The sequence below is a fragment of the Streptomyces sp. 6N223 genome (assembly GCF_052246635.1).
In the GTDB taxonomy this organism is placed as follows: Bacteria; Actinomycetota; Actinomycetes; order Streptomycetales; family Streptomycetaceae; genus Streptomyces.
The window spans coordinates 1-46,635 of record NZ_JBQQCA010000056.1 but is presented as its reverse complement, the minus strand read 5'-3'; the positions used below and the strand labels follow the sequence as shown (position 1 = coordinate 46,635).

23 protein-coding genes are annotated in these 46,635 nt (G+C 73.0%); 14 read left to right on the top strand and 9 right to left on the bottom strand.

Annotation, left to right across the window (positions count from 1 at the left end; all coding sequences use genetic code 11):
- From ACTWQH_RS26880 to ACTWQH_RS26840, 9 genes are all read left to right on the top strand, one after another.
- Positions 1-3,905: beta-ketoacyl synthase N-terminal-like domain-containing protein (locus ACTWQH_RS26880; protein WP_443289346.1), on the top strand; the 3,905-nt coding region annotated here is incomplete at its 5' end.
- 3 nt (positions 3,906-3,908) lie between these two features.
- Positions 3,909-15,806, top strand: coding sequence for an SDR family NAD(P)-dependent oxidoreductase (locus ACTWQH_RS26875; RefSeq protein ID WP_443289345.1), 11,898 nt, complete (start codon positions 3,909-3,911; stop codon positions 15,804-15,806).
- A 5-nt stretch (positions 15,807-15,811) separates the two neighbouring features.
- Positions 15,812-24,475, top strand: a complete 8,664-nt coding sequence (locus ACTWQH_RS26870; protein ID WP_443289344.1) for an SDR family NAD(P)-dependent oxidoreductase — start codon at positions 15,812-15,814, stop codon at positions 24,473-24,475.
- On the top strand, positions 24,472-29,421 hold the full coding sequence (locus ACTWQH_RS26865) for a beta-ketoacyl synthase N-terminal-like domain-containing protein (RefSeq protein WP_443289343.1): 4,950 nt from the start codon (positions 24,472-24,474) through the stop codon (positions 29,419-29,421). Before ACTWQH_RS26870 ends, ACTWQH_RS26865 begins: the two co-directional genes overlap by 4 nt.
- Positions 29,418-30,683, top strand: coding sequence for a hydroxymethylglutaryl-CoA synthase family protein (locus ACTWQH_RS26860; protein ID WP_443289342.1), 1,266 nt, complete (start codon positions 29,418-29,420; stop codon positions 30,681-30,683). Before ACTWQH_RS26865 ends, ACTWQH_RS26860 begins: the two co-directional genes overlap by 4 nt.
- Positions 30,674-31,438, top strand: coding sequence for a polyketide synthase (locus ACTWQH_RS26855; RefSeq protein ID WP_443289341.1), 765 nt, complete (start codon positions 30,674-30,676; stop codon positions 31,436-31,438). Before ACTWQH_RS26860 ends, ACTWQH_RS26855 begins: the two co-directional genes overlap by 10 nt.
- A 33-nt stretch (positions 31,439-31,471) precedes the next feature.
- Positions 31,472-31,726, top strand: coding sequence for a phosphopantetheine-binding protein (locus tag ACTWQH_RS26850; protein WP_443289340.1), 255 nt, complete (start codon positions 31,472-31,474; stop codon positions 31,724-31,726).
- Entirely contained in the window at positions 31,723-32,460 is a 738-nt protein-coding gene (fabG, locus tag ACTWQH_RS26845; protein ID WP_443289339.1) for a 3-oxoacyl-[acyl-carrier-protein] reductase, read from the top strand. Before ACTWQH_RS26850 ends, fabG begins: the two co-directional genes overlap by 4 nt.
- Before the next feature lie 185 nt (positions 32,461-32,645).
- Positions 32,646-33,749, top strand: coding sequence for an NADH:flavin oxidoreductase/NADH oxidase (locus ACTWQH_RS26840; RefSeq protein ID WP_443289338.1), 1,104 nt, complete (start codon positions 32,646-32,648; stop codon positions 33,747-33,749).
- A gap of 33 nt (positions 33,750-33,782) precedes the next feature.
- Here ACTWQH_RS26840 and ACTWQH_RS26835 read toward each other — a convergent pair whose 3' ends face one another.
- The 9 genes from ACTWQH_RS26835 to ACTWQH_RS26795 form a co-directional block, all read right to left on the bottom strand.
- Positions 33,783-34,712 carry a sulfotransferase domain-containing protein gene (locus ACTWQH_RS26835; RefSeq protein WP_443289337.1) on the bottom strand — a complete coding sequence of 310 codons (930 nt, stop codon included), beginning with the start codon at positions 34,710-34,712 and terminating at the stop codon, positions 33,783-33,785.
- Positions 34,713-34,760: 48 nt separating this feature from the next.
- Entirely contained in the window at positions 34,761-35,507 is a 747-nt protein-coding gene (locus tag ACTWQH_RS26830; protein WP_443289336.1) for an ABC transporter permease, read from the bottom strand.
- The gene (locus ACTWQH_RS26825; protein ID WP_443289335.1) at positions 35,504-36,430 is read right to left on the bottom strand and encodes an ABC transporter ATP-binding protein; all 927 of its coding nucleotides are present in this window, start codon (positions 36,428-36,430) and stop codon (positions 35,504-35,506) included. The genes ACTWQH_RS26830 and ACTWQH_RS26825 overlap by 4 nt, the downstream gene beginning before the upstream one ends.
- Positions 36,427-36,696 carry an AbrB/MazE/SpoVT family DNA-binding domain-containing protein gene (locus ACTWQH_RS26820; RefSeq protein ID WP_443289334.1) on the bottom strand — a complete coding sequence of 90 codons (270 nt, stop codon included), beginning with the start codon at positions 36,694-36,696 and terminating at the stop codon, positions 36,427-36,429. The genes ACTWQH_RS26825 and ACTWQH_RS26820 overlap by 4 nt, the downstream gene beginning before the upstream one ends.
- Positions 36,697-36,818: 122 nt before the next feature.
- Positions 36,819-37,775 (bottom strand): TIGR03557 family F420-dependent LLM class oxidoreductase, encoded by a 957-nt coding sequence (locus ACTWQH_RS26815; RefSeq protein WP_443289333.1) that lies wholly within the window; start codon positions 37,773-37,775, stop codon positions 36,819-36,821.
- Between the two features lie 22 nt (positions 37,776-37,797).
- A complete protein-coding gene (locus ACTWQH_RS26810; RefSeq protein ID WP_443289332.1) occupies positions 37,798-38,856 on the bottom strand; it encodes an NAD-dependent epimerase/dehydratase family protein in 1,059 nt (352 codons plus the stop codon).
- 91 nt (positions 38,857-38,947) lie between these two features.
- Positions 38,948-39,406 carry an SRPBCC family protein gene (locus tag ACTWQH_RS26805; RefSeq protein ID WP_443289331.1) on the bottom strand — a complete coding sequence of 153 codons (459 nt, stop codon included), beginning with the start codon at positions 39,404-39,406 and terminating at the stop codon, positions 38,948-38,950.
- Between the two features lie 13 nt (positions 39,407-39,419).
- Entirely contained in the window at positions 39,420-39,806 is a 387-nt protein-coding gene (locus tag ACTWQH_RS26800; protein WP_443289330.1) for a DUF2267 domain-containing protein, read from the bottom strand.
- A gap of 45 nt (positions 39,807-39,851) precedes the next feature.
- Positions 39,852-40,271 (bottom strand): CBS domain-containing protein, encoded by a 420-nt coding sequence (locus ACTWQH_RS26795; RefSeq protein WP_443289329.1) that lies wholly within the window; start codon positions 40,269-40,271, stop codon positions 39,852-39,854.
- 235 nt (positions 40,272-40,506) lie between these two features.
- Between ACTWQH_RS26795 and ACTWQH_RS26790 the strand changes: the two genes are divergently transcribed.
- The 5 genes from ACTWQH_RS26790 to ACTWQH_RS26770 all read left to right on the top strand — a co-directional run.
- Positions 40,507-41,892, top strand: coding sequence for a cytochrome P450 (locus tag ACTWQH_RS26790; RefSeq protein WP_443289328.1), 1,386 nt, complete (start codon positions 40,507-40,509; stop codon positions 41,890-41,892).
- Between the two features lie 141 nt (positions 41,893-42,033).
- A complete protein-coding gene (locus ACTWQH_RS26785; protein WP_443289327.1) occupies positions 42,034-43,011 on the top strand; it encodes an NAD-dependent epimerase/dehydratase family protein in 978 nt (325 codons plus the stop codon).
- Between the two features lie 81 nt (positions 43,012-43,092).
- Positions 43,093-44,763, top strand: a complete 1,671-nt coding sequence (locus tag ACTWQH_RS26780; RefSeq protein WP_443289326.1) for a carbamoyltransferase family protein — start codon at positions 43,093-43,095, stop codon at positions 44,761-44,763.
- Positions 44,760-45,815, top strand: a complete 1,056-nt coding sequence (locus ACTWQH_RS26775) for a glycosyltransferase family 2 protein (protein ID WP_443289325.1) — start codon at positions 44,760-44,762, stop codon at positions 45,813-45,815. Before ACTWQH_RS26780 ends, ACTWQH_RS26775 begins: the two co-directional genes overlap by 4 nt.
- A 13-nt stretch (positions 45,816-45,828) precedes the next feature.
- Positions 45,829-46,635, top strand: an 807-nt coding sequence (locus tag ACTWQH_RS26770) for an HAD-IIIA family hydrolase (RefSeq protein WP_443289324.1), incomplete at its 3' end; no start/stop codon positions are given.

The window sequence follows — 46,635 nt, the reverse complement described above, 5'->3', positions numbered from 1 at the left end:
GGGCGCTGACCGAGCTGGCCGACCACCTGGACGCGCAGGCAGACGCCCTGTCCTCGGTCAGCCACACCCTCATGTCCGGGCGGCACCACTTCGACCACCGCTGCGCGCTCATCGTCCACGACCACCAAGACGCCGTCCGCCTCCTGCGCAACGCCGCCCAGGGCGAAACACCGCTGAAGGTCCACCGAGGCACCGTAGCCCGCGACTTCACCCCCAACGCCGCCATGGCCGAGGTCGTACAGGAGCTGGTGGACAAGGCCGCCGACCCCGCCCGCTACCAGGACGTTCTGGCCGCGCTGGCCGACTTCTACTGCCAGGGTTACAGCCCGAAGCTCCACGAGCTGTTCGCCGAGCGGCCCGCGCTCGTCGCCCTGCCGACCTACCCCTTCGAGCCGGAGACGTACTGGGCGCCGGAGCCTCCCGATGCCACGACGACCCGGGAGAAGACCGGGACCAGGCGGCTCCACCCGCTGGTGCACGAGAACACCTCGGACATGACCTGCCAGCGCTTCACCTCCCTGCTGGACGGCGTTCTCACGGTCGGTGCCCAGCTTGAGATGGCGCGGGCCGCCGTGCGCCTGAGCACGGGGGACGACGACCGGATCGTCGAGCTGCGGGACGTGGCCTGCCTGGAGACGATCGACCTCGGCGGGCAGGAGAAGCCGGTGCCGGTGCACGTCGTCCTCTTCCCGGGGGAGGGCGAGGCGATCGAGTGGGCCGTCCAGACCGACGAGGGCGTGTGCACCACCGGCCGCGCGCTGCGCGCCTGCGCGACGGGCGGCGTCGAGCGGATCGACCTCGCGGAGGTGGACGAGAACGGGCTGCTGCGGCTTGAGCCCGCGTCGAACGCCGAGGGAGATGGCCTGGCCCTGGTACCCAGCCAGGTGAACGCCTGCCTCGGCACCATGTCAGGGGGCGAGAGCCTGGCCGCGATCTGCACGGTCCGCTTCCACGGTTCGGGTCCGGCGGCGTGGGCGGCGGTCGAACCCGCGCCCGCCGCCTCGGCCATCAGGCTCTACGGCGAGGACGGAACGCTCCTGACCGAGCTCGTCGGCATCGCCTTCGAGGAGAGCGAGGCGGCCACCGTTGCTGAGGTGGTGGTGGCTGCTGCGGGTCCGGGTCGCCGGGCGGTGATGGCGGGTTGGTCGGTGGGGCAGTGCCTGGAGTGGGAGTTGAAGGATGCCGTGAGCGGGCTCCTGAAGCTCCCGGCCGACAAGCTCGACGAGTCGGCGAATCTCCAGGACTACGGGTTCGACTCGATCAGTCTGGTCGAGTTCGCGGGTGTGCTGGTCGAGCGGCTCGGGGTGGACCTCACCCCGGATGTGTTCTTCAGCTTCCCCACCCTCGCCGGGCTCGCGGGCCACCTGCTCGACGCCCACGGCGAGACGGTGGAGGCGTTCTACCGCGACCGCGAGGGCGGGCACGCCGCCGCCACCCCCACCCCGGGGCGGCGGCCCGCGCCCGAACTCCGCCGCCGCGTGGCGCGCCGGAGCACCCCGGCTCCGGCTCCGGCTCCGGCCCCGGGGGCGGCTGGTCCCATCGCGATCGTCGGGATGAGTGGGCGTTTCCCGGGTGCGCGGTCGGTGGACGAGCTGTGGTCGGTCCTGGCCGAGGGCCGGTGTGTGGTGGGGGAGATGCCGCGTGAGCGGCGGGAGTGGTGGTCGCCGGAGGCCCAGGCCGTCGGCGTTGAGCGCCGCATCGGTGCGATCCCGGGCGCGGCGGAGTTCGATCCGCAGTTCTTCGAGATCTCGCCACGCGAGGCCGAGGTCATGGACCCCAGGCAGCGCCTCCTCCTTGAGGAGATGTGGCGGGCTCTGGAAGACGCCGGGTACGGCGAACGAACCGTGGCAGGCGAGAAGGTCGGCGTCTTCGTCGGCGTCGAGGAGGGCGACTACCGCCTCCTCGTCGGCAACGAAGGCAGCGTCACGTCCAACACCAACTCGATCCTCGCCTCTCGGCTGGCGTATTTCCTGAATCTGGCTGGTCCGAGCATGGCGATCAACACCTCGTGCTCGTCGGGGCTGGTGGCGTTGCATGAGGCGTGTCTGAGCCTGCGTTACGGCGACTGCGACACCGCGATCGTCGCCGGGGCCAACATCCTCACGGACCCGCGCAGCTACGACGCCATGGCCGAGGCCGGGATGCTCTCGCAGGACGGCACGACGTACGCCTTCGACCGGCGGGCCAACGGCATGGTGCCGGGTGAGGCGGTGGCCGTGCTGGTACTGAAGAAGCAGCACGCCGCCGAGCGGGACGGGCACCGCGTCCACGCCAGCATCCTGGGCAGCGGCGTGAACTACGACGGCCGCACCAACGGCATCACCGCCCCCAGCGGCAAGGCCCAGGCCCGGCTGCTGACGGAGGTGTATGAGCGGGCGGAGGTCGTCCCCGACACGCTCGACTACATCGTCACGCACGGCACCGGCACCCGCCTGGGCGATCCGATCGAGATCAACGCGCTGGTGGACGCCGTCCGGACCGAGACGGACCGGACGGGCTTCTGCGCGCTGACCTCCACCAAGCCGAACGTCGGCCACACCCAGGCCGCGTCGGGTCTGGTGGGGGTGATCGGGCTGGCGTTGGCGATGCGGCATGAGGTGATCCCGCCGAGCATCCACTGCGAGGAGCTGAGCGACTACATCCGCTGGGAGGACAGCCCGTTCTTCGTCAACCGCGAGCCCCGCCCCTGGCCCCACACCCGGGACGGGCGCCCGCGGCGCGGCGGGGTCAGCTCCTTCGGGTTCTCCGGCACCAACGCCCACGTCATCCTCCAAGCCCACGGCACGGCACGCGAGGACCGGGCGGCGCTGGAGGCTCAGCCCGCCGCGCCCACGTACCTGCTGCCGGTGTCGGCGAAGACGGCCGAGGCGTTGGGGCGGGCCCTGGCCGGGCTGGCCGACCACCTGGAGGCGCAGGCCGACGCCGGGGCGGGCTACCTGGCCTCGGTGAGCCACACCCTCATGTCCGGGCGGCACCACTTCGCTCACCGCTGCGCGCTCGTCGTCCGCGACCGCGACGACGCCGTACGCCTCCTGCGCCAGGCCGCGCAGGGCGAGACGCCGCTGATGGTCTACCGGGGCACCGTAGCCCGCGACTTCGCCCCCAACGCCGCCGTGACCGGCTTCATCCGCGACCTGGTCGACGAGGCGCCGGGCGCCCGGCGGGACCACGGGCGTCACCGGGAGATCCTCCAGGCGCTGGCCGACTTCTACTGCCAGGGCCACGCGGTGCCGTTCCACGAGCTGTTCGAGCAGGCCCCGACGCTGATCAGCCTGCCCACCTACCCCTTCGCGGCGAGGCACCTGTGGATCGGCGGGCACCGCGCCCACACCGCCGAGGCGGCGGCTCCGACGGTGGCACCGGCGGAGACGGACGAGGTGATCACCCTGCGCCCGGTCGCGGAGATGGCCGCGCGGATGGCCAACGACGCGGCGGTGCCGGAGCGCACGGCCCGGCGGATCACCCTCCTCCCGCTGCCCGCGTCCGCGTCCGAGCCCGCGTCCGAGCCGCTGCCCGAGCCCGAGCCGGTTGCCGCTGCGTCGTCTGTGGAGTTGCTTGGTGAGTTGCGGGCGAGCCTTGCCCGGGAGTTGTTTGTCGAGGTGGATGAGGTTGATGTTGAGGCGAGTTTTACGGAGTTGGGGTTGGATTCGATTGTTGGTGTGGAGTGGGTTCGTGCGGTGAATAGGCGGTTTGGTACGTCGGTGGGTACGACGAGGATTTATCAGTATCCGAATCTGTTGCTCTTCGCCGAGTACCTGGCCGGTGAAATCCCCACAGCCCCCGACCCAGCGCCGGCCCCGGACCCCACGGACGGCCTCGACCGGCTGCTGTCCCAGGTCTACGACGGCGACATCGACGTGTTGCAGGCCACGGCCGCCCTGGCCGCGCAGGCGAAGGAGGCCTGACGCATGACTGTCCAAGAGATCCTCACCGCCCTCCGCGAGAAGCGAGTGACGCCCGAGGAGGCCCGCAGACTCCTACGGGACCTCAAGCAGCGGGCGCCCGTCGTGGCCGTCCCCGACCCGGCGCCCGAGGAGCCGCCGTCGTCCCCGATCGCGGTCGTGGGCATGTCGGGCCGGTACGCCACCGCCACCAACCTCGGCGAGTACTGGCAGATGCTCGACGAGGGCCGCAGCGGCGTTCGCGAGATCCCGCGTTCCCGCTGGGACATGGACCGCTACTACGATCCCTCCGTCGGCAAGGAAGGCAGCATCTACTGCCGCTGGATGGGGCTGCTGGACGACGCCGACTGCTTCGACTCCCACTTCTTCGAGATCTCCCCCTCCGAGGCGGAGATGATGGACCCGCAGCACCGGATCTTCCTTGAGGAGGCGTACCGCGCCTTCGAGGACGCCGGGTACACCCGCCAGAGCCTGGACGGCGGCAACTGCGGCGTCTACCTGGGGATGTCGAACGGCGGCTACCAGACCCTCGTTCACGCCCAGGGCGCCGAGCGGCCCAGCGTGACCAGCGCCAGCGACGCCATCGCCGCCGGGCGGCTGGCGTACTACCTCAACCTCAAGGGCCCCGCCCTGACGATCGACACGGCCTGCTCGTCCTCGCTCGTCGGCGTCCACCTCGCCGTCCAGGCGCTGCGGGGGGGCGAGATCGACATGGCCCTGGCGGGCGGCGTCTCCCTCTACCTCACGCCCGAGGGGTACATGCACATGTGCGCGGCGGGCATGCTGTCGCCCGACGGGCGGTGCAAGACCTTCGACAACGGCGCCGACGGCTTCGTCGCGGGCGAGGGCGCCGGCGCCGTGGTGCTCAAGCGGCTGGCGGACGCCGAGCGCGACCGCGACCACATCTACGGCCTGATCTCCGCCAGCGGCATCAACCAGGACGGCAAGACCAACGGCATCACCGCGCCGAACCTCGGCAGCCAGATCGAGCTGGTCAAGGCGGCGTACGAGCGGTACGGCATCGACCCGGAGACCATCAGCTACGCCGAGCTGCACGGCACCGGCACCAAGCTCGGCGACCCCATCGAGCTGGAGGCGCTGGCCGCCGCCTTCCGCACCTGGACCGACCGGCGCGGCTTCTGCGCGATCGCCTCGGTGAAGTCCAACGTCGGCCACATGTCGGCGGCGGCGGGCGTCGCCGGGCTGCACAAGGTGCTGCTGTCGATGCGGCACCGCACCCTCGCGCCGACGCTGCACGTCCGGACGCCGAACGAGCACTTCGACTTCGCGCGTTCGCCCTTCTACATCAACACCGAGTCGCGGCCCTGGGAGTGGCCGGCGGACGGCGGGCCGCGGCGCGCCTGCCTCAGCTCGTTCGGCTTCAGCGGGACCAACGCCCACGTCGTGATCGACGAGTACGTTCCGGCCGCCCGGCACAAGGGATCCCGCACGGACCGCGAACGCGCCTTCCTGCTGTCGGCGAAGACCGAGCCGCAGCTCGGGGAGCGGGCGCGGCAGCTGGCGGCGTACCTCGCCCGCCACGCGGACGAGGTGGACCCGGACGACGTGGCCTACACGCTGCGGCACGGCCGCGAGGCCATGCGCGCGCGGCTGGCGATCGTGGCGCGGGACCTCGGCGGGCTCGCCGAGGCGCTGGGGCGGCACGACGGGCCCGGCGTTCACCGTGGCACGGCCCCGGCGGGGCGCCCCAAGGGCCGGCCGCAGCGGGCCGCTTCGCTGGACGAGGCGGCGCGGCTGTGGGCCGAGGGGACCCCCGTCGCCTGGCCGGACGGGGACGACGGGGACGACGGGGACGACGGGGGCGACGCGGTCGAGCCGGGGCGGCGGATCCCGCTGCCGGCGTACCCCTTCGAGAGGCGGCGCCACTGGTACCCGGCGGACGACGCGGCGCCCGCCGCGACCGCGACCGCGCCGCTTCACCCGCTGGTGCATCAGAACGTCTCGGACTTCACCCGCCAGAGGTTCCGCTCGGTCTTCACGGGTGAGGAGTTCTTCCTCGCCGACCACCGCGTGGACGGCGGCGCGGTGCTGCCCGGCGCCGCCGTCGTGGAGATGGCCCGCGCGGCGGGCGAGCTGTCGGCGAGCCGGGCCGTCACCGAGATCAGCGACGTGGTCTGGTCCCGGCCCATCGCCCACCAGGGCGCCGCCACCACCGTCGAGATCAGCCTCCTCCCCGCCGGCGACGCGGCGGCCGACTTCGAGGCCGGGGTCGATGGAACGCCCTGCGCCAGCGGCAGGATCGGCTTCAACCCCGTGGCGGCCCCCCGACCGCTGGACCTCCCCGCCATCCGCGAGCGCTGCGCGACCCCGGTGGACACCGCGACGCTCTACCCGGACGGCGCCGCCGTCCAGTACGGTCCGGCGTTCCGCACCGTGCGCGAGCTGCACCACTCCGCCACCGCCACGGAGGCCCTGGCGGCGCTCCGACTCGACACGGTGGACGAGGCGTACGCCCTGCACCCCGCCCTCCTCGACGGCGCCTGGCAGGCGGTCGCTCCCTTCCTTGCGCAGCTTGCGGAGCTTGCGGAGCCTTCGGGGCTGCACCTGCCGTTCGCCGTGGACCGCGTCCGCTGCTTCGCCGCGCTGCCCGCCACGGCGTACGCCCACGTCCGCGCGACCGGCTCCGGTCCGGCCGGGCGCACCTTCGACGTGACGATCACCGACGCCGACGGCGCCGTCGCCGTCGAGATCACCGGCTTCACCCTGAAGGCCGCCGCCGCCGAGCAGCCCGTCTTTCTCACCCGGCGCTGGGAGGAGGCGTCCGCCCCGGCTCCAGCCCTCGCAGCCGGCGCCCCGGCCCGGACGCTGCTGCTCTTCGCCGACGACGGCCCGCTCGGCAGCGGCGTACGCCGGGCCTGCGCCGACGGGCAGCTCATCGAGGCCGCCGAGGGAACGGCGTACGCGGCCAGCGGCACGCGCTTCACGCTCCGGCCGGACGCCGAGGACGACTACGCGCGGATGCTGGCGGAGCTGCGCGGCCGCGATCTGCTCCCCGAGCGGCTCGTTCTCGTGGCCTCCACCCCGGACGAGCGCGCCCTGTACGCCGTGCACGCCCTCGCGCGCGCCCTCGCGGGCAGCAAGCCGCGCCGCCCCATGGAGCTGCTGTACGTGTACGCCATGACCGGGCCGCCGCACCACGCCATGGGGGGATACCTGCGCTGCCTGGCCAAGGAGGACCCGCATTTGGTCGCCCGGACCGTGGGGTTGACCATCCCGCAGGACGCCGCCGACCGGCTCCGCCACGAGCTGGGGCAGCCGCAGCCGCAGCCGCAGCCGCAGTCGCCGCAGCCGGCCGAGGTGCTGTGGGACGGCGACACCCGCAAGGTGCTCACCACCGCCGATGTCACCGAGGCGGTGGTGGCCGCTCGGCCCGCGCCCGTCTTCCGCACCGGCGGCGTTTACCTCATCACCGGCGGCCTCGGCGGCCTCGGCCTCGTCGTCGCCCGCCATCTCCTCGCCACCTACCAGGCCCGCCTCGTCCTGACCGGCCGCCGCGAGCCTGACGACGACGCCCTGCGCGAGCGGCTCGCCCAGCTCGGGCCCGAGGCGCTGTACATCCCGGCCGACGTCTCCCGCCGCGCCGACGTCTCCGCCCTCATCGCGCGCGCCAAGGAGCGCTTCGGCCGCATCGACGGCGTCATCCACTCGGCCGGGACGCTCCGCGACGCCCTCGTCCGCAACACCACCGCCGACGACCTCGCGACCGTCCTCGCCGCCAAGGTCGCGGGCACCCAGCACCTCGACGAGGCGCTGCGCGACGAGCCGCTGGACTGCTTCGTCCTCTTCTCCTCGATGTCGGCCGTGCTCGGCAACGCCGGGCAGAGCGGCTACTGCTTCGCCAACGCCTACCAGGACGGCTTCGCCCGCGCGCGCGAGCGGTTGCGGCGCGAGGGGCGGCGTTCGGGCCGGACGCTGTCCGTCGGCTGGCCGTTGTGGACCGAGGGCGGCATGACGATCGAGGCGGAGGCGGCGGGGCAGCTCCGGCAGCGGCTGGGCGTCGCGGGCCTGGGCGCCGAGGAGGGGTGCCGGGCGCTGGAGGACGCGCTGCGGCTCGCGGAGCACCTGGGGGAGCCGCACCTGATCTACGCCAGCGGGGACGCCGCCGCGATCCGCCGCGCCTTCGGCGTGACGGCGGACGGCGAGGCCCAGCCCCAGCCCCAGCCCCAGTCGGGGGCCGCGCCCGTGCGGGTGGCGGCCGCCTCCGACGGCGCGCTGCGCAGCCGCATGACGGCGTACCTCCGGCAGGTCATCAGCGAACGCACCAAGAGCGACGCCGGAAAGCTCGACGCCCGCGACCCCTTCGAGGTCTTCGGCATCGACTCGATCCTCATGATGAGCCTGACCCGGCGCATGGAGGAGGACTTCGGGGAGCTGCCCAAGACCCTGTTCTTCGAGTACGCCACCATCGAGGAGCTGGTCGACCACTTCCTCACCCAGCGCGAGGCCGACGTGCGCCGCCTCTTCGGCTCCCCGGCACCGCAGAAGGCACCGCAGAAGGCATCGACCCGCTCCCGCTTCACCACGGCGGCGCCCGCTCCCGCCCCCGCCCCCCGTGCGAGCGGCGGCAGCCGCGACATCGCCATCGTCGGCATCAGCGGGCGATACCCCGACGCCGACGACCTCGACGAGTTCTGGGCCAACCTCAAGGCCGGCGCCGACAGCATCCGCGAGGTCCCCGCCGACCGCTGGGACCATGACCGCTTCTTCGACCCGGACGGCGACACCCCGGGCACGGCGTACGCCAAGTGGGGCGGCTTCCTGCGCGGCGTCGACCGCTTCGACCCGCTGTTCTTCACCATCTCCCCCGGCGAGGCCGACTTCCTCGACCCGCAGGCGCGCCTCTTCCTCCAGACCGCCTGGCACGCCGTCGAGGACGCCGGATACACCCGCGCCGCGCTCGCCGGCCAGACCGTCGGCGTCTACGTCGGCGTCATGTACGGGATGTACGAGCTGTTCTACGCCGAGATGAAGGGCGAACCGGTCCCCGTGCCGTCGTCCTTCGCCGCGATCGCCAACCGCGTGTCGTACGCCATGGACCTGACGGGCCCCTCCATCGCGGTCGACACCATGTGCTCGTCGTCCCTGACCACCGTCCACCTGGGGTGCGAGAGCATCCGCCGGGGCGAGTCGGACGTCGTCATCGCGGGCGGCGTCAACCTCACCCTGCACCCCCACAAGATGATCCTGCTCAGCCAGGGCAAGTTCGCCTCCACGGACGGGCGCTGCCGCAGCTTCGGGGAGGGCGGCGACGGCTACGTCCCCGGCGAGGGCGTCGGCGCCGTCGTGCTGAAGTCCCTGGACCGCGCCATCGCCGACGGCGACCACATCCACGCCGTCATCAAGGGCAGCGCGGTCAACGCCGGCGGCCGGACCTCAGGCTTCACCGTCCCCAACCCGGCCGCCCAGGCCGAGCTGATCGGGGCCGGACTCGCCGACGCGGGCGTCGATCCGCGCACCATCTCCTACCTGGAGGCCCACGGCACCGGCACCTCCCTCGGCGACCCGATCGAGATCAACGCCCTGACCAAGGCGTTCCGTGAGACGACCTCGGACACCGGGTTCTGCGCGATCGGGTCGGTGAAGTCGAACATCGGCCACCTGGAGTCGGCGGCCGGGATCGCGGCCCTGACCAAGGTGGTCCTCCAGATGCGGCACGGGCAGCTCGTGCCCTCGCTGCACTCGCGCACCCTCAACCCGTACATCGACTTCGCGGGCAGCCCGTTCGTGGTGCAGCAGGAGCTGGCCGAGTGGCGGCGGCCCGCCGGGCACCCGCGCCGGGCCGGGATCAGCGCGTTCGGCGCCGGCGGATCCAACGCCCACCTGGTGGTCGAGGAGTACGTGCCGGACGAGCGGCCCTCGCACAGCACCGGGCAGCCGCAGCTGTACGTCTTCTCGGCCCGCGACGAGGACCGCCTGCGCGCGGTCGTCTCCCGCTTCCTCTCCGCCGCCCCGGCCCTGGACCCGGACCCGGACCCGGATCCGGACTCCGTCCTCGCCCGGCTGCGTGGCGGGCTCGCCGCCCATCTCGGCGTGCCGGTGCCCGACATCGAGCCCGGCCTCGCCCTCATCGAGTACGGCCTGGACCGGATCGGCTGCCAGGCGTTCCGCGAGTGGTGCGGCGCGGAGTTCGGCGTCGACGCCGCGCCGCTCGCCGAGGTGAACGAGCTGCACAGCCTCGCCCAGTGGGCCGCCCACGTTCCCGCCACCGCCCCCGCGCCGGCGGCGCCCTTCGGCGGCGCGGACCCCGCCGCCATCGCGTACACCCTCCAGGTCGGCCGCGAGGCCATGGACCAGCGCCTGGCCGTCGTCGCCGACGACCTCGGCGAGCTGGTCACCCTGCTGGCCGGCTACCTCGACGGCGGCCCGGACGCCGCCTCACCGCAGGTCTTCACCGGCAACTGCCGCGCCGCGAAGCAGCAGTCCAGGTCGCTGATCGCCCTGATCGCCGACTCCGACCTGACCTCCGGCCTGCTGCGCGACCGCGAGCTGTCCCGGGCCGCCGAGCTGTGGGTCGAGGGCATCGCCATGGACTGGCCCCTGCTGTACGGCGAGCGGCCCCCGCGCCGGGTGCCGCTGCCCGGCTACCCGTTCGCCGAGGAACGCTGCTGGGTCAGCGGCATGCTGGAGATCCGGCCCGGCGCGACGGACGCACTCCACCCCCTGCTGCACCGCAACAGCTCCACCATCGAGGGCCTGCGCTTCTCCACCACCCTCACCGGCGGCGAGTTCTTCCTGCGCGACCACCGCGTCAACGGCCAGAGACTGCTGCCCGCCGTGGCGTACCTGGAGATGGCCCTGGCCGCCGTGCGCGAGGCCCTGCCGGAGCCGATGCGCGACAGCGCCGGGCTGCGGCTGAGCGACGTCGTGTGGCTGCGCCCGTTCGCGGTGGCCGGGGACGCCCGCGTCCTGCACATCACCCTCACCCCGGACCCCGCCGGGCACGTGGGCTTCCGCATCCACAGCGAGGCGGACCACTGCCGGGGCAGCGTGCACGTGAACCAGGCGGCCGTGCCCGAGAACGCCGTCGACCTGGACGCTCTGCGCGCCGCCTGCTCGCGCCAGCGGCTCGACGGCTCCTGGTACTACCGGGCGTTCGCCGAGATGGGCATCGACTACGGCCCGGCCCAGCAGGCCATCGAGACCGTCCACCGGGGCGAGGACGAGGTGCTGGTCGAGCTACGCCTCCCCCAGGCCGCCGGCCCCGCCGCCGACTTCGGCCGCTACGCCCTCCACCCCGCCCTGCTCGACGCGGCGTTGCAGGCCACGCTCGCCCTCGCCCTGCCCGACGCGGAGCTGTCTCACGGCATCAGCGCCTCGCCCACCTCGCCCACCTCGGCCGAGCTGCCCTTCGCCGTCCACGAGGCCCGGATCACCGGCACGCTGGAGCCGACGATGTGGGCCCACCTGCGCGCCTCCTCATCGAGTGGCGGCGGCCTGAAGAGGATCGACATCACCCTGTGCGACGGCGCCGGCCGTGTCGTGGTCCGCCTGGACCAGGTGGCGTTCAAGACCTACGCCTTCGACGCCGGCGACGGCCACGACTCCTCCGAGAGCGAGCCGGAACGCCTCCTCCTCGCCCCCCGCTGGCAGGAGCGCCCGCTCCCGACGGACCAGCACCCCGCCCCCGCGCCCGCCCCCGCGCCCTTCGACCGGTGGATCGTGCTGGTCTGCGACCCGGCCGACGGCGTCCTGCCCGAGCTGGCCCGGCAGCTCCCCGAGGCCGACTGCCGCGCCCTCCACAGCGGGGCGACGCACACCGGAGCCCGCTTCCGCGACCACGCCCTCGCACTCCTCCACCAGACCCAGGCGATCCTGGAGGAGAACCGCAAGCGCCGCGTCCTCCTCCAGGTCGTGGCCCCCGGCGCGGGCCTGGGCGGCTTCCTCCAGACCCTCCACGCCGAACACCCTGCCGTCTGCTGCCAGCTCATCCAGACAGAGGACCCCGACGGACGGCAGCCCGCCCTCCTCCTCGCCGGACGCCTCCGCGAGGAGCGCGCCACCCCCGTCGACCAGGTGATCCGCTACGCGGCGGGCGCCCGCCGCACCGTCCGCGAGTGGGCCGAGCTGCCTGCGCCGCCAATGCCGCAGCCGCAGGGCTCCCCGCGCCGGCTCTGGCGCGACGACGGCGTCTACCTCATCACCGGCGGCGCCAGCGGCCTCGGCCTGCTCATGGCGAAGGAGATCGCCCGCGACACCACAGGCGCCCGGCTCATCCTCACCGGCCGCTCCGCCCCGAGCCCGCGGACCGCCGCGCTCCTGGGCGAGTTCGGGCGGGCCGAGTACGCCCAGGCCGACGTCACGGACGCGGCGGCCGTGCGCGAGCTGGTCGCGCGCGTCGAGCGCGAGCACGGCGGCGTACACGGCGTTCTGCACTGCGCCGGCGTGGTCCGGGACCGGCTCATCACGGGCAAGACGGCGGAGGACGCCCTCACCGTCCTCGGCCCGAAGACGGTCGGCCTGGTCACCCTCGACGAGGCCACGGCCCACCTGCCGCTGGAGTTCTTCCTGGTCTTCTCCTCCCTTGCGGGCGCGGCGGGCAACGTCGGCCAGGCCGACTACGCCGCCGGGAACGCCTTCATGGACCACTACGCCGTCCACCGCGCCGGACTCGTCGCCCGCGGCGAGCGCCACGGCCACACCCTGTCCATCAACTGGCAGCTCTGGCAGGACGGCGGCATGGGCATCAGCGCCGAACAGGCCCGCAGGGCCGCCGACTCCGCCGGTCTCGCCCTGCTGGACAGGGCCACCGGCCTCAGCATGCTCGACGCCTGCGTCGCGACCGGCGAGAGCCACGTCCTCGCCCTCGCCGGCAACGCCGCGAAGCTGCGGGCGTACCTGCGCGCCCAGACCCGCAACACGCTGCCGGAGCCCCGGCCCGAGGACGCCGACCCGGCCGAACGCCTCACCACCGCGCTCAAGGCCATCGTCGCCGACGAGATCCGCCTCGCCCCCGACCGCATCGACGCGCACGTCCCCTGGGAGGACTACGGCATCGACTCGGTGCTCATCATCAACCTGACGCAGCGCCTGGAGCAGCACTTCGGCCCCCTCCCGAAGACGCTGTTCTTCGAGAACCAGACCCTGGGCGAACTGGCCCGGGCGCTTGCGGCGACGTACCCGGAACCCTCCGCCCCACCCAAGGACCCGCAGGTCCGCGACGGGGGTCCGGGGGGCGGAGCCCCCTGGAACGTGGGGGCCTGGAGGGCCACGCCCCCCCGTTCGGGAAGGGGCGCGGCGGGGGACATCGCGATCGTCGGCCTCGCGGGACGCTACCCGCAGGCCGACGACATGGCGGCCTTCTGGACCAACCTCCGCAACGGCACCGACTCCGTCACCGAGATCCCCCGCGACCGCTGGGACCTCACCCCCTACTCCGGCGAGACCTACGCCCGCTGGGGCGGCTTCCTGAACGACGCCGCCTCCTTCGACCCCCTCTTCTTCAACATCTCGCCCAGCGAGGCCGAGATCATGGACCCGCAGGAGCGCGTCTTCCTGGAGTGCGTCCACCACGCCCTGGAGGACGCCGGCTACACCCGCGCCGCCCTCGCCGACCGGAGCGTCGGGGTCTACGTCGGCGTGATGTACGAGGAGTACCAGCTCTACGCCGCCCAGGAGCAGCTCCGCGGCGAGATGATCACCCTCAACGGCAGCGCCGCCTCGATCGCCAACCGCGTCTCCTACCACTACGGCTTCCACGGGCCGAGCCTGGCCGTGGACACCATGTGCTCCTCCTCCCTCGTCGCCATCCACCTGGCCTGCCAGAGCCTGCGCGCGGGCGAGTGCGAGACGGCGGTCGCCGGGGGCGTCAACCTCTCCCTCCACCCCAACAAGTTCCTGATGCTGGGCAAGAACCACTTCGCCTCCACGCGCGGCCGGTGCGAGTCCTTCGGCGCGCACGGCGACGGCTACACCCCCGGCGAAGGCGTCGGCGCCGTGCTGCTGAAGCCGCTGGCGGCGGCCGAGGCCGACGGCGACCACATCTACGGCGTCATCAAGGGCACCGCCGTCACCCACGACGGGAAGACGAACGGCTACACCGTCCCCAACCCCCACGCCCAGACGGCGGCGATCCGCCGCGCGATCGACTCGTCCGGCGTCGACCCCCGCTCCATCAGCTACATCGAGGCCCACGGCACCGGCACCCGCCTCGGCGATCCGATCGAGGTCTCCAGCCTCACCAGGGCGTTCGGCGACAGCGCGCCCGAGCGGTGCTACCTCGGCTCGGTGAAGTCGAACATCGGGCACTGCGAGAGCGCCGCCGGGATCGCCGGGGTCAGCAAGGTGCTGCTCCAGATGCGGCACGGAGAGATCGTGCCCTCGCTCCACTCCGCCGAGCCGAACCCGGAGATCGACTTCGCGGCGACGCCGTTCACGGTGCCGCAGCGGGTCACTGCCTGGGAAGGCCCGCGCATCGCGGGCATCTCCGGCTTCGGCGCGGGCGGCACCAACGCCCACGTCATCGTCGCCGCGTACGAGCCGGCCGCCGCCTCCGACGCGGCCGAGGGGCCGTTCGCGGTTCCCCTCTCCGCGCGCCGCGAGGACCAGCTGCGCGGCGTTGCCGAACGCCTGCTGGGCTGGCTGCGCGAGCGCACCCTGGGCAGCGCCGAGCTGGCGGACGTGGCGTACACCCTCCAGGTGGGGCGCGAGTCCTACGAGGAACGCCTCGGCTTCCTCGTCTCCTCGCAGGCCGAACTGGAGGCGGGCCTGGCCGACTTCCTGGCCGGGCGGCCCGTGGCGTACCGGGGCCGGGGCCGGGGCCAGAGCGCCGGACCGCCCGCCGTCGTGCGCGGCGACCACGGCGGCGATCACGGTGCAGCGCTTGAGGCGTGGGCGAGCGGCCGGACCATCGACTGGCCGGCGGCGCTCCCGCAGCCCGCCGGGCGCCGGGCCCGGCTCAGCCTGCCCACCTACCCGTTCGCCCGGCAGCGCCACTGGCTGCCCTCCCCCCAGGCGGCCACCCCCCTCCCCACGGCGCCCGCGCCCCGCCTCCACCCCCTCCTCCACGAGAACCGTTCGTCCTTCTTCGAGCAGCGCTTCACCGCGACCCTCACCGGCCAGGAGCCCTTCCTCGCCGGGCACCTCGTCGGCGGCCGGAAGGTGCTGCCGGGGTCGGCGACGCTGGAGATGGCCCGCCTGGCGGGGGCGTTCAGCCTGGAACACGAGGTCCGTTCCATCCGGGACGTGCTGTGGCAGCACCCGATCGAGGTCGCCGACGAGCCCGTCGACGTCACGGTGCGGCTCTTCCCGGAGGACAGCTCCGTGCTGGTGCGGGTCTCCCTCGACGCGCAGGAGCGGGTCTGCATGGAGGCCCGTCTCGACCTGGAGACCGGCGATCCGCGTGACCTCGACGCCCTCGGTGACCTCGGCGTCCTCGACCTCGCCGGGATCACCGCCCGCTGCGACCTGAAGATGACGGGCGAGGCCGGTTACGCCGCCATGGCCGCCGTCGGCCTGGACAACGGGCCCGCGTTCCAGGTGATCGAGGAGGTCCGCTTCCGCGCGGACGAGGCGCTGGCCCACCTGATGCTGCCCACTACTACGGCTACTACGGCTACTACGGCTACCACCGCTACCACCGCTCCTACTGATCGGCACCCGGGCGACGTGCTGCACCCCGCCCTGATCAACGGCGCCTTCCAGGCGGTCATCGCCGTCATGGGGCCGGGCGGCGACGGCGTGGACCGGCTGTTCCTGCCGTTCTCGGTCGGCGCCATCGAGATCCGCGAGCCGCTGCCCGACGCCTGCGTCGCGCACATCCGCCGCCGCGCGGGCGGGGGCGCCGTCGCCGTCCAGCGCTTCGACATCACCCTGACCGACCAAGCAGGCAAGGCGCTCGTCGTCGTCAACGACTACGCCCTGAGGACCCTGAGGACTGGGAACTGACTGACATGACCGAGCATGACGTCCGCTACTGGACCCCCGCGTGGCAGGCGGGGGCCCCGCCAGCCACGGCTGTGGCGCCGCGCGCGGGTGGCCGCATCCTGCTGTTCACGGCGGAGGACGATGTCGCGCGGGCCGTGCGCCAGGCCGCGGGCGGTGCCGAGGTGGTCAGGGCGCCCGACACGGACCCGGCCGCCTCGGTCGACCCGGCCGAGCTGACCAGGCTCCTGCGGGACGGCGGCGCCCTGCCCGACCGCATCCTCATCCATCGCGGGCCTGGCGAAGCGACCGACCCCGAGCGGGAGTTCTTCTTCCTCTTCCACCTCACGCAGGCGCTGATGCGGGAGAAGCCGGTCGAGGACGTCAGGCTCATCCACGCCTACGTGGAGGACGGGCCGCGGCCGGAGTACGAGGCGGTGGGCGCCTTCGCCCGCGTCGTGCGGCTGGAGAAGCCCAGCTTCCACTACCGCAGCGTGGCGATCGGCAGGTCGGCCTCGGCTTCCACGGTGGCGGAGGTAGCCACGCTGCTGGCGGAGTTCGACCAGCCGGACGAGGAGACGGAGGTGCGGTACGAGGGCGGGCTGCGCTCCGCCCGGCGGCTGCGTCCCCTGCCGCCGCCGCCCGCGCTCCAGCCCGGCTCGGTGCCGGTGCGTACGGGTGGCGTGTATGTCATCACCGGCGGCCTGGGCGGCCTCGGGCTCATCTTCGCCCGCGAGCTGACGCGGCACACGCCGGTCAACCTGGTCCTCACCGGGCGCCGCGAGGCGGACGCGGCCACGCTGGAGACGGTGACGGCGTTGGAACGCAACGGCTCCCGCATCCGGTACGTCCGGGCCGACGTCAGCACGGGGGAGGGCGTCGCGGCCGTCGTCGACGAGATCGGGTCGGTGTTCGGGCGACGCCGGGTGCGGGGCGTTATCCACTCCGCGGGCGTGATCCGGGACTCCTTCCTGCTGAAGAAGACCGAGGAGGAGGCGGCGGGCGTGCTGGCCGCCAAGGTGCGCGGCACCCGCCTGCTGGACGAGGCCCTGCGGGCCGAACCCCTGGACTTCTTCGTCCTCTTCTCGTCGCTGGCGAGCTCGCTGGGGAACCTCGGCCAGGCCGACTACGCCTTCGCCAACGCCTACCTGGACCACTACGCCCGCTGGCGCGAGACCCAGCGCCGCCGCGGCCAGCGGTCGGGCAGGAGCGTCTCCATCGGCTGGCCGCTGTGGGACGACGGCACGATGCACGGCTCCGACGCCACCCACGACCGGGCCCGAGCGGCACTGGGCCTGCACCCACTGACGGCATCCGAGGGGACCGAGGCGTTCTCCGCGGCGCTGGCGTGCGAGGCGGCGCAGGTGGTGGTGATCAAGGGCGAGGAACGGACCTGGCACTTGCTGGCCGCGGGGCCGGGGCCGCGGCGAGAGGGGGCAGGCACTGCAACGCCGCCTGACGAAGGCGGCCCGGCCGCCCATGGTGGCCCCGTTGGCGCCGAGGGCTCTGCTGTTCCAGCGGGCGAGTCCACTCCGGCCGGACCGGTCGGCATGGCTGGGGGCGCGGGGGTTCCGGCATCGGCTGCCGGGGCCGCCGCTGGCGAATTGGCGGCTCCTGCCTCAGCGGGTGGCTCCGTTGCGTCAGCCGCCGCAGGCAGCCTCGGCGTCCCGCCGGGTGCGGGGGACTCCGCTGCGCCGCGTGGTCAGACCGCTTCGGCGGCTTCTGCCGCTCATGGTGGCTTGGCTGTTGCGGCTGGCGAGACCGCCTTCGCTGCGCCCGTCGGCGCGACAACTGCCGCCCAGGCCCTGTCCGCCGGGCCGGTCGAGCCCACCGCCCCAGCCGCCGCAGGCGGGCTCGCCGCCCACGGTGGCTCTGCCGGCGTAGCTTCCTCGGCTGCCGCGACGGGCGTGTCCGCCTCGTCGGCGCCAGTCGGTCAGGCCCGTCAGGGCGGTCAGGGCGGGGGCACGGCACCTGCTGCCCCGGCCGCGTCGGCAGAGCCACCGTGGGCGGCGGGCACACCCGCCGCCGCGTCGGCGCGGACGTCGCCGTCGTCGGCCCCGGACGGGAGGGCCGACGACGACGCGCTGCGGGGGCGGACCCAGGCGTATCTGCGGCAGCTCGTCGCGCGCTTCACGAAGCTGCCCGTCTCGGAGATCAGGACGGATGTCTCCTTCGGGCGCTACGGCGTCGAGTCGATCATGATCATCTCGATGACGCAGGAGATGGAGGGCGAGCTCGGGCCGCTCGGGAAGACGCTGTTCTTCGAGTACGACAGCATCGACGAGTTCGCCGACCACCTGCTGCGCGTCAAGGCGGATGAGCTGCGCGCCCACCTGGGGATGGCTGCGGCACCGCTCCAGCCGGAGCCGGAGCCGGAGCCGCGGCCGGAGTCGGAGCCGGAGCCCGCTCCCTCGCGTCCGCCGGCGCTGTCGGGGAAGTGGGCGTTGCTCCGGGCCCGCACCGGGCGCGTTGCCCGGAGGGAGCCGGAGGAGAGCGGGCCGGGGGAGGACATCGCCGTCATCGGCGTGTCCGGGCGCTACCCGAAGGCCGCCGACCTGGCGGCGTTCTGGGAGAACCTCCGCAGCGGCACCGACTGCGTCACCGAGATCCCCGCGCGGCGCTGGGACCACACCCCCTACTTCGACAGCGAGAAGGGCAAGCCCGGCAAGTCCTACAGCCGCTGGGGCGGCTTCATCGACGGCGTCGAACTCTTCGATCCCCTCTTCTTCAGCATCTCGCCCGTCGAGGCCGAGTGCCTCGACCCGCAGGAGCGGCTGTTCCTGGAGACCTCCTGGCAGGTCATCGAGGACGCCGGGTACGCCCCGGGCAGCCTCGCCGGGCGGAAGGTCGGGGTCTTCGCCGGGGTCATGTTCGGGCTCTACCAGCTCCTCGCCACCGACAAGCACGGCGGCTGGCTCAACGGCAACTCCTCCTACGCCTCCGTCGCCAACCGCGTCTCGTACTTCTTCGACCTCCACGGGCCCAGCCTGACGATCGACAGCATGTGCTCGTCCTCGCTGGTCGCCGTCCACCAGGCGTGTACCAGCATCCGCAACGGCGAGTCCGAGCTGGCCATCGCGGGCGGCGTCAACCTCATGGTCCACCCGTCGAAGTACGTGCAGCTCTGCCAGGGCAACTTCCTCTCCACCGACGGGCGCTGCCGCAGCTTCGGCGCGGGCGGCGACGGCTACGTGCCGGGCGAGGGCGTCGGCGCCGTGCTGCTGAAGCCCCTCAGCAAGGCCCGGGCCGACGGCGACCACGTCCACGCCGTCATCAAGGCGAGCGCGGTCAACGCCGGGGGCCGCACCAGCGGCTACTCCGTGCCCAACCCGCAGGCCCAGGCCGAGCTGATCACCGAGGCGCTCGACGCCGCCCGCATCGACCCGCGCAGCATCGGCTACGTCGAGGCGCACGGCACCGGCACCGCGCTCGGCGACCCGATCGAGATCAGCGGGCTGACGAAGGCGTACCGCCGCGCCACCGCCGACAGGCAGTTCTGCGCCATCGGGTCGGTCAAGTCGAACATCGGCCACCTGGAGTCGGCGGCCGGCATCGCCGCCCTCACCAAGGTCATCCTCCAGATGCGGCACCGGCAGCTCGTGCCCTCGCTGCACGCCGCCACCCTCAACCCGCTCATCGACTTCGACGACTCGCCCTTCTCCGTGCAGCGGCAGCTGAGCGACTGGGAGGCGCCTGAGGGCGGCGGGCCGAGGCGGGCGGCGATCAGCGCGTTCGGCGCGGGCGGGACCAACGCCCACCTGATCGTGGAGGAGCCGGAGCCCCTGGCGCCCCGCGAACCGGCGCGAGGCGAGCAGATCTTCCTGCTGTCCGCGCGGACCGAGGACGGCCTCGCGGCGTACGCCCGGCAGCTGCTGGCGTACCTCACCCCGCCGTCCGCCGAAACGCCGGGAACCGGCATCGACGCCGGGCGGATCCGGGAGGAGGTCCGCGACGCCGTAGCGGAGGCGCTCGGGCTGCCAGCGGCCGAGATCGACGACGACGAGGCGTACGCGGACCTCGGGCTGGACGCCTACGGGCTGGCCGCCTGCCACGAGCGGGTGCAGGAGCGGCTGGGGGTGAGCTTCCCGCAGGAGGTGCTGCGCCTGGAGCCGAGCCCGGGTCGGACCGCCGCCCACCTCGCGCGGCTGTTCGCCCCGGCGGCCACGGAGCCGGACGACCCGGAGCCCGCCATCGACATGGCGGACCTGGCGTTCACTCTCCAGACGGGACGGGAGGCGATGGCCGAACGCCTGGCCATCACCGCCGCCGACCTCGCCGGGCTCCGGGAGGGCTTGGCCGCCTACCTGGAGCGGCGCACCGACGTGCCTGGCCTGCGGCACGGCGGGACGGAGGCGTACGACCGCAAGCTGCACTCGCTCCTGCATCACGACGTGACACGGACGTACGCGCGGCAGCTGCTGGCCGAGGGGCGGCTGGACGAGGCCGCCGAGCTGTGGGTCATGGGCGCGGACGTGGACTGGTCCGCCCGGTGGGAGGGTCACCGGCCCCGGCGGGTCCCGCTGCCGACGTATCCGTTCGAGCGCGAGGTGCACTGGATCGTGCCGGTGGGGCCGGAGGACCCGCTGGTGCCCAGCGCTGACCTCAACGCCGCCGTGCCAGCAGCGCCCGAGACCGCGCCCGCTCCCGTCGCTCAGGCGCGCGAGGCCCGCGACGGTGATGCGCTGTACGCCGAGGTGCTGGCCGATCTCAAGCGCGGCTTCGCCACGGCGTTGAACATCCCCGAGGACCGGCTGCGGCCCCACACGCCGTTCGAGAACTACGGCATCGACTCCATCCGCATCACCCAGCTCAACCGGATCCTGGAGCAGACCTACGAGGGGCTGCCGTCCTCGCTGCTCTTCACGTACAAGACCCTCGACGAGGTGGCGCGGTACCTGTGCGGCACGCACAGGCACCGCGAGCAGGCCGTACGCGTACCAAGCGCTACGGAAGAAGCTACCGGCGACATCGCCGTCATCGGGCTGTCGGGGCGTTACCCGCAGGCCGCGACCCTCGCCGAGTTCGGGGCCAACCTCGCCGCCGGGCGGGACTGCGTCACCGAGATCCCCAAGGAGCGCTGGGACCACCACGACTACCCGGACATCGCCTGCCGCTGGGGCGGCTTCATCGACGACGCGCGCGCCTTCGACCCCGGCTTCTTCAACCTCTCCCCCAACAACGCCGCCTACATGGACCCGCAGGAGCGGCTGTTCGTGCAGAGCGTCTGGCACTGCCTGGAGGACGCGGGCTACACGCCGGAGGCCCTGGCCGACCCGGACGCGGGCGACCGGCGCGGCAACGTCGCCGTCTACGCGGGCGTGTCGTTCAACGAGTACGGGCTGTTCGGCGCGGCGGACCTGGCGGCGGGCAGGGACGTGCCGATCGACGCGCAGCTCTACTCGGTCGCCAACCGCATCTCGTACCTGCTCAACCTGCGCGGGCCCAGCCTCGTCGTCGACACGGCCTGCTCGTCCTCGGCGTACGCCATCCACCTGGCCTGCCAGGCCCTGAGGAACGGCGACTGCGACCTCGCCATCGCGGGCGGTGTCAATCTCAGCCTGCACCCGAGCAAGTACCTGACGCTGCACATGTTCAACTTCCTGTCCACGGACGGGCACTGCAGGAGCTTCGGCGCGGGCGGCGACGGCTACGTCCCGGGCGAGGGCGTGGGCACGCTCCTGCTCAAGCCGCTCGCGCGGGCCGAGCGCGACGGCGACCACATCTACGGCGTCATCAAGGGCTCGGCCGTCAACCACGGCGGCAAGACCCACGGCTACACCGTGCCGAACCCCGTCGCCCAGGCGGAGGTCGTCAGGAACGCCCTTCAGCGGGCCGGGGTCACCCCCTGCAGCATCAGCTACCTGGAGGCCCACGGCACCGGGACCTCCCTCGGCGACACCATCGAGATCGAGGCGCTGTCCACGGCGTTCGGCGACCGCCGCGACGACGGGCGGCACGTGGCCATCGGCTCGGTCAAGTCGAACATCGGGCACCTGGAGGCGGCGGCCGGCATCTCCGGCGTCACGAAGGTGCTGCTCCAGTTCCAGGCGAAGCGGCTCTTCCCCAGCCGCCTCAACGCCGACCGGCTGAACCCGGAGATCGACTTCGAGCGGACGCCGTTCCGGGTCCAGCTCGACGGCGCGCCGTGGGAGCCGCCGGCGGGCGCGCCGCGCCGCGCCGGGATCAGCTCCTTCGGGGTGGGCGGCGTCAACGTCCACCTGGTGCTGGAGGAGTACGCCGCGCCGCCGCGCGAGCGCCAGGCGCCGTCCGGGCCGCAGTTCGTGCCCCAGCTCGTGCCGCTGTCGGCCAGGACGCCGGAGGCGCTGCTGCGTTACGCCGCCGAGCTGCACGCCTTCCTCCAGCGCGGCGCCGAGCTGCCGGACCTGCCCGACCTGGCGGACGTGGCGTTCACGCTCCAGACCGGGCGCCGGGCGCTGCCGTGCCGTGTCGCCTTCGTGGCCTCGGACCACGCCGAGCTCGCCGGGCAGCTCACGGCGTACCTGGACGCCGAGGGCCGGATCGCCGAGCCGCCCGCCGACGAGCTGGCGCGCCGGTGGATGGACGGGGAGGAGCTGCCGTTCGCCTCGTGGTGGGAGGGGCGCCGGGGGCGGCGAGTGTCGCTGCCGGGCTACCCGTTCGCGAAGGAGACCTGCTGGCTGTACGAGGCGCCGGTGCGGGGCGTACCGGCTCCCGCCGAGGAAGCGCCTGAGCCGGCCGACGGCGCAGACAGCGCCGACCGCGGCTTCCTGGCACGCCTGGCCGAGGCGTTCGCCAACGAACGCCCGGAGATGATGACCGAGTACCTGCGGCGGCGCTTCGCCGAGCTGCTGGGCTTCACCGAGGGCCGCCTGCCCGAGGCGGACAAGGGCTTCTTCGAGCTCGGCATGGACTCCATCACCTCCACCCAGGCGCACAACCTGCTGGAGGGGCTCTTCGGCAGGGAACTGGACCTCCAGCTCTTCTTCAACCACCCGACCATCCGCGAGGTGTCGGCGTACATCCTCGGCCTGCTGGACGAGAGCGCCGAGCCTTCCACCGGAGGGGGAGAGACGCCGGAGGAGTCCGCGCCGACCTGGCTGTTCACGCGGGAGTGGCAGGAGACGGACGCGACGGGCGACGGCGAGACGGGCGACGGCGGCACGGTCCTGCTCCTCGACACCGGCGACCGGCTGCGCGCCGCCCTGGCCGCGCTCCCGGCCGGCCGGCGGCCCGAGCGCGTCATCCTGGTGCGGCCGGGCGGCGGGTTCCGCGCCACCGGCGAGGACGGGTACGAGCTGGACCCGGCCGCCTGGGGCGACTACCACGCCCTGTTCCAGGCCCTGGCCGAGCGCGGCATCACCATCGACCGCGTCATCCACTTCTGGCCCTTCCGGTCGGTCGACCCGGGGACGGGCCCGGAGCAGGAGCGGGGCGTCTACGCCCTGACCGCCCTCAGCCAGGCCGCCCTGGCCGCCCAGCCCCGCCAGCGCCTCACGCTGCTGTACGCCTTCGCCGGGCACGGCGGCACGGCGCCGCCCGAGCACCGGGGCGTCGGCGGCTTCGTCCGGGCCGCGCGCATGGACAACCCGCTGCTGGCGTACAAGACGGTCGAGTTCACGCGGCCGAACCTCGGCAGGGGGCGCGTGGCCGCTGCCCTGATGGCGGAGTTCGGGCTGCCGGAGCAGGACGTGGAGGTGCGGCACGACGGCAGGCGGCGCTGGGTGCGCGGCTTCCGGCCGGTGCCCGCGGCCGAGATCGAGGCCGCCGAGCAGCGGTTCACCACGGGCGGGGTCTACCTCATCACCGGCGGCCCGCGCGGCCTGGCCGGGCTCTTCGGCCGGTACCTGTGCCGCGAGCACGAGGCGAGGGTGGTGTTGGTCGGCCGCCGCGAGGCGGACGACGAAGCCCTGGCGTGGGACGCGGACGCGGACGCGGGCGCGGGCGCCGGCGCGGGCGAGGCGGTCTACCTGCGGGCCGACGTGGGCGACCGCGACGCCGTGGCCGCGCTCGTCGCCGAGGTGAAGTCCCGCTACGGCCGGATCAACGGCGTCATCCACGCCGCCGGGGCCCTGCGGGACGGCTCGATCGAGGACAAGACGCCCGGGGAGATGGCCGAGGTGCTCCGGGCCAAGGTGTCCGGCACCCGCCACCTCGACGAGGCGCTGAAGGACGAGCCGCTGGACTGCTTCGTCCTCTTCTCCTCCCTCGCGGCGGTGATGGGCAACTTCGGGCAGAGCGACTACTGCTACGCCAACGCCTTCCTGGACGCCTTCGCCGAACACCGCGAGCGGCGGCGCGAGCGCGGCGAGCGCTCCGGCCGCACCCTGTCCGTCAACTGGTCCTTCTGGCGCACCGGCGGCATGGAGACCAGCGACGCGATCCTGACGTGGATGCGCGGCCGCCTGGGGACGGTCGTCTTCGACGGCCCCGACGGCTGGCACGCGCTGCGCACCGGCCTGGGGCTGGCCCATCCGCAGGTCGTCACCGTCAAGGGCGACATCGGGAAGATCACGCGCATGCTCGGCGTCCCCGAGGCCGACATCGCGACGACGCTGCCCCTCGAACCACCCGGCGAACCACCCACCACCACGACCGAGACCGGACTGGCGGAAGCCGGCACGGCGGCCATCGACGCCATGGACGAGCAGGACCTCGTCGCCCTGCTCCAGAAGGAAATCGACATCACTATGAACGAGGGGGCCGATGCGGCATGAGCGAGCAGCCGAAGCCGAAGACCAGCAACACCAGCGAGGTACTGAAGCAGTCGGTCCTCACCATCCAGACCCTGCGCCGCCAGCTGGACGAGGCGACCAACGCCGCCAACGCCCGCACCGAGCCGGTCGCCGTGGTCGGCCTGGCATGCCGCTTCCCCGGCGGGTGCGACACGCCCGAGAAGTTCTGGTCGTTCCTGCGCGACGGCGGCGTCGGCGTCCGCGACGTGCCCGCCGACCGCTGGGACGTCGCGGACTACTACGCCCCGGCGCCGGGCCGGCCCGGGAAGATCTACGTCCGGGAGAGCAACTTCCTCGACGACGACGTGGCGGAGTTCGACGGCCGCTTCTTCAAGATCTCGCCCCGTGAGGCGGGCGCCATGGACCCGCAGCAGCGGCAGCTGCTGGAGGTCTGCTGGGAGGCGCTGGAGAACGCCGGGCAGCACCCGGGCGAGCTGCGCGGCAGCTCCACCGGCGTCTTCGTCGGCATCTCGAGCAACTCCGAGTACGCCCAGCTCGTGCGGCACTCCGCCGACCTCAACGAGTACATCGGCATCGGCACCACCTCCTCCATCGCCTCGGGCCGCATCTCCTACGCCTTCGGCTGGAACGGCCCGGCCCTGTCCATCGACACCGCCTGCTCCTCCTCCCTGGTCGGCACCCAGACGGCCGTGGAGTCCCTGCGCCGCGGCGAGTGCGACATGGCGCTGGCCGGCGGCGTCAACCTGATGCTGGCGCCGGGCGTCATGTCGTCCCTGTGCATGATGAACGCCCTCGCCCAGGACGGCCGCTCCAAGCCGTTCGACGCCGCGGCCGACGGCTACGGCCGCGGCGAGGGCACCGGCGTCGTCGTCCTCAAGCGCCTGTCGGACGCGCGGCGCGACGGCGACACCATCTACGCCCTCATCCACGGCGGCGCGGTCAACAACGACGGCGAGTCCAGCGGCCTGACCGTGCCCAACGGCCGCGCCCAGAAGGCGGTGCTGTCCCAGGCCCTGGCCAACACCGGCGTCGCCCCCGAGGCCGTCGGCTACGTCGAGACGCACGGCACCGGCACCCTCCTCGGCGACCCGATCGAGATCGACGCCATCCACCAGGTCTACGGCGAAGCTCCCGACCGCCGGCTGGTGCTGGGCGCGGTGAAGGGCAACATCGGCCACCTGGAGTCGGCCGCGGGCGTCGCCAGCCTCATCAAGACCGTGCTGTGCCTGCACCACGGCGAGATCCCGCCCATCACCGGCCTGAGCGAGCTCAACCCCCGCATCAGGCCGCTCGCCGACGCCTTCGTCTTCCCCGACGGCCCGCGGCCGTGGCCCGCCACGCCCGGCCGGACCCGGTACGCGGCCGTCAGCTCCTTCGGCTTCAGCGGCACCAACGCCCACATGATCCTCTCCGAGGCGCCGCAGGGTGCGACGCCTGGTGACGCGCGGCCCGAGCTGGCTTCCTCCCTGCTCACACTCTCCGCCACCGACGAGAAGCACCTCGTCACGCAGATCCAGCGGTACGCCGACCACCTCGCCGCCCATCCCGAGACCAGCGTCGAGGACCTGTGCTTCACGGCGAACGCCTGCCGTTCGGCCTTCACCCACCGCGCGGTCTTCCTCGGCCGCGGCGCGGCGGACCTCCAGGAGGGCTTCCGCGCGGTGCTTCAGGAGTGGGACGACAACGACACCATCTACTCGGACGACCGCGTCATCCTCGGCAGCAGCCAGGGTGCCAACCGCTACAACGCGAAGCGCACCCTCTTCACCACCCTCGCCGGCGGCGCGGCGTACACCGCGCGGACCGACGAGAAGATCCCGCCGAAGCTGGCGTTCGTCTTCGGCGGCGACGCGGGGGAGACCCTCCGGGTCGCGCGCGGCCTCGCCGAGCTCTTCCCGGCGTTCCGCGAGGCGCACGACGCCGCCCTCGCCGCGTTCGGGGACGAGAAAGACGAGAACGGCGAGGAGGCGCGGCTCTTCGCCGCCGAGTACGCCCTGGCGAAGCTGCTGGAGTCCTACGGCGTGACGCCCGAGATCACCTTCGGAGAGCGCACCGGTTCCCTGGTCGCCGCCGTCGTCTCCGGCGTGCTGAGCCTGGAGGCCGCCGCCCGGCACGTCCTCGCCCTCGGCGCCGCCCGGCAGGCCGCCGCCGATCCCGTCGCCTTCGCCCGCGTCGTGCTGGAGCAGGAGGCGTTCGACTCGGTGCTGCGCGACTGGCAGGGCGACGTGCACGTCTCGGCCGTCTACGCCCCGGCCGAGCGCGTCATCTCCGGCCCTCCGCAGGCCATCGAGCAGGTCGGCGCCTCGCTCGCCGAGGCCGGCGCCCAGGTCACCGAGGAGACCGGCGCCTGGCCCTCGGCGGCGTACCAGGGGCAGGCCGCCGCCTGGCGCGAGAGCGTCGCCGGCGAGACCTACGCCAAGCCCGCCAGCCGCTACCAGTCGCCGCACACCCTCCGGACGAGCCACGAACCGGCCGCGCTGCGGGAGGACTTCCACGCGCACGCCCTCACCGCGCCCGTCCGCTTCGGCGAGGGCGTGGAGTCGCTGTACGAGCAGGGCTACCGCTTCTTCGTCGAGCTGGGCGGCGCCCCCCGCGTCGAGGCGCTGCTGGACCGGCTGGACCTCAGGGACGTGGTCACGCTCCGGCCGGCCCACGAGGGCGAGCCGCTGGACACGCTGCTGCGCTGCCTGGCCCAGCTCACCGTGCTCGGCTCCACCCCGCGGTGGGAGGCCCACTACGCCGGGCAGGGGCGGCGCAAGCTGATGCTGCCGAACTACCCCTTCGAGCCCACCCGCCACTGGCTGGCCGGCGCCGCCGCGCCCGACCCGGCCGCCGAGAGCCTCCAGGCGCGGCTGGCGGGCGCGCTGTCCCGCGACGGGCTCCAGGGGCAGGTGCTGAACCTGCCGGTTAAGGAGAAGCAGTACCTGTACACCTTCACGCACGACAACTTCCCCGAGCTGCGCGACAACTCCGGCGTGCTGCACGTCGGCTACTACCTGGAGATGCTGAGGGCGGTCGCGGCGGAGCTGTACGGCGAGCGGCCGGTCCGGATCCGTGACATGGCGTTCATGAGCGCCCTGATGGTGCTGGCCGGCGACGTGAAGGAGGTGCTGCTGGTCCTGGAGGCCCGGGAGCCCGGCGCGGACGGCGCGGACGGCGCGGACGGCGCCCAAGGCGCCCACGAGTTCCGCTTCCACAGCAGGAACGCCGGCGCCGACGGCTGGGACCTCAACGTGCGGGGCGTGATCGCCGAGGCGGGGGCGGCTCGGCAGGCGGCTCGGCAGAGCGACGAGCCCCTGCCCCTCGCCACCGCCAAGGAGGGCGAGCACGTCACCGCCGAGGACTTCTACCGGCCGCTCGAACAGGACCGGGGCTTCTACTTCGGCCCGGCCGTGCGCTGGGTCGCGGAGGCGTGGCACCGGCGGGCCGGCCACGAGGGCCTCATCCGCTTCGCGATGCCCGAGGGCCCGGCCGCGAAGCGTTCCTACGCCCTCGGCTTCCACCCCGGCGTTCTCGACAGCTGCGCCCAGTCCTGCAACTACCTGGCCGTGGATCGCACCCCCGGCGGCAAGAAGTACATGGTGGCCGAGATGGACGACATCGTCCTGCGGCCGCGTACCGACGCCACGGAGCTGTTCGCCGCCGTCCGGATGCCGGAGTTCGACGCCGAGAAGGAAGAGATCGCCGGCGCCCTCCGCCTGGTCGACGGCGACGGCGCGACGCTGGTGTCGGTCGGCCGCATCCGGCTGAAGGAGTTCGACGAGGAGAAGCTCGGCGCGCTCAAGGCCATGATGGACGGCGAGTCGGTCGGCAAGGGCGGCGAGGACCGCGACTTCCTGATGCGCTACGTCCACGCCGACGCCGAGCGCCGCCGGCCCATGGTGCTGGACTACGTCGGCGGCCTGCTCGCGGTCATCCTGGAGATGGAGCCCGACGAGGTCAGCCCCGGCCGGCCGCTGCGCGACTTCGGCCTGGACTCCATGACGGGCCTGACGTTCTACAACAGGACGGCCGAGCTGCTGGCCGTCGACATCTCCTTCGCCGACCTGGTCAAGAGCACCGACCTGAACGAGCTGTCGGAGAAGCTGGTCGACCTGCTGCCCGGCGGCACCGGCACCCTGCGCGACGCCCAGACCAAGGCGTACGACGGCGACCTGAGCCCCTCGCACTGGATCTACCGCCACGAGGCGAGGCCCGAGGCGAAGATCCGCCTGTTCTGCTTCCCGAACGGCTACCGCAACGCCGACCTGTTCGACGACTGGCAGGAGCAGCTCGGGCCCGAGGTGGACGTGTGCGCGATCATGCTGCCGGGCCTGGACGCCAAGCGGCTGGACGAGCGGCCGCCGGCCGACATCGACGCCTTCATGGAGACCATGGAGAAGGTCGTCGACCCCGCCCTGCTGGACCTGCCCTGCGCCTCCTTCGGCCACAGCTGGGGCGCGCTGTTCTCCTTCCGCCTCGCCCACCGCCTGGGCCTGAACGCGGGCGCCCGCTTCGTCCGCGCGTTCGTCTCCGGCTTCGCCGCGCCCGCCGGGCCGAACCCCAGCATCCAGAAGATCCTCCACGAGGTGGGGCAGCACGGCATGACGCACGTCCCGACCTACGAGGAGATCCGGCACGACCCGGAGACGGTCAACGCCGTCATCCGGGCGTACCAGCAGGGCTGGGACTACGGCGAGGCCGAGACCCGCGCCACGCTGCCGCAGCTGCTGGCGGCGTGCTCGCTGATCGACCGCTACCAGCACGACGAGAAGGAGACGTTCGCGGTGCCGATCACGGCGTTCCACGGCGTGGACGACTGGGTGGCCTCGGAGGAGACGAAGCTGTGGGAGGCGATGACCACAGGCTCCTTCACGCTGCACACCATGGCCGGCGACCACCAGTTCATCAACAGGAACCAGTCGGAGGCCCGGCTGCTGACGCTGATCCGCGCCGAGCTGCTGGCCGCCGTCGGGGGTGCGGAATGAATACCGCCGGCATCGAGGCGATCAACTTCTACGGCGGCTCGACGTACGTCGATGTCGCGTCGCTGGCCCGCTACCGGCGGCTGGACACCGAGCGTTTCGAGAACCTCCTCATGCACCAGAAGTCGGTGGCGCTGCCCTTCGAGGACCCGGTGTCCTTCGCGGTCAACGCCGCCAAGCCGCTCGTGGACGCGCTCGGCCAGGAGGAGCGGGACAGCATCGAGATGCTGGTGACCTGCACCGAGTCCGGCATCGACTTCGGCAAGTCGCTGAGCACCTACGTCCACGACCATCTCCATCTCGGCCGCCACTGCCGCCTCTTCGAGGTGAAGAACGCCTGCTACTCGGGCACGGCCGGCTTCCAGACCGCCGTCAGCTTCGTCCTCTCCCAGGTCTCCCCGGGCGCGAAGGCCCTGGTCGTCGCCACCGACATGGCGAAGTTCCACGCGGTGGACGACGGCGGCGAGGGCCCGCTCCAGGCCGACTGGTCCTTCGCCGAGCCCAGCGGCGGCGCGGGGGCGGTGGCCATGCTGGTCAGCGACACCCCGCGCGTCTTCGGCGTCGATGTCGGGGCCAACGGCCTCTACGGCTATGAGGTGATGGACACCTGCCGCCCCATCCCCGACAGCGAGGCCGGGAACGCCGACCTGTCGCTGATGTCCTACCTGGACTGCTGCCAGGCCGCGTACCGGGCGTACGAGCGGAAGGTGGACGGGGTCGACTACGCCACGACCTTCGACTACCTGTCCTTCCACACGCCCTTCGGCGGCATGGTCAAGGGCGCCCACCGCACGATGATGCGGCGCGTGGCGAAGGCGAAGGCGGCGGCCATCGAGGCGGACTTCGAACGCCGCGTCCTGCCCGGCCTCACCTACTGCCAGCGCGTCGGCAACATCTGCGGCGGCTCCGTCTACCTGAACCTGCTGTCCGCCATCACCCACGGCGACTTCACCACCCCCCGCCGCCTGGGGATCTTCTCCTACGGCTCGGGCTGCTGCTCGGAGTTCTACAGCGGCGTCGCGACGCGCGAGAGCCAGGAGCGGGTGCGGGCCATGGGCATCGAGAAGGTCCTCGACAACCGCTACGAGCTGAGCATGGACCAGTACACGCTGCTGATGAAGGAGAACGAGGCGACGGCGTTCGGCACGCGCAACGCCGAGCTGCGGCTGGACGTCATCCCCGAGGTGCTGGACGCCATCACCGGCAGCGGGCGGCTGGTGCTGCGGCGCATCAACGAGTTCCACCGGGAGTACGAGTGGCTCTGAACGACGTGGTCACGGTGACGGAGCCCCACCCCGCCGTCGCCCTGGTCACCATGCGGGACACGGCTCACAAGAACACCTTCACCATGGACCTGCTCGCCGGCCTGGGCCGCGCCTTCGCGCGGGTCCGGTCCGACGAGCGCTACAAGGTCCTGGTCCTGACCGGCTACGGCAACTACTTCTGCTCCGGCGGCACGCGCGAGGCGCTGCTCGACATCCAGGCGGGCAACTCCACCTTCCTGACCTCCGACGGGCAGCCGAACGTCTACTCCATGCCGCTGGACTGCCCGATCCCCGTCGTCTCCGCGATGCAGGGCCACGCGGTGGGCGGCGGCCTGTCGATGGGCCTGTTCGCGGACTTCGTGATCCTGGCCCGGGAGTCGATCTACACGGCGAACTTCATGAAGTACGGCTTCACCCCCGGTTTCGGCTCCACCTGCGTCTTCCCGGCGAAGCTCGGCCTCCCCCTCGCCGAGGACTTCCTCCTCACCGGCCGCACCTTCCGCGGCGCCGAACTGGCGGAGCGCGGCGTTCCCTTCGAGGTGAGGCCGCGCAAGGAGGTGCTGCCCGCCGCGCTCGAACTGGCCCAGAACCTGGCCGAGAAGCCCCGCGCCTCCCTGGTCACCCTGAAGGACCACCTGGTGCGTGACCTGCGCGAACGCCTTCCCGGCGTCGTGGAGCAAGAGCTGGCCATGCACGAGGTCACCTTCCACCAGCCCGAGGTCAAGGAACTCCTCATCACCCGCTACGGCGAATAACCCGCCTCAGAAAGAAATCAGAAAGAAAAAGGGATGAGCACCATCACCCAGGAAAAGACCTTCGAAACCCTGAAGTCCGTCTTCGCCGAGATCATGGAGGCGGACGTCAGCGCGGTCACCCTCGCCGACAGCCTGCGCGACCTCGGGGCCAACTCCATCGACCGCGCCGACATCATCACCGAGACCATGGAGCAGCTGGACGTGTCGCTGCCGATGGTGAGGTTCGGCGAGGCGAGGAACATCGGCGACATCGTCGCGATCATCTGCGAGGGCGGGGAGGCGGAGTGAAGCTCTCCGGGAAGGTGGCCGTCGTCACGGGCGGCTCCCGTGGCCTGGGCAAGGCGATGGTGCTGCGGCTCGCCCGGGAGGGTGCGTCCGTCGCGATCGTCTACGCCAGCGACGAGGCGAGCGCGAAGCAGACGCAGGCAGAGGCGGAGGCGTTCGGCGTCACCGCCCGGACCTACCGCTGCGACGTCGCCGACCCGGACCGGACGGCACAGACCGTCAAGTCCGTCACGACGGACCTGGGCCCGGTCGACGTCCTGGTCAACAACGCCGGCATCATCCGCGACGGCCTGGCCGCGTCCATCAGGGAGGAGGACTTCGACGCGGTCATCAACACGAACCTCAAGGGCGCGTTCCACATGATCAAGAGCTGCTACTTCGGCTTCATCCGCCGCCGCAGCGGCTCGATCATCAACATCTCCTCCGTCGCCGGAGTCTTCGGCAGCGCGGGCCAGGCGAACTACGCCTCCGCCAAGGCGGGCCTGATCGGCCTGACGAAGACGATCGCGAAGGAACTCGCCGAACGCAATGTCCGCTGCAACGCGATCGCCCCGGGCATCATCGCGACCGACATGACCGAGGACATGGTCGACGACCCGAAGCGGCTCGACCCCATCCCGATGCGCCGCTTCGGCCGGGCGGAGGAGGTGGCGGGCCTGGTCGCCTTCCTCGCGAGCGACGAGTCCTCCTACATCACGGGCGAGGTCATCCGCGTCGACGGCGGCATGGCCATGTGACCTGCCCGCCCCCGCCCCCCGCCGCCCGCCCCCCGTCCCCTGGGGGGTGGGCGGCGTCATCGCTCCTGCGTCCTCCGTCACTCCGAGCGGATAGCCCGCGCTTGCATATAACGGAGCCTGCAACTATTGTGCGCGAAGATAAAGCGCATCTGCATCAATGCTGGCCGCCTCACGAGGAGTTCAACGTGAGCACCACCCTCTTCACCCCCTACGCCGTCAGGTCACTGACCATCCCCAACCGCATCTGGATGGCGGCGATGTGCCAGTACAGCGCCGCGCCGGACGGCGACGTGGCCGGGGCCCCGACGGACTGGCACTTCGCCCACCTCGCGGCACGCGCCACCGGCGGCGCGGGGCTGATCATCACGGAGGCCACCGCCGTCAGTCCCGAGGGCCGCATCAGTCCCTACGACCTCGGCATCTGGAACGACACCCAGGCCGCGGCCTTCCAGCGCATCACCTCCTTCCTGAAGGCGCAGGGCACCGTCCCCGCCATCCAGCTCGCCCACGCCGGCCGCAAGGCGTCCACCGAGCGCACCTGGGTCGACCACGGACGCCAGATCGCGCCGGACGAACCCCACGGCTGGCGGCCGGTCGGCCCCAGCGCCATCCCCTTCGCCCCGACGTCGACCAGGCCGGACGAACTCACCGAGGAGCAGATCGGCGGGCTCGTCCAGCAGTTCGCCGACGCCGCCCGACGCGCGCTCGAAGCCGGCTTCCAGGTCGTCGAGATCCACGGCGCCCACGGCTACCTGATCCACCAATTCCTCTCCCCTCACAGCAACCACCGCACCGACGCCTACGGCGGCTCCTTCGAGGGCCGGATCCGCTTCCCTCTGGAGGTCGTCGACGCCGTCCGCGCGGTGTGGCCCGAGGAACTGCCCGTCTTCTTCCGCGTCTCCGCAACCGACTGGCTCACGGAGAACCCGGATGACGACCGCGAGGGCTGGACGTCGGACGACACCGTCCGGCTGGCCAAGGAACTCCAGGCCCACGGAGTGGACCTGATGGACGTCTCCACCGGGGGCATCGCCCCGGACGCCAAGGTCGAAGCCGGCCCCGGCTACCAGGTGCCCTTCGCCGGGGCCGTACGCAACGAGACCGGCATGCCCGTGGCGGCCGTCGGCCTGATCACCGATGCGATCCAGGCCCAGGACATCCTCGCCACCGGCATGGCCGACGCCGTCCTCCTGGGCCGCGAACTCCTGCGCAACCCGTACTGGCCACGCCACGCCGCCGCCGAGCTCGGCGGCCGCGTCTCCACTCCCGTCCAGTACCACCGCGCGTAGCCCCGCGACCGCCTCGCCTGGATCGCCGGTCTGCTACGCGCTGTGTTCCAGCCAGGCGCGGAGGTCCGCCGGGATCCGCTCCATCGCCGCCTCGTACAACGCCAGGTCCTCGTCCGTCAGGACGTCCTGCCACTGGCCGCTTTCCCCCTTGTGGAAGAACTCGAAGGACGACAGCGAGCTCCCCAGCCGCCCGCTCCACATCTCGTCCCTCTTCGCCTTCATCTCGGAGAAGGTGCAGGACGTCACCAGCTCGGGCCACACCCCCTCGTCGACCGGGACGTCGAGGAACGCCGCGACCCGCCGCATCTGCGCGTCCAGGTCGTCCAGCATGTCCTGGTAGTGCAGCAGGAGCACGTTCGGCTCCTCCCGCAGTTCCCACCACGACGCCAGGTGGCGCGTGGGCGAGTTGTACGGCCAGCCGTCGGACTCCCACGGGAAGGCGCTGCGCGTGAAGTACCTCCGCCAGAACTTCCGCACCTCCTCCGGGATCTTCGGCAGCTGCGGCGTGTACACGTCGTCGCCCTTCGGGACCTCCAGGGGGCTGGCCTCCGCATGGCCGACGACGCCCCGCGCGTGGTTGAAGGTCGAGACGGCCGCGTCCCGCAGGTCGCGGCCGACCACCAGATACCTCACCTCGGAGTAGACCGGCAGGGCGTCCACCGGCAGGTGCGTCTTGATGAAGCGGCGGTGGTCCTGCGCCTCCAGGCCCATCAGCTGCATCACGAGGGGGTAGTACGTGCAGTCGAGCCAGGGGCTGATGCTCATCAGCGGGCCCGGCAGCTCGGGGCCGCCAAAGACGAGCGCGGCCGTGATGCGCTGCGCCCACGTGGTGCCCACCTTCAAGGGGGTGGAGATGACGACGTCGCCGGGGCGGGGTTCGTACGCGTTCCAGTGCGTGCTGTCCGTGAAGTGGCTCCGGTAGGTGCGTTCCGGCGTGCGCAGCGGGGTCATCCTTGCTGACATGACACAGTCCTCTTCCGGCTCTCCCTGGCTCTTCCCGGCTCTTCCCAGCTATTCCCAACGGAAGAAACGCGCCGCCACCGCCGTCGCAGCGACGAGCAGGCCCGCCAGCACCACCACCGGCACCCAGTTCTCCGACCAGCTTTCGCCTTCCCAGAGGCTGTTCAGGAACTCCACCAGCTGCGTCAGCGGCGAGAACTGCGAAATATCCCGCACGCCCTCCGGCTGCACGTCGAGCGGTACCGCCCCGCCCGACAGCACGATCAGCGGATACGTGAGCATGTTGCCCATTCCCTGGGCCGCCCCGGGCGAGGGCAGCGCGGCGGCGAGGGCGTAGCCGACCGCCAGGAAGGCGAAGATGCCGAGGACGACCGCCAGTATCATGCTCACGATGCTGCCGTCGAATTCGGAGTCGAAGGCGAGAATGCCGAGCGCGAACATCGCGGAGACGCTCAGCAGCAGGATGGTGAAACGCACCACCACATCCGCCGCGATATACATTCCCGGGCGCAGCGGCGTGGCCCGGAAGCGGCGCAGGGCCCCGCTCTCGCGCTGCGTGATGACGTCCACGGGGATCATCAGGAAGCCCGCGATGGCGATCACGATCGACGTGAAGCTCGCCAGGTTCGTCTCGATGTAGCCCTTGTCGTCGAACTCCGGGCGCGGGTCGTTGCCGAAGATCACGCCCATGACGAGGACGAACAGCGGCGCGAAGGCCACCATGAAGAACACGGCCGCCGGCTCCCGCAGCGCCCGCTTCGTCTGCACGCTCAGCAGCCTGCCGAACGCCGGGTTCACGCCGCCTCCCTCATGCGCCGGCCCGTCAGGGACAGGAACACGTCCTCCAGGCTGGGCTGCTCGGACCGGAAGTCCCGCACCGTCAGGTCGGCCTCCGCCAGCACCGCCATCACCTGCTGCGCGAAGCGGTCGCCGCTGCCGCGCACCACGACCCGGCCCTCGGCCTCCTCAACGCCGGCGACCTCCGGCAGCGCCCGCAGCCGGTCCGCCGGGGCCGTCGCCGCGCCGTCGAGCGCGAAGCTCACCCTGCTCCGCGCGTCGAGCGAGCCGATGAGCCCGGGCACGGTGTCCAGTGCCACGATCCGGCCCTTGTCGACGATCGCGACGCGGTCGCAGAGGCGTTCGGCCTCCTCCATGAAGTGCGTGGTCATGAAGACGGTGGAGCCCTGGTCCCGGATGTCGCGGATGACGTCCCAGACCGCGAGCCGCGCCTGCGGGTCGAGGCCGGTGGTGATCTCGTCGACGAAGACGACCTCCGGGTTGTTGATCAGCGCGAGCGCGATGAAGACGCGCTGGCGCTGGCCGCCCGACAGCTTCTCGACGTAGGAGGATGCCTTCTCCGTGAGGCCGAGGCGGGCGAGGACCGCCCGCCAGTCGGCGGGCCTGCGGTAGAAGGAGGCGAACAGCTCCAGTGCCTCGCCGACCTTGATGCGGGAGGGCAACGCCGAGGACTGGAGCTGGAGCCCGGTCCGCTCCCGCACCTCGCGGGTGTGGCGTTCGGGATCCAGGCCCAGCACCTCGACCGTGCCGGAGTCCCGGACGCGCAGCCCCTCGACGCACTCCATCAGCGTGGTCTTGCCCGCGCCGTTGGGGCCGATCATCCCGAAGATCTCGCCCTCGCGGACCTCGAAGGACACGCCGTCGACGGCGCGCAACTCCCCGTAGCTCTTGCGGAGTTCATCGCAGCGAACGACCGCGGTCACGCCTCCCCTTCTCCCTCCTGGAGGTGCCGCAGCAGGCCCATGGGGCCGAGCGGCCTGCGCAGCAGCTGGTCGATCTTCACCAGGGCGAGCCCTTCCTTCGGGTCGGCCAGCACCAGCAGCTTGTCCCCGGGCTCGATCCCCAGGTCCCGCCGCGCCTGTGCCGGGATGACGACCTGTCCGCGCTCGCTGACGGTCACGGCGCCGTAGAAACCACGGCCCTCGGGGCCGTACGCCGCCTCACGTTTGTCCTCGCCTCCGCTATCCATGAGATGCATGATTTCACATGTATCTCATGGATAGCGGAACGCGGTGGAGTACGTCGACGAGAAGGGGAGCGGCGGTCAACTCCGCGGGCGGGGGCGGAGGGGGCGGGCGAGTTCAGGCTCGTTCAGGAGAGCTGCGGCAGCACCTTCGTGCGGTAGAGGTCGAAGAAGCCCTCCATGTCGTCGCCGATCTGGTTGACGTAGACGCGGTCGTACCCGGCGTCGGCGCAGGCCTTCAGCGAGCGCACGTGGGCCTCGGGGTCGTCGCCGAGCGGAAGAGGGCTGTCGCGGACGTGCTGCTCCGTCACGAGCTTGGTGGCCTGCCGGAAGTGCGCGGGCTCCGGCAGCACCGCGGCCAGCTCGCCCGGCAGGAACATGTTCGGCCAGCGCCCGTGCACCATGGCGGTCGCGCGGTCGCGGTCCTGGTCGTAGCAGGCCTTGATGCCGCAGGCGGCCGGCTTGCCGTTGCCGCCCGCCTCGCGGAAGCGCCGCAGCAGCTCGGCGTCGGGCCCGACCGTGATGAAGCCGTCGCCGATCACGGCGGCCACCTCGGCGGCGGCCGGGGCGTAGGCGGAGACGTCGATCGGGACCGGTTCGTCCGGCACGGTGTAGAGGCGGGCGTTCTCGACCGTGTAGTGCCGGCCGCGGTGGTTGACGCGCTCGCCCGTCAGCAGGCGCCGGATGACGCCCACCGCCTCCTCCAGCATCTCCTGCCGCACGGCGGCGCGCGGCCAGTGGGTGCCGAGGATGTGCTCGTTGAGCGCCTCGCCGCTGCCCACGCCGAAGCGGAACCGCCCTTCGAGGATCACCGCGCTGGTCGCGACGGCCTGCGCGATGACGGCGGGGTGGATGCGTACGGTCGGGCAGGTCACCGCCGTCTCCACCGGCAGCCGCGTCGCCTCGGCCAGCGCGCCGATGGTGGTCCACACGAACGGGCTGTGGCCCTGGACATCGAGCCACGGGTGGTAGTGGTCGGAGATCCACAGCGCCTCGAATCCGGCGTGTTCGGCCATGCGGGCCTGCTCGACGAGGGCGCGCGGGCCGTGGTCTTCGCTGGAGAGGAAGTAGCCGTAGGTCGTCATCGCGAGCTCCTAACCATCGTGACTATGGGCGTTTGCCGACGCCGGTGGCGAACTCGTCGCGCCGGCCGTGCGGCAGGCGGGGGGTCAGCGGCGGCGTCTCCATGCCGGTGCGGTGGCGCAGCCCGTACAGCAGGTCCGACAGCGCCTCCTCCGCGGTGTGGCGCGGGGACCAGCCCAGCTCGTCGGCCGCCCGCGAGCAGTCCATGACCGGCAGCCGCACCAGCGTGTCGAACAGCTGCGGCGGCGCGGGCGCCAGCCGGGTGCGCCAGGCGGCGGCCATGGCGCCGCGCACCAGCGGGCGCGGCAGCCGCAGCGTGCGGGCGTGGAAGAAGCGGCCCAGCACGGCGGCGTCCACGACCGGCTCGGCGGCGAGGTTGAACGCCCCGCGCGCCTCGCCAGTCACCGCCAGGCGGTACGCCTCGGCGGCGTCGCTGGCGCGCAGCACCTGGAAACGCAGGCCGGCGATGGAGGGCACGACCGGGCTCAGGTCCGGCCGCACCATGGGGCCGAACAGCAGCGGGCCGAGGAACAGCCGCCGCTGTTCGGCGGCGGACTCGCGGGAGAAGATGAAGCCGGGCCGCATGCGGACCACGCGCACCTCGGGGTGTTCGAGGGAGAAGACGTCCAGCAGGCGTTCGACGTACGCCTTCTCGCGGCTGTACGCGGCGGCCGGCCAGCCGTGCGTGGGCCAGCTCTCGTCCACCGCGCGGTCCTTGGGCCCGGGGGCGTACGCCGCGACGGAGGAGGCGCAGACCAGCGCGGGCACGCCGGCGGCGGCGACGGCGCGCAGCAGGCGTTCGGTGCCGAGCACGTTCGCCCGCCAGGTGGTGACGGGGTCGCGGGAGGGCTGAAGCAGCCATGCCAGGTGCACGACGGCGTCGGCGCCCTGGAAGTGCCGCGTCAGCTGGGCCTCGGCGTCCGCGTCCCGCAGGTCCACGCGGCCCCACGAGGTCTTCTCCACGGGCCAGTCCGGGACGCGGCGGGCCAGGCCGAGCACGGCGGAGACCTGCTCGTCGCCCGCCAGCGACCTGACCAGGGCGTTGCCCACGTTTCCCGTCGCCCCCACGATCACCACGCGCATGACCTGCTCCGTATTCGTCCGACGCCGTGCTGGTGCTGTGTTGGTATTGGTGCTGCCTGCGGGTACCCGCGCGTTTCGGGGCAAACCCGGTTCAGGCGGTCTCGCCGGCGTGCTCGGCTTCCTCGACGACCCGGGTCAGGCGTTGCAGCATGTGCCGGTGCCGGATCTGGAGGGCGAGCTCGGAGAGCGGGTTGTGCAGCCGTCCCGCGGCGCCGGCCAGCGGGTGCTCGTCGACGATCACGAGCGTCTCGTCGCCCCAGGGCCGGATGTCGATGGAGATGCGCAGGCGCCCCACGCCCGGCCTGGGCATCTGGGCCTCCAGTTCGAGCTGCCGCCCGGGCTCGCAGCGCCGCACCACCGTCCGGCCCGTCACCCTGCGGACGCCGGCCCTCACGGCGTAACGCAGCGCCGAGCCCTCCGCCGGCCAGTCGCGGGTCAGCGGCTCGGAGTCGTGGGTTCCCACCACCCACCGCCCGTAGGCGCGGGGGTCGGACAGCACCGACCAGACCGCCTCGGGCGGCCGGGGGACGAGGACGGATCTGACCGCCATCAGGCGACCCCCATCAGGCCAGCTCGGAGTAGCCGAACAGCTCGGCGTACCCGGAGGGGAGCTGGCTGAGCAGCTTGTTCATCTCGCCGCCCGTGATCTGGTCGGAGAGCGCGGAGAACACCACGCGCGTGTGGGTCAGCGCCGTCTCCTCGTCGTCGCCGGTGTGGGCGGCGACGTGGCTGACGAACTCGTCCACGCCCCAGCTCCGGCCCGCACCGTCGGGGGCGTTCTCCACCGCCTCGTCCAGGGGCGTGGGAAGCTGGTCGGCCAGGTGCTGGCCGGTTGACCGGGGCAGCCGCTCGCCGAGCGTCGTGAGAACGGCCTCGGTGACCTGCTTCGCCTCGTCCGTCTGATAGCCGCCGCGCTGCCGCACGATCGACATGAATTCGCCGTAGGACACGATCGGCTCCCGTTGTTCATCCCGTTGTCTATATTGTTCAATTGCTTATTTGTTCGGCTCGGCCGCGGAAATGTCGGCGAGGCCGGAACGGGGATCCTGCTCGATCGCGATGTCGCCGATGCTGAGCATGCCGACCAGCTCGCCCTCCTCCAGAACCGGAAGCCGGCGAATGGCGTGCTCGCGCATCAGGGACGTCGCCTCGTCGAGGGTGGCCCGGGGCGTGACGGTGACGATGTCACTCTCGCTGGCCACGTCGCCCACCTGCGTCGTCGCGGGCAGATCCTCGGCGACGACCCGGACCGTGATGTCCCGGTCGGTGACGATGCCGATCAGGTGGCCGTCGTCGAGGACGGCGACGTCGCCGGTGTCGTTCTGCCGCATGAGCTTGGCGGCCGTCGAGACGGTGTCGTCCTCGTGGACCGTGACGAGATCCCGGCTCATCAGCTCCGCAACGGTTTGCGCCATGGCGGACTTCCTCCCTCTCGCTCCCTCTCGCTCCCTTTTTCGCCTCCGGCCTGGGAAAGCCCGAGCAAATCCCGGGTATCCGCGGTGAGGGGAGGAGAAACGCCCGAACGCCGAGATGTGAGCGGTGCCGGTGCCGTGCACACTGAGGTTGCGAAGCCCGCTTGCTCCCTGTGCTCTGTGCGAGTGCTCCGCGCGAGCGCGCTGCGCCGAGGACGTCCTGCCGAGGAGAACGCCCATGCCTCCGCACCACCTGGCGCCGCCGGAAGGCGGAGTGCTGCCGCAGGCCGCGCTCGCCGACGAGGCCCGGGCGGCCACCCGGCTGCTGTTCCCCGCCCTCGCCGAGGGCCTGATCCAACGCCGCCCCTGGGCCATGGCCCGGGCCGAACGCCGCCAGGCCGACCACGCCGCCATCGACGTCGTGCGCGAGCTGCGCGCCCGCTACGGCGTCGGCCCGCTGCGGCTGCGGGCGGGCCCGCGCTCGGTCGCGCTCCTCCTCGACCCCGAGGACCTGGCGCGCGTGCTGCGCGAGACGCCCGGCCCCTTCAGCCCCGCGCCGCGCGAGAAGCGCCGCGCGCTGGAGCAGTTCCAGCCGCACGGCTCGCTGATCACGCGAGGGCCGCGGCGTGAGGCCCGGCGCCGGGTCAACGAGCTGGCCCTGGATGCCCCTCACCCCGTCCACGCCGTCGCCCCGGCGGTCGTCACCCGCGTCCGGCGCGAGGCGACGGCGTTGGCGCAGCGGGCCGTGGAGTCCGGCCTGAGCTGGGACGGCTTCGCCCGCGCGTGGTGGCGTTCGGTGCGGGCCATCGTGCTGGGCGAGGCCGCGGCGGCGGACGAGGAGCTGACGGACCGGCTCGCGCGGCTGCGGGCGGCGGGATGGGGGCACCTCCCAGGCCCCCAAGGGCCTGGGGGATGGTCGCTGCTCGCACCTCGGCGGCGCCTGTCGCGCGCGGAGTTCCTGCTGCGGCTCCAGGCGTACGCCTTCCAGGCGCCGCCGGACACCCTCGCCGGGCAGCTCCACGGCATCGAGGCAGAGCCGGGCACGGACCCCGTGGGGCAGGTGCCGCACTGGCTCTTCGCCTTCGACGCGGCGGGCGCCGCCACGCTGCGGGCCCTGGCCCTGCTCTCCACTTACCCGCAGCAGGCGGCGCGGGCCAGGGCCGAGCTCAGCGGCGTGGACCTCACCCGGCCGCAGCGGCTCGACTTCCTGCGCGGCTGCGTGCTGGAGGCGGTGCGGCTGTGGCCGACCACGCCGCTGCTGCTGCGCGAGAGCACGGAGGACACGAGGTGGCGCGGCACGGTCATCCCGGCCGGGACGCTCTTCGCGGCGTACACGCCCTACTTCCACCGGGCGGAGCCGGCGGAGCCGCACGGCGGGGCGTTCGAGCCCGGGATGTGGCTGGACGGGAGCGCGGAGCGGAACCCGGCGTTCGTGCCGTTCAGCGGAGGGCCGGCGGGGTGCCCGGGGCAGAACGCCGTGCTGCTGACGGCCAGCACGTGGCTGGCGGCGCTGCTCGCCCACAACACGTACGTCCTGGACCCGCCGACGCCGCTGCGGCCGCGGCAGCCGCTGCCGGTGACGCTGAACCACTTCGCGCTGCGCTTCTCGGCCCAGCCGGGGTAGGGCCGCGCCCGATCCCCGCACCGATGTACCCGTAATCATCCCTGTAAAGGAAGGAGTACATAGTTTGCTGCGTTTTGCGGTGGGTACTTGGGAGCAGCCCGCGGCAAGCGGCTAAGGAGCGGAAGGACGGAAGGAGAGGCCATGCGCTTTCGGCATGCGGTCGTCACGGGCGGGGCGGGGTTCCTCGGTTCGCATCTGTGCACGGCGTTGCTTGACCGCGGAACGGCCGTCACCTGCGTCGACGACCTGTCCACCGCCGACCCCGAGAACGTGGCCCACCTGAGGGACCGTCCCGGCTTCACCGCGATCCACGCCGACGTCTGCGAGGCGTTCGACCCCGGCGGCGGGCCCGACGGCGTCGACCTGCTGCTGCACCTCGCCTCCCCGGCCTCTCCGGCCGACTACGCGCGCCTGCCGCTGCACACCCTCGACACCGGCAGCCTTGGCACCCGCAACGCCCTCGCCGTGGCCCGCCGCCAGGGCGCGCGCTTCGTCCTGGCGTCCACCTCCGAGGTGTACGGCGACCCGCAGCAGCACCCGCAGCCCGAGACGTACTGGGGGAACGTCAACCCCGTCGGGCCGCGCAGCGTGTACGACGAGGCCAAGCGCTTCGCCGAGGCGCTGACCATGGCGGAGGCGGGGACGCGCGGCACCAACACCGGCATCGTCCGGCTGTTCAACACCTACGGGCCGCGCATGCGCGGCCACGACGGCCGGGCCGTGCCCACCTTCATCCGCCAGGCGCTCGCCGGCGAGCCGCTCACCGTGACCGGCGACGGGCGGCAGACCCGTTCGCTGACGTACGTCGACGACACCGTGGCCGGCATCCTCGCGATGGCCGGTTCGGAGCTGCGCGGGCCGGTGAACCTCGGCAACCCCGTCGAGATCTCCATGCTCGACCTGGCCCACACCATCCTGCGCCTGACCGGCTCCCGCTCGCCGATCCGGCTCGTGGAGCGCCCGGCCGACGACCCGGGCGTGCGCTGCCCGGACATCACGCTGGCACGCGGCAAGCTCCAGTGGGAGCCGCGCGTGCCCGCCGAGGAGGGGCTCGCCCGCACCATCGCCTGGTACCGCGAACGCCAGCAGCGGCTGCGCATGGGCGCGAACGCCGCCTGACGCCCGGATCTCCCGGATCTCCCGGAGATCCGACGCCCGTCGATCCATCGACTCCACCACCGAACGCCGCCCGGAGGCCCCATGCGCGTGCTCGGCATCAACGCCCTCTTCCACGATCCCGCCGCCGCCCTCGTCATCGACGGCCACACCGTCGCCGCCGCCGAGGAGGAGCGGTTCTCGCGCCGCAAGCACGGCAAGCGGCCGGTCCCCTTCGCCGCCTGGGAGCAGCCCGAGCGGTCCGCCGCCTGGTGCCTGGCCCAGGCCGGGCTCCGCCCGCAGGACCTGGACGCCGTCACCTACTCCTTCGACCCCGCGCGGGCCCGGCCCGCCGAGGCGATGGGGCTCGACGACCCGTGGGACCACCTGCGGCTGATGTACGCCCGCGAGGCGCCGTCGTTCCTCGCCGACGCGCTGCCCGGGCTCGACCCCGGCATCGTGCACTTCGTGCCGCACCACCTGGCGCACGCCGCCTCCGCCGCCTTCGCCGCGCCGGACGCCGACAGCAACGCCGTCCTGGTGCTGGACGGGCGGGGCGAGGCGACCTCGCACCTGGCCGCCCGGCGCCGGGGCAGGGCGCTGGAGCCGCTGCGCGGCCAGGAGCTGCCGCACTCGCTCGGCCTGGTCTACGAGGAGCTGACCGAGCACCTGGGCTTCCTGCGTTCCAGCGACGAGTACAAGGTGATGGCGCTGGCGGCGTACGGCAGGCCGCGCTTCCTGCCCGAGCTGCGGCGTCACGTCCACCCCACCGGGGACGGCGGCTTCCGCGCGCCCGCCGGCGGCGTGCCGTGGGCGGAGCTGACCCGGCCGCGCCGCCCGGGCGAGAGCTGGAGCGAGGACCACGCGGACCTGGCGGCCAGCGCGCAGGCGGTCCTGGAGGAGACGCTGCTGGACCTGGCGCGCTGGCTGCACGGCCGCACCCACGAACGGGTGCTGACGATGGCCGGCGGCGTGGCGCTCAACTGCGTGGCGAACTCGCGGATCGCGCGGGAGGGCCCCTTCGACCGGGTCTGGGTGCAGCCCGCGGCGGGGGACGCGGGGACCGCGCTCGGCGGAGCCCTGCTGCACGCCGCCGACGCCGACGCCGACCCCGACGCCGACCCCGCGTCGGCGCCGCTGCCGCCGGCCGGCGCCGACCTCGGGCGGAGCTGGTCGGACGCGGAGCTGGAGGCGTGGCTGAAGACGGCGGCCGTGCCCTTCGAACGCCCGCCGGACGTGGCCGTCGCGGTGGCGGAGGCGCTGGCGGGCAACGCCGTGGTGGCGTGGTTCCAGGGGCGCGCGGAGTTCGGGCCGCGGGCGCTGGGGCACCGCTCGCTGCTGGCCCACCCGGGCATGTCGGGGAACCTGGAGCGGCTGAACGACATCAAGGGCCGCGAGCAGTTCCGGCCCGTGGCCCCGATGGTGCTGGCCGAGCGCGCCGCCGAGGTGTTCGACGGGCCGCTGCCCAGCCCGTACATGCTCTTCGTCCACGAGGTGCGGCCGGCGTGGCGCGAGCGCGTCCCGGCGGTGGTGCACGTGGACGGCACGGCCCGGATCCAGACGGTGGACCCGGCGGCGGAGCCGCTGACGGGGCGGATGCTGGCGGCGTTCGAGCGGCTGACGGGGCTGCCGGTGGTCGTCAACACCAGCCTGAACACGGCGGGCCGGCCGATGGTGGACGACCCGCGCGACGCGCTGGAGTGCTTCGGGTCGGCGCCGGTGGATGTGCTGGCGATGGGGCCGTTCGTGGTGCGCCGAGAGGCGGCGCTCCGGTGAGCGGCGAGGCCTCGGCGTTCGCGGTCGTGATCCCCACCCTCGGGCGGCCGAGCCTGAACCGGCTCCTGGCGGCGCTGGCCGAGGGGGCGAACGCGGGGGCGAACGCGGAAGGGCCGCGGCCGTCCCGCATCGTGCTCGTCGACGACCGGCCGCCCAGCGATCCGACGCCGCTGCCCGTGACCGTTCCGCCGGGGCTGGGCGAGGCGGTTGAGGTGATCCCCGGCCTCGGCGGCGGGCCGGCCGCCGCGCGGAACGCCGGGTGGCGCGCCGTGTCCGAGCCGTGGGTGGCGTTCCTCGACGACGACGTGGTGCCCGGCCCGACCTGGGCGGCCGACCTCGCCCGCGACCTGGCGGCTGCGGACCCGGCGGTCGCCGGCGTTCAGGCGCGGATCGTGGTGCCGCTGCCGGACGACCGCCGCCCCACGGACTGGGAGCGCACGACGGCCGGGCTGGCCACGGCGCGCTGGATCACCGCCGACATGGCCTACCGGCGTGCCGCGCTGGAGTCGGTCGGCGGCTTCGACGAGCGGTTCCGCCGCGCCTTCCGGGAGGACGCCGACCTGGCGCTGCGCGTGCTGGCCGACGGCTGGCGGCTGGAGGTGGGGGAGCGGCGTACGGCCCACCCGGTCCGGCCCGCCGACGACTGGGTGTCGGTGCGCGGCCAGGCGGGGAACGCCGACGACGTGCTGATGACGCGGCTGCACGGCCGCGGCTGGTGGTCGCGGGCGGGGGCGCCGCGCGGGCGGCTGCCGCGGCACGTGGCGGTGACGGCCGCGGGGCTGGGGGTCGTGGCGGCCGCGGCGGCGCGGCGGCGGTGGGCGGCGGCGGGGTGCGCGGCGCTGTGGCTCGCGGGCACGGCGGAGTTCGCGGCGGCCCGCATCCTGCCCGGGCCGCGCACGGGGCGGGAGGTGCGGCGCATGGCGGCCACCAGCGTCGTCATCCCGCCGGTGGCGGTCGCCCACTGGCTCGCGGGGATGATCGTCCACCGCGGCGTCGCGCCATGGTCACCGTTTAATTCGGTCATATCGGGCAACTGCGGTGTTCATGAGTGATAGCAGGTTGTCGTTGACCGCGCCGACCGCGCCGACCGCGCCCGCTGCGCCGACCGCGCTGAGGCCGTGGATCCTCGCACCGCCTCCGCCCAAGACCCCGGCCCGTCGCCCGGGCGGCGGGCCGGGCCGAGCGGGCGTCGACGCGGTGCTCTTCGACCGCGACGGCACCCTCATCGAGGACGTCCCCTACAACGCCGACCCCGCCCTCGTCCGCCCCCGCCCCCAGGCGCGCGCCGCCCTCGACGCGCTGCGGGCGCGCGGCATCCCGGTCGGCGTGGTGACCAACCAGTCGGGCGTGGCGCGCGGCCGCGTCCCGCGCCGGGCGGTGGAGGCGATACGCGAGCGCGTGGAGGAGCTGCTGGGCGAGCTCGACGTGTGGGCCGTCTGCCCCCACGCCGCCGAGCACGGCTGCCCCTGCCGCAAGCCCGCCCCCGGCCTCATCCACGCGGCCTGCGCCAGGCTGGGCGTTCCGCCGTGCCGCGCCGCCGTCATCGGCGACATCGCGACGGACCTGGCGGCAGCCAGGGCGGCGGGTGCGAGGGGCGTGCTCGTCCCGACGCCGGCCACGCGCCTGGAGGAGATCTACGCCGCCGAGCAATGGTCACCGACACCACTGGCGGCGGTCCACACCCTGCTGTCGGACGCCGCGCCAGCGGCGGAGCCGGCGGCCCCCCGACGTGCGGGCGCCGAGCCCTCGGCGGGCGCCCCTGGCGCGGACGCCGCGAGCGCGGCGGCGCGCCCGCCCACGCCCGCCCATCCAGCTCCATCCCCATACCCATCCCCGTCCACCCCTGCTGACCCTCCCTCCCACTCCCCGGAT

Coding starts and splice junctions, on each gene's coding strand:
- ACTWQH_RS26780 (WP_443289326.1), top strand. CDS start 43,093: ATGCGCGTGCTCGGCATCAACGCCCTCTTCCACGATCCCGCCGCCGCC.
- ACTWQH_RS26850 (WP_443289340.1), top strand. CDS start 31,472: ATGAGCACCATCACCCAGGAAAAGACCTTCGAAACCCTGAAGTCCGTC.
- ACTWQH_RS26815 (WP_443289333.1), bottom strand. CDS start 37,775: ATGACGACCTACGGCTACTTCCTCTCCAGCGAAGACCACGGCCCGCGC.
- ACTWQH_RS26870 (WP_443289344.1), top strand. CDS start 15,812: ATGACCGAGCATGACGTCCGCTACTGGACCCCCGCGTGGCAGGCGGGG.
- ACTWQH_RS26860 (WP_443289342.1), top strand. CDS start 29,418: ATGAATACCGCCGGCATCGAGGCGATCAACTTCTACGGCGGCTCGACG.
- ACTWQH_RS26810 (WP_443289332.1), bottom strand. CDS start 38,856: ATGCGCGTGGTGATCGTGGGGGCGACGGGAAACGTGGGCAACGCCCTG.
- ACTWQH_RS26805 (WP_443289331.1), bottom strand. CDS start 39,406: ATGGCGGTCAGATCCGTCCTCGTCCCCCGGCCGCCCGAGGCGGTCTGG.
- ACTWQH_RS26835 (WP_443289337.1), bottom strand. CDS start 34,712: ATGTCAGCAAGGATGACCCCGCTGCGCACGCCGGAACGCACCTACCGG.
- ACTWQH_RS26875 (WP_443289345.1), top strand. CDS start 3,909: ATGACTGTCCAAGAGATCCTCACCGCCCTCCGCGAGAAGCGAGTGACG.
- ACTWQH_RS26820 (WP_443289334.1), bottom strand. CDS start 36,696: ATGGATAGCGGAGGCGAGGACAAACGTGAGGCGGCGTACGGCCCCGAG.
- ACTWQH_RS26865 (WP_443289343.1), top strand. CDS start 24,472: ATGAGCGAGCAGCCGAAGCCGAAGACCAGCAACACCAGCGAGGTACTG.
- ACTWQH_RS26795 (WP_443289329.1), bottom strand. CDS start 40,271: ATGGCGCAAACCGTTGCGGAGCTGATGAGCCGGGATCTCGTCACGGTC.
- ACTWQH_RS26785 (WP_443289327.1), top strand. CDS start 42,034: ATGCGCTTTCGGCATGCGGTCGTCACGGGCGGGGCGGGGTTCCTCGGT.
- ACTWQH_RS26790 (WP_443289328.1), top strand. CDS start 40,507: ATGCCTCCGCACCACCTGGCGCCGCCGGAAGGCGGAGTGCTGCCGCAG.